Annotated in this window: 39 protein-coding genes and 1 riboswitch; of the genes, 19 read left to right on the top strand and 20 right to left on the bottom strand. The window is 37.2% G+C overall.

Going from position 1 to position 41292, the window contains the following annotated elements:
* Positions 1-149 precede the first annotated feature (149 nt).
* The 8 genes from MM213_RS19810 to ileS all read right to left on the bottom strand — a co-directional run bounded on the left by MM213_RS19810 (position 150) and on the right by ileS (position 13182).
* The gene (locus MM213_RS19810; protein ID WP_241414622.1) at positions 150-1199 is read right to left on the bottom strand and encodes a hypothetical protein; all 1050 of its coding nucleotides are present in this window, start codon (positions 1197-1199) and stop codon (positions 150-152) included.
* Positions 1200-1979: 780 nt separating this feature from the next.
* On the bottom strand, positions 1980-3032 hold the full coding sequence (locus MM213_RS19805; protein WP_241414621.1) for an endonuclease/exonuclease/phosphatase family protein: 1053 nt from the start codon (positions 3030-3032) through the stop codon (positions 1980-1982).
* Between the two features lie 329 nt (positions 3033-3361).
* Entirely contained in the window at positions 3362-5761 is a 2400-nt protein-coding gene (locus MM213_RS19800) for a TonB-dependent receptor (protein ID WP_241414624.1), read from the bottom strand.
* A 185-nt stretch (positions 5762-5946) separates the two neighbouring features.
* Positions 5947-6043, bottom strand: a riboswitch (TPP riboswitch).
* Positions 6044-6138: 95 nt separating this feature from the next.
* Complete coding sequence (locus MM213_RS19795; protein ID WP_241414620.1) at positions 6139-7203, bottom strand: fatty acid desaturase family protein; 1065 nt, start codon at positions 7201-7203, stop codon at positions 6139-6141.
* Between the two features lie 170 nt (positions 7204-7373).
* A complete protein-coding gene (locus tag MM213_RS19790) occupies positions 7374-7901 on the bottom strand; it encodes an AAA family ATPase (protein ID WP_241414619.1) in 528 nt (175 codons plus the stop codon).
* Positions 7891-8511, bottom strand: coding sequence for a nicotinamide riboside transporter PnuC (gene pnuC, locus MM213_RS19785; protein ID WP_241414618.1), 621 nt, complete (start codon positions 8509-8511; stop codon positions 7891-7893). Before pnuC ends, MM213_RS19790 begins: the two co-directional genes overlap by 11 nt.
* A 581-nt stretch (positions 8512-9092) precedes the next feature.
* Positions 9093-9728 carry a lipoprotein signal peptidase gene (locus MM213_RS19780; protein WP_241414617.1) on the bottom strand — a complete coding sequence of 212 codons (636 nt, stop codon included), beginning with the start codon at positions 9726-9728 and terminating at the stop codon, positions 9093-9095.
* A gap of 70 nt (positions 9729-9798) precedes the next feature.
* Entirely contained in the window at positions 9799-13182 is a 3384-nt protein-coding gene (gene ileS / locus MM213_RS19775) for an isoleucine--tRNA ligase (protein WP_241414616.1), read from the bottom strand.
* 476 nt (positions 13183-13658) lie between these two features.
* Here ileS and MM213_RS19770 point away from each other — a divergent pair, with 476 nt between their 5' ends.
* Positions 13659-14111, top strand: a complete 453-nt coding sequence (locus MM213_RS19770; protein ID WP_241414615.1) for a DUF1569 domain-containing protein — start codon at positions 13659-13661, stop codon at positions 14109-14111.
* Positions 14112-14136: 25 nt separating this feature from the next.
* Here MM213_RS19770 and MM213_RS21090 read toward each other — a convergent pair whose 3' ends face one another.
* The 5 genes from MM213_RS21090 to dgt form a co-directional block, all read right to left on the bottom strand.
* On the bottom strand, positions 14137-14349 hold the full coding sequence (locus tag MM213_RS21090; RefSeq protein ID WP_241414614.1) for a helix-turn-helix domain-containing protein: 213 nt from the start codon (positions 14347-14349) through the stop codon (positions 14137-14139).
* A 140-nt stretch (positions 14350-14489) separates the two neighbouring features.
* Positions 14490-14555: a type II toxin-antitoxin system HigB family toxin gene (locus tag MM213_RS21015; protein ID WP_369413973.1), complete on the bottom strand. Its 66-nt coding sequence runs from the start codon at positions 14553-14555 to the stop codon at positions 14490-14492.
* A 13-nt stretch (positions 14556-14568) separates the two neighbouring features.
* Complete coding sequence (locus MM213_RS19760; protein WP_241414613.1) at positions 14569-15702, bottom strand: DUF4221 family protein; 1134 nt, start codon at positions 15700-15702, stop codon at positions 14569-14571.
* A 62-nt stretch (positions 15703-15764) separates the two neighbouring features.
* Positions 15765-16958 carry an ATP-binding protein gene (locus MM213_RS19755; protein WP_241414612.1) on the bottom strand — a complete coding sequence of 398 codons (1194 nt, stop codon included), beginning with the start codon at positions 16956-16958 and terminating at the stop codon, positions 15765-15767.
* Between the two features lie 204 nt (positions 16959-17162).
* Positions 17163-18515: a dGTP triphosphohydrolase gene (gene dgt, locus MM213_RS19750; protein WP_241414611.1), complete on the bottom strand. Its 1353-nt coding sequence runs from the start codon at positions 18513-18515 to the stop codon at positions 17163-17165.
* Between the two features lie 134 nt (positions 18516-18649).
* Between dgt and MM213_RS19745 the strand changes: the two genes are divergently transcribed.
* From MM213_RS19745 to MM213_RS19730, 4 genes are all read left to right on the top strand, one after another.
* The gene (locus tag MM213_RS19745) at positions 18650-19477 is read left to right on the top strand and encodes a DUF4382 domain-containing protein (protein WP_241414610.1); all 828 of its coding nucleotides are present in this window, start codon (positions 18650-18652) and stop codon (positions 19475-19477) included.
* Between the two features lie 143 nt (positions 19478-19620).
* The gene (locus MM213_RS19740; protein ID WP_241414609.1) at positions 19621-20418 is read left to right on the top strand and encodes a DUF4382 domain-containing protein; all 798 of its coding nucleotides are present in this window, start codon (positions 19621-19623) and stop codon (positions 20416-20418) included.
* Between the two features lie 12 nt (positions 20419-20430).
* Positions 20431-21459, top strand: a complete 1029-nt coding sequence (ribD, locus tag MM213_RS19735) for a bifunctional diaminohydroxyphosphoribosylaminopyrimidine deaminase/5-amino-6-(5-phosphoribosylamino)uracil reductase RibD (protein WP_241414608.1) — start codon at positions 20431-20433, stop codon at positions 21457-21459.
* A 6-nt stretch (positions 21460-21465) separates the two neighbouring features.
* Entirely contained in the window at positions 21466-21948 is a 483-nt protein-coding gene (locus tag MM213_RS19730; protein WP_241414607.1) for a free L-methionine (R)-S-oxide reductase MsrC, read from the top strand.
* Positions 21949-22006: 58 nt separating this feature from the next.
* Here the strand turns inward: MM213_RS19730 and MM213_RS19725 are convergent, their stop codons facing one another.
* Together MM213_RS19725 and MM213_RS19720 are read right to left on the bottom strand one after the other, a co-directional pair.
* Positions 22007-23134 carry an ATP-binding protein gene (locus tag MM213_RS19725; protein WP_241414606.1) on the bottom strand — a complete coding sequence of 376 codons (1128 nt, stop codon included), beginning with the start codon at positions 23132-23134 and terminating at the stop codon, positions 22007-22009.
* Between the two features lie 65 nt (positions 23135-23199).
* Positions 23200-23772, bottom strand: a complete 573-nt coding sequence (locus MM213_RS19720) for an LOG family protein (protein WP_241414605.1) — start codon at positions 23770-23772, stop codon at positions 23200-23202.
* Positions 23773-24141: 369 nt separating this feature from the next.
* On the opposite strand from MM213_RS19720, the gene MM213_RS19715 reads away from it, so the two are divergent.
* From MM213_RS19715 to MM213_RS19665, 11 genes are all read left to right on the top strand, one after another.
* Positions 24142-24711 (top strand): non-canonical purine NTP diphosphatase, encoded by a 570-nt coding sequence (locus tag MM213_RS19715; protein ID WP_241414604.1) that lies wholly within the window; start codon positions 24142-24144, stop codon positions 24709-24711.
* A gap of 19 nt (positions 24712-24730) precedes the next feature.
* Positions 24731-25345, top strand: a complete 615-nt coding sequence (gene udk, locus MM213_RS19710; RefSeq protein WP_241414603.1) for a uridine kinase — start codon at positions 24731-24733, stop codon at positions 25343-25345.
* Between the two features lie 134 nt (positions 25346-25479).
* Positions 25480-25815 (top strand): hypothetical protein, encoded by a 336-nt coding sequence (locus MM213_RS19705; protein ID WP_241414602.1) that lies wholly within the window; start codon positions 25480-25482, stop codon positions 25813-25815.
* An 88-nt stretch (positions 25816-25903) separates the two neighbouring features.
* Entirely contained in the window at positions 25904-28882 is a 2979-nt protein-coding gene (secDF, locus tag MM213_RS19700) for a protein translocase subunit SecDF (protein WP_241414601.1), read from the top strand.
* A 492-nt stretch (positions 28883-29374) separates the two neighbouring features.
* On the top strand, positions 29375-30052 hold the full coding sequence (locus tag MM213_RS19695; RefSeq protein WP_241414600.1) for a hypothetical protein: 678 nt from the start codon (positions 29375-29377) through the stop codon (positions 30050-30052).
* A 19-nt stretch (positions 30053-30071) separates the two neighbouring features.
* Complete coding sequence (locus MM213_RS19690; protein WP_241414599.1) at positions 30072-30485, top strand: hypothetical protein; 414 nt, start codon at positions 30072-30074, stop codon at positions 30483-30485.
* A gap of 12 nt (positions 30486-30497) precedes the next feature.
* A complete protein-coding gene (locus tag MM213_RS19685; RefSeq protein ID WP_241414598.1) occupies positions 30498-31166 on the top strand; it encodes a hypothetical protein in 669 nt (222 codons plus the stop codon).
* A gap of 292 nt (positions 31167-31458) precedes the next feature.
* Positions 31459-32223, top strand: a complete 765-nt coding sequence (locus MM213_RS19680) for a sensor histidine kinase (RefSeq protein ID WP_241414597.1) — start codon at positions 31459-31461, stop codon at positions 32221-32223.
* Positions 32224-32409: 186 nt separating this feature from the next.
* On the top strand, positions 32410-33036 hold the full coding sequence (locus tag MM213_RS19675) for a response regulator (RefSeq protein ID WP_241414596.1): 627 nt from the start codon (positions 32410-32412) through the stop codon (positions 33034-33036).
* A 17-nt stretch (positions 33037-33053) separates the two neighbouring features.
* The gene (locus MM213_RS19670) at positions 33054-34082 is read left to right on the top strand and encodes an oxidoreductase (RefSeq protein ID WP_241414595.1); all 1029 of its coding nucleotides are present in this window, start codon (positions 33054-33056) and stop codon (positions 34080-34082) included.
* Between the two features lie 76 nt (positions 34083-34158).
* Positions 34159-34578: an outer membrane insertion C- signal gene (locus tag MM213_RS19665; protein ID WP_241275047.1), complete on the top strand. Its 420-nt coding sequence runs from the start codon at positions 34159-34161 to the stop codon at positions 34576-34578.
* A 122-nt stretch (positions 34579-34700) separates the two neighbouring features.
* Here MM213_RS19665 and MM213_RS19660 read toward each other — a convergent pair whose 3' ends face one another.
* On the bottom strand, positions 34701-35000 hold the full coding sequence (locus tag MM213_RS19660; RefSeq protein ID WP_241414594.1) for a helix-turn-helix domain-containing protein: 300 nt from the start codon (positions 34998-35000) through the stop codon (positions 34701-34703).
* Between the two features lie 127 nt (positions 35001-35127).
* Between MM213_RS19660 and MM213_RS19655 the strand changes: the two genes are divergently transcribed.
* The gene (locus tag MM213_RS19655; protein ID WP_241414593.1) at positions 35128-35838 is read left to right on the top strand and encodes an SAM-dependent methyltransferase; all 711 of its coding nucleotides are present in this window, start codon (positions 35128-35130) and stop codon (positions 35836-35838) included.
* A gap of 132 nt (positions 35839-35970) precedes the next feature.
* On the opposite strand, the gene MM213_RS19650 is transcribed toward MM213_RS19655, so the two are convergent.
* The 3 genes from MM213_RS19650 to MM213_RS19640 form a co-directional block, all read right to left on the bottom strand.
* Entirely contained in the window at positions 35971-37113 is a 1143-nt protein-coding gene (locus tag MM213_RS19650; RefSeq protein WP_241414592.1) for a cysteine desulfurase family protein, read from the bottom strand.
* 78 nt (positions 37114-37191) lie between these two features.
* Positions 37192-38580, bottom strand: a complete 1389-nt coding sequence (gene glmM / locus MM213_RS19645) for a phosphoglucosamine mutase (RefSeq protein WP_241414591.1) — start codon at positions 38578-38580, stop codon at positions 37192-37194.
* Positions 38581-38639: 59 nt separating this feature from the next.
* Complete coding sequence (locus MM213_RS19640; RefSeq protein WP_241414590.1) at positions 38640-38870, bottom strand: hypothetical protein; 231 nt, start codon at positions 38868-38870, stop codon at positions 38640-38642.
* 70 nt (positions 38871-38940) lie between these two features.
* Here MM213_RS19640 and mazG point away from each other — a divergent pair, with 70 nt between their 5' ends.
* The gene (gene mazG, locus MM213_RS19635) at positions 38941-39741 is read left to right on the top strand and encodes a nucleoside triphosphate pyrophosphohydrolase (RefSeq protein ID WP_241414589.1); all 801 of its coding nucleotides are present in this window, start codon (positions 38941-38943) and stop codon (positions 39739-39741) included.
* Positions 39742-39861: 120 nt separating this feature from the next.
* On the top strand, positions 39862-40455 hold the full coding sequence (locus tag MM213_RS19630) for a YceI family protein (protein WP_241414588.1): 594 nt from the start codon (positions 39862-39864) through the stop codon (positions 40453-40455).
* A gap of 588 nt (positions 40456-41043) precedes the next feature.
* On the opposite strand, the gene MM213_RS19625 is transcribed toward MM213_RS19630, so the two are convergent.
* A complete protein-coding gene (locus MM213_RS19625) occupies positions 41044-41286 on the bottom strand; it encodes an OmpA family protein (protein WP_241414623.1) in 243 nt (80 codons plus the stop codon).
* Positions 41287-41292 lie beyond the last annotated feature (6 nt).

Raw genomic sequence — 41292 nt, 5'->3', positions numbered from 1 at the left:
CTATCTACACTGATGAAAAAAGAGTAATCATTTTTCAAAAACCATAAAAAAAACCACCTCAATTTTGAAGGTGGTTTTTTTATGTAAATGACACTTGAAAACTCAGATAATCAAATCCAATTTCCTGCTAGATTTTTTTTTAACTCAAATCAAATCCCTCTATTCAACATCTGTACAACTTTCATGATCTCTTGATCGAGCATTTTGTTGACTACTTCAAAGCGTTGTTTTGAGTTTACAGATTCCCTAATACTGATATAGTATGTCATCTTTTCTGCAGTTGGAGCGAAGGTGATAAACACATAGTTTGTACCTTCTATCTTCAGCATATTGGTCGTACTTGACGCAAAAGGGTAAACCTTATCTGTCAATACATTTATTTTCTTTCCTTTGGTATAATCTGTAATTGTGCTCAGTGGAAATGTAGCTTCCAATGACTTTGGATTTTTTCTGATCGAATCCATAAAAGTCGCCAACTGCTTTGCTTGTGCTTTTGTAGCGATATCTAGGGACACAGTTTTTTCTTTGTAGAATCCATTGTAGAAATAGATTTCAAGCAAGTAATCAAACATCGTCTTTTCCAACGCTCCTTGTTCTGATTCTATTTGGATCAACTCGGCAACAACATCTTCAAACTCCAAGTCTGAGTGCATCACTTGCTGATCAATATTAAAACCGATAACTGGGTTATCCACATTCTCTTTTTTCACTCTTTGGAAAGCTGTACTCAGATCTCCATGGTCTATCACTTCGTCTATGGTATTGACACCAGCTTTGTGAGCTAGATTATCCATCAAATCAGAAATAAGTACAGACTTAAGCAACAGCAAATCATTGTAATTACCTGAATTAGACCATCTGTAAAACAAAATTGCCGCAACCTGATGGCTATTCAAGACCATCATCAGCCCATCTTTTTCTTTCCTTACCACAAGAGAAACCCTGTTATTTGCTGGATCTATGGCAATCAAAAGATTGTGCCCTTCTTCTTTTGCCTTATCTATGGCTGGTTTGAGAGTAATAAAATTGAATGTACGATCTTCAGAGATAGACTCCAGCACGAACTGATCGAGTACTTGAACCTCCTTTTTAAGTTTTTTCGCTATTTTCGATTGATCTTCGAAAGATACCAAAAGTACTTTATTTTGAAATTCTGCTTTTGTTGACTCTACGTTTTGATCGATTGCTTCTTGGCTCATATACTATTACTTCTTATTTTCAAATCTCCTTATAAGACTTCTGACTTATAAGCTATTTTATTTACTGTTTTTCTTTTCGTGACCAATAAAACAAATTCATTTCAACTCAAGCTTTCTGCAAGAATTGGTGTTTTTTGGTGACATGTTTAACAAATTTTATCGGATAGATCAGCATGCTAAGAGAAAAAAATGCATCTGATAATAAGGCGAATCCAAGTGAGTTATATTTGTTATTTAATACAAATTTATTGAAGATACGGTTTAAAAAAAATAAAAAGTCCTTTTGAGGGGAAAAATATTCTGTTTTGGCGTAAATAGTTGTCGAAAAAATCAATTCCCGCAAAATAGCTCACTTTTTACCAGAAAAAACAAATACACCGTTGAGAAAAAGAAGGTTGATTGTATTGAAGAAGTTTGTTTACGTCCATCATGGTGTTGAGTTCGGCTGTAGGACCAGCACTGTATGGGGCCCTTTTGGATTCGGGCTTGGGATTCAATGTAGTATTTGCCGTTACGGCATTTATGCTAATCTTAGTAATCCTTCAGTCCCTCAGATCCATTCTTAAATATTCTCGGGCAAAGTGGAAGTATAAGAAGGGGAAGAAGAAGAGTTGAATTATGTAAAAATTTTTGTCAACAGAAACTCAAATCGCTCACCCAAAACTATATTGTTTGACCTAGTGGAAGAAAGCGGATAGTTTGTGAAAAATACAGCTCCGAAAAAACCCGAAGCTTTTCTTTTTAAATCCACGGTAAAAATAAGACAGTTTTTAACCATATTCATTTCTCAGATTTTCCTGCTTCAATTTTATCCTCTGCATCCTTTTCTTCTTTTGGGTCAGCTTTTTCTTTTCCTTCCGTATTATCTTCATCTGGCTCAAAATTTAGTTTTATCAAAAGAGGAAAATGATCTGATCCTATTCCCTCTAGCTTTTCGAGTGTCAAAAGTCCGAATTCTTTGGAATAGAAAATATGGTCTAAAGGGTAGCGAAACAACGGTACAAAAACACTGTATGAATTATAAAAGCCTCTACCCTCTCTTGGATCTACCAACTCACTGTATTTCCTAAAAAGCTTCGAAGTGCCTGACCACCCTACATCATTCAAGTCACCAGCCACGATTGTTGGATTTTTGGTTTCTCTGATTTCTTTGCCTATAATCAACAGCTCCGTATCTCTTTCGTAGGTATCTGTTCCTGGCTTTGGAGGCTCTGGATGGACTCCATAAAAATCAATCTTACTTCCTGATGGCAAGGTAATCTTTGTAAAGATTGATGGGACATCATCCCGAACTAAAAAATTAACAGAACTTTCTATCAAAGGCAGTTTTGATAAAAGCATCATTCCATAGGTGTTGTCCAAAGGATATTTGATAGAATATGGGAATTTTTTATCTAACCTAGCGATTGACTCAGCCCAAAGTTCATCAGGTTCATTGATAAGCAAGATATCAGGATCAATCTCGATCACTAGTGAATGAAAACTCTCTTTATCTTCATTTTCCATTCGAACATTCGAAACCAAAAGGCTCAAGCTGTTTTCCTCACTTTCCTTATTGCTGTCCTTTGCCTGTGTTCTGTAAAGTGGAGTATAGACTATTATAAGCTGCAATTGGTAAATCAAGGAAATAATCAAAATCACTAAAATCGAAATCTTGAATTTCAGCTTGAAATCGATATAGACAAACCCAAGTATGACTGCCAAAAAGGTAAGTGATGCAATCTGAACTCTGGGAAAATCAAATATTCTAATCCACCAAGTTGCTGTATCTATCAAGGGCAGACCTGTAGCTAACAGTACTATGGCACACAATATCAGGGTGAATACGCGCATTTTGCTTAATTGTATTTTGAAAAGGCATGTAAGTTAAATCTTCAAGCTGAAAAAACGCTATTTATGGGAATTATTCTCCTTGGTAAATTATCTAGTACTTGAACCTATTTCTTTTGTGAAAACCGATTTTTTTCTACTAATATAGCAAGTTCAAACTCCCGTGCTGATAAAAATAGGTTTCTGGCCAGTTTATTTGTGGTTTTCAGAACATCACTTGCTTGATATTCTCTTGTTTCTTATATCTAGCTTTTTGCTTCTAAAATCTTCTATCAAAAAAAACACCCTTGATGCCAAGGGTGTCTTTATGCTCAACTAAACTTAAACTTTACTTAAAATCTTATCTTTACTCCTGCTAAGAAATTGGTTCCTGCCATTGGGTAGTAAAAATTCTCTGTGGCAAGTACTCTCCCTGCCCCTCCTTCCCCTGGAAGGAAATAAGAAAAAGTATAACCATTTGGCTCATAGAGCCTATTGAAAACATTGTACACCATCAATGTGAAATCTATATTCTTGACAAAACTAGGCTCCAGTGCATAATTCAACCTCAAATCTGTAGTCCAAAAAGCATCAAGCTTCCTGTTGTCATTCATGGTATTGTCCATGTACTGACTGCCTACATATTTATTGAGTAAACTAATCTCAAAATTCTTGAAAAGCTTATAATCCAATATTGCTGAACCTACTATGTTTGGAGAAAATGCAATATCTGTATTTGTATAATTGATTTCTTCTTGGAAGAATTCATCAGTTGAATAATCATCAATAAATTCTGTGAATTCGGCGATTTTGTTCCTACTGATTGCCAGATTCCCTCCCAATGTAAATTTCGGGGTGATTTTATAAGCTCCATCTATTTCTATTCCTGCACGATAAGAATCGGCCACATTATCTCTTACGTATGCACCTACATCATTCAGCTGTCCCGTAAGTACAAGTTGATTGTTGTAATTCATATAGTAGAGATTTACATTGTATGAATATTTGCTATGGTTTGCTTTGATCCCGGCTTCTATATTTTGGAGATTTTCTGCTTGTGGCGCTCGGTCGATTATAGGAGAATCCGTAAAATCCCTTCTTACTGGCTCTCTGTTGGCTACGGCATAAGATGCGTACCAAGATTTTCCTGTGCGAGTCTGATAAGTGAGACCAAATTTGGGGTTGAAGAAATTGTAGCTTACTTGACCAGAGATATCTCTTAGGTCATTATTGATTCCATCAAACCTGTAATCCACACCTCTATATTGCAAGTCACCGTAAAGAAAGAGACCTTCGGTGGCTTCAAAAGTACCTTTTAAGTAAATATTTCTATCATCTTTGACAGCTACATTATCATAATATCTATCTCGTATGTTCACGTCAGCTGCATACTGCATCCAGATGATTTCACCAAAATGATCTCCGTCATATCTATTTGCTCCTCCACCAAGCACTACATCCCATTTTGCATCATCAGAGACATAATTAAACGAGAAAACTCCTCCATAGAAATCATTGTCCAACCATCTTCTGCGAATGATATCCATTCTTGCAATGCTAGTTTCTCCAATAACTACAGGTGGCAGATTATAATTACTTAGCCTGTCATTTTCTCTAAATTGCTCATAATATCCTCGTCCGTAGGTATAATGCAAAGCAGCATTCGCCTTCCAGTTTCTATTAATTTTACCCGTATAGATAAACTGATAATGATCTTGCTGATAATTGTCAGTTTGGTTGTCATAAGTGTAAAGGTTAAATGTCCTGTTCGTCTCCAACAATGCCTCAGGTACACCTTCCCAAGCTTGGTAAGTTTTTTCAGCACCTGAGAATACATTCAATTTGAAAACATGATTTTCACCGTAATAACCTCCGGTGAGAAAATAAGACCTCAAATTTGAAGAAGCCCTATCCATATAACCATCGGATGTTATTTGTGACAATCTTGCGTCTATAGTCCATCGGTTATTCAACAATCCAGAACCAGCCTTGACAGTATGTCTTCTTGTATTGAAAGAACCAAAAGAATTATCTACTTCACCGTAAGCTTCTTCTTTCCTAGTATCTGTTTGGATATTGATACTTGCACCAAAAGTAGCAGCACCATTTGTAGAAGTACCTACCCCTCTTTGGATCTGCATGTTGTCCACCGAAGATGCAAAATCAGGCATATTTACCCAAAACACCCCATGAGACTCAGCATCATTCATTGGTATTCCATTGACAGTGACGTTGATTCTTGATTGATCTGATCCACGGATTCTCAAACCTGTATAGCCTACTCCTGCACCTGCGTCTGAGAAACTGACAACTGATGGCGTATAATTCAAAAGCATAGGAATATCTTGACCAAGGTTAAGCTTGGCAATATCTTCTTTTTTGATATTTTGAAAAGTAGTCGGAGTGACATCGGTAGCTCTAGTTCCATAAACAACGAATTCTTCCGTGAACAAACTGCTTTGCTCCAAAGAAATCATGAGTTCAGCCTTTAGAGGGACTTGAACTTGTACTCTTTGGGTTTCGAAACCCAGAAATGAAACAATCAAATTATAAGTATCAGCGGGGATATTGGTAAACTCAAAACTTCCCTTAAAGTCTGTGATCGTACCTCGACCTGTCCCTTCCAGAATGAGGTTCGCCCCTACCAAAAGTTCTCCTGAAGCAGCATCTTTTACTTGCCCGTTGATTTTACTTTGAGCTTGAGCCGCAAAACACATCAGTAAAAACACCAATGTAAATCCTAAGTATTTCATTTTAATTGTTGACATACTGCCAAAGCAGCTTGGTTGAATTATAGAAAATCAAGGGGATGATTTTCTTACATTTATTCACCCTTTCACCTACTTCATAGACACAAGCTGAAATGCATACAAAAAAGCTACAGCTTTTAATGAATTGATTTATTGAAGTCTAAATATTGACTTCTGATTGCATCTATTTCGTTGGTTACTCATTTCCCTTCGCCGGCACTACCCGGATCAGGTATTGTGGGTATGATCTCAGCCCGAAATTTTAAGGCACCCCTAATGATCTTTGATACAAATGTAAGTGGAAAAGGCTAATATCCAAAAAAGGCATAAAAAAACCCGCTGCTCAAGTGAACAGCGGGAAAAATAAAATTCCTTTTCGGCTATGGACGGCCTAAAGATCGCAGATGATTCACATGTGAAGCAAAAGCCAATCTCAATTTTGGATGCTCGAGGTATGGAATCCCATATTCTAGACAAGTTTCTTTGATTATTTTGCTGATTGCAGGATAGTGAACGTGGGAAATATTTGGGAACAAATGATGTTCAACCTGAAAATTCAACCCTCCAACTATCCAAGAAAGCAGCTTGTTATTCGTAGCAAAATTCGCGGTAGTTTTCAATTGGTGAATAGCCCAATCATCATCCAATTTATTTGTCTCAACATTTGGCATTGGAAATGAGGTCTCTTCAATTGAATGGGCAAGTTGGAAAACGACACTCAACAAGATCCCTGTAGCAATTCCATATACCAAAAACCCAACAATCCATGGCAATACACCAACGAAATAAATTGGCAAAACTACGAATAGACCAATGTGAAGTATTTTGAAACCCCAAAAAGAAAAATGGTCTGCAACTGTCATCTTCTGAATTGGTACTATGCCTACTTTTTTGGTTGCATATTTTTTATAATCTGTCACAAAAACCCAATATAAATAAAGAAGCGAGTACACAAACAAGAAGTATTTGTGTTGATATTTATGAATACTGTAGAATTTCTGATTTGGACAAAGTCTCAAAAAAGGCCTTGCATTCATGTCATCATCTACTTCATCTATATTTGTGAATGAATGGTGGACTACATTGTGCTTTGTTTTCCACATGAATACATTGGCCCCAAGAAAATTGATGGAAACACCAGCAAGTTCGTTGATCCAAGATTTTTTGCTAAAACTCCCGTGGGCACCATCATGCATCACATTGAAACCGATGGTAGCAGCGAGAGCACCTAGCAGTACACAACCAAGGAGTGCTAAAGACCAATGGGGTGTAAAAAAGACTAATGTAACATAAGTAGCAATGTAACCGGCTACCAATATGATGGCTTTGAAGTAAAGAGAGAAATTTCCTGTTTGTTTAAGATTTTTTTCTGTAAAGTAATTTTTGATCCTCAATTTCAAATCTGAATGAAACGAAGATGCGGCACTGAATCTAGGGGGACGCATGATAAATTATTTAATGATACTGATTACTAAGGAAGAAAAAATAAATTGGGTGTAAAGTATTTCAAATTCCTCTATAAAGATACGTTAAATAAATTTAGAAAATCAAAAACTGACAAAGATCATCTATTTGACTCTGTTTGATTTAAGCAATTTTAACAATTAGAAAAAGACTAATAAATATCATTCCTTTTCAATGCTTTCATTGCAGAAATAAATCTTTCATCATATCCTCCACGAATAACCTCAAATGGCACTCCTGAATTTTGAATCAACTCTTGGTAAATTTTAAAAAAATATTTCCTCATTTCAGGATTTGGATGTTCTCTCTGAGGGTCATCTTCCCAAGGGATATCTACATCTGTCAAAAGGTACAAATCATATTTCCTTTTTTCTATTTGTTCTAAAATCCAAGGATCAGTTTTACCAAACTTGTGATCACTCCATACTTTGATGACATGTAGATCTGTATCGATAAAAAGTATGTTTTTGGATTTCTTCAACTTCTTTTCTTCCAATTCGACCTGTTTCTTGGCTATCTGAAGTAAATCATCATACTGATATGGTCTACCCAAATCATTAATGTATTGCCTTGCATATTCATAAACCCACAATTCACCAAATGTAGCCGCCAAGGCTTTCGAAAGTGTACTTTTCCCAGTGGACTCCGGTCCGATTATTACTACTTTTTTAATATCCATTCGATACTTTTTTAGATGATTTCATCCAAGAGACCAGGCCAATTACGGCTAATACTGTGAAGAAAATAAACTGAAAAGAAGTCAACATCAAACCTTTGTAGAAGTACAAGGGAATTGAAACCAAATCAGTAATGATCCAAGCAATCCAGTTTTCAACTTTCTTTTTGGCCATCAGCCACATTCCTACAAATGCTGAAGAAGTGGTGAAAGAATCCCAATAAGGAACGTCGCTGTCAGTGAATTTGGACAAAACAAGAAACAATACTCCGTAAGACAGCAAAAACAAAATGACTGATTTATAAATCCCCACATTTGACAACCAAGTAACTGGCAATTCCTCCTTTCCAGTAGCTGGCCTACTCCAGAGATACCATCCATAGATTGACATTCCAAAATAATAGGCATTGATGCCCATGTCTGCATAAAGCTTGTATTTCAGACAGAGGTACACATAAATCAATGTACTGACCATGCCCGTAGGAAATACCATGATATTTTTTTTGATAGAATAATAAACGCTTGATATGCCAAAAAATACAGCTATTGCCTCTAGCCAAGTCATTTCAGTGATGCCTTGACGTAAGCTTTCCATAATCCATTCAAAATCCATGGGGCGAATTAAGGGAATATTTCTCTTTGGAACAAAAGAAATTATAGGTGCTCGATATCTTGCTCGTTGGGAAAGAAGAGACGCTACCACATGTGGCTACTCGACAACTGACTAAAGGCTACTTTCTAAAATGCTCAGATCATCCATCCAAAAACTAGTAATTTAATAATATGATTATCCGCAACGACACCAGTAGGTGAATTTACCAATAAAACAATGCGGATAATCGTTATTGGTTATTTGTCAATAAGTTAATAGTGCATCAATTGACTAAAGATGTATCAATTTATTTAGCTACTGGTAAGAAGGCGGATATACATATTTAATAATTTTAAGGCTTTTTGATTTAAGGTTTTCTTTAGCTTTAATAAACACATTTTTTCAACCGAAAAAATGTATTAACACCACACTTTTTCGAGGGAAAAAATGTAATTATTGGCTTTTTCCCGATAAAAAAAGATAATCTGTTCCTAAATTAAAACACCATGGATTGTGTCCCTGCATTCAAATCCATTCAAAAAGACAAATACTAAAAAAGCCCTTCCAGATTTCTGAAAGGGCCCATTTGCCTAAGATTCATTCTATTCTTTGCTTTCTTCTATGAATTGCTTTTGGATTTCATCTTCTTCCTCTTCCTTTTTTTCTTCTTGGAAAAAACGGCTTTGGAATACGAGGATAATGGCTACGCCTACAAAAATCGAAGCATCAGCAATATTGAATATCGGCCATAGCGCTGTATATCCTCCACCCCACAATGGAACCCAGTCAGGAATGTAACCTTCCCAAATATCAATATAAAACATATCCACTACTTGCCCATGAAACCATGGAGTAGTGGCATCATAGGGTGCGTTGTTCAAAAACACACCATAGAAAATACTATCTATCAAATTCCCAATCGCTCCTCCCAAGATCATCGCAATGCAAATGATGTATCCAACATGCATCTTTTTCTCAATGATATAGTAGAGATAATAACCAATACCAAACATCGCTACAAGCCTGAAAGATGTCAAAATTATTTTACCATATTCGAATGGTAGTTTCATTCCAAAAGCCATCCCAGGATTGGTCGTGTAATGCAGTTTGAACCAATCGCCGAAAATCTTGATCTGTCCAGGAGTTCCAAAATCCATCTGATAATGGACCAGTAATTTGACAACCTGATCCAATATGATCACTGCCAAGGCAATTCCAAAATATTTTAGATACTTCATGTATTCATATTAAAGCCACAGATTTAAGGATTTTTTCGCATAAGCCCCTCATCTGTGACAATTATTTTTCCTAATTAGCTTTCAAAACTTTAACGGACAACTCAAATTCATCCATATCCAAGGCAATAGCATCAGAAACTGTTTCTAACGTTTCCAAACTTAAGGCTTGGGTTTCTGTTTTGATATATGAACCGAAATTTTCAAATGAAGCATTGACTAAATCATCGTGCTTGGCGATCTGAATATGAATCTTATCCTGAACTTCAAGACCCATATCTTTTCTTAGATTCTGTATCCTATTGACCAAATCCCTTGCGATCCCTTCTTGCTTCAACTCATCTGTCAAAGTAACATCCAATGCCACAGTCAACTCCTGATCTGTCGCTACGGACCAGCCTGGAATATCTTGTGAACTGATCAATACCTCTTCCAAAAGCAACTCCAATGACTCTCCATCTACATCAACGTTGATTTTGCCGTTTCTCTCTATCTCAGAAATCTGCTCTTTACCCCAAGTATTGATAGCTGCAACAACAAACCTCATTTTTGGACCCAATTTCTTACCTAAAACAGGTAAGTTAGGCTTCACACTCTTTACCAAAACGTCTGAAGCGTCATCAATGTATTCTATAGCCTTGATATTTACTTCAGATTTGATCAGGTCTTCTACATGCTGGATTTGAACTTTAGACTTTTCGCTCAAAACAGGGATCAAAATACGTTGCAATGGCTGACGGACTTTGATTCCGATTTTTGGATTTTTTCTCAAGGAATGAACCAAAGAAGATATTCTTTGTGCCAAATCCATGCTTTCTTCCAAGTCCTTATTGATCAAGGAAGCATCTACACCAACCCAGTCTGTCAAGTGGATGGACTCCATTTGATTTTCCGAAGAATCTGTGAGGTTTTTGTACAACCAATCTGAATAAAACGGTGCGAATGAAGACATCAATTGACTCAATGACATCAGACATTCATACAAAGTTTCGTAAGCGGCCTGCTTATCAGCATTCATTTCTCCTCTCCAGAATCTCTTTCTCGCCAATCTCACATACCAGTTTGACAACTGATCCACTGTGAAATTCATGATCGCCCGAGTAGCTTTGGTCGCATCATAGTTATCCATCGAAGACTCTACATCTCCGATTAAAGACTGCAGCTTGGAAATGATCCATTGATCCAATTCCGTCCTTTGTGCTACTGGGATACTTTTTGATTTGTCATAAACAAACTCATCCAAGTTTGCATAGAGTGCGAAGAAATTATAAGTGTTTTGGAGTGTACCAAAGAACCTTCTTTGTACTTCAGCTACTCCATCTAGGCTGAATTTCAGGTTGTCCCAAGGATTGGCATTGCTCAGCATATACCAACGCAAGGCATCCGGTCCATATTCTTTCAAAGTCTTGAAAGGATCCACGGCATTGCCCAATCTCTTAGACATTTTATTTCCATTCTTGTCCAATACCAAACCATTGGCGATGACATTTTTGAATGAAACAGTGTCAAACAACATCACAGCAATTGCATGAAGTGTAAAGAACCAACCTCTGGTCTGATCCACACCTTCTGCAATATAATCTGCTGGATAATTCGCATTAAAAATCTCCTCATTCTCAAATGGATAATGCCACTGTGCGTACGGCATCGCTCCCGAATCAAACCAAACATCGATCAAATCCGGCTCTCGATACATGGCTACACCTTTTGGCGAAACCAATATCACATCATCCACATAAGGTCTGTGCAAATCTATTTCTTCTTCATTGATCGGTGAAGATTCCATCAATCCAGCTTCGATAGACTTTTTGATTTCTGATTTCAGTTCATCAATAGATCCGATACAGATTTCTTCCGAACCATCTTTTGTTCTCCAGATAGGCAATGGTGTTCCCCAAAATCTGGATCTACTCAAGTTCCAATCCACCAAATTCTCCAACCAGTTTCCAAAACGACCGATTCCAGTTGCCTCAGGCTTCCAGTTGATCGTCTTGTTCAATTCCACCATTCTATCCTTGTATGCGGTAGTTTTGATAAACCAGCTTTCTAATGGATAATAAAGGATTGGCTTGTCAGTTCTCCAACAATGTGGATAGCTGTGTTCGTATTTTTCGACCTTGAAGGCCTTGTTTTCATTTTTTAAGATGATAGAGATAATGACATCAGTATTCTTGTACTCTTTGTCATCTTCATTATCATCGGTATAATTTTTCACATAGAAATCATTTACCCCGTAGTCTTTATGGGCAGTGATTCCATGTTCTTTCATTTTGGCAGCCAAATATTCTCCGATGATCGGGAGGAATTTTCCTTGCTTATCCACAACTGGGATATCATTCCCTTTGTCATCCTGTACAAATACTCCAGGAACATTGTTTTGAACCAAGGTCCTAAAATCGTCTGCACCAAATGCCTTTGCCAAATGGACTATCCCTGTACCATCTTCTGTAGTCACATAGTCTCCTGAGACCACCGTGAAAGCAGGGTGTGGAAGAGAAATCGCTTCGATTGGGAATAATTGTTCATATTCCAAACCAAGCAAATCAGCACCTTTCATTTCCCCTACTACTTCATAAGGGATCAATTTATCTCCTGCTTTGTATTCAGCCAAAGACAATTCTTTGGCTTTTGGATTGAAATAAGCGGAAAGTCTAGATTTTGCCAATATCACCGTCTGCGCGTGGTAAGTATATGGATTGAAAGTCTTCACCTTCACATAATCCAACTTTTCTCCAATCGCCAAAGCTGAATTGGAAGGCAAGGTCCATGGTGTAGTTGTCCATGCGAGAATGTATGTATTCTCTTCTCCTTTAAGCTTAAACTGCGCTGTTATTGAAGTGTCCTTCACGTCTCTGTAGCAGCCCGGTTGATTGAGTTCGTGTGAACTTAGACCTGTACCCGCAGCAGGAGAATAAGGTTGGATGGTATACCCTTTATAAAGTAAATCTTTGTCATAGAGTCTCTTCAACAAATGCCAAAGTGTCTCTATATATTTCGCATCGAAAGTGATATAAGGATCATCCAAATCAACCCAATAGCCGATTTTTTCTGTCAAATCATCCCATTCATCCTTGAATCGCATTACCGTCTCGCGGCATTTGCGATTGTATTCCTCTACGGTGATTTTCTTTCCGATATCCTCTTTGGTGATTCCAAGTTCCTTCTCCACTTGAAGCTCTACCGGAAGTCCATGGGTGTCCCAGCCACCTTTTCTTTTAACCTGAAATCCTTTGAGGGTCTTGTACCTACAGAAAATATCTTTGAGGGTACGGGCCATCACGTGGTGGATTCCCGGTGTGCCGTTGGCCGAAGGTGGTCCTTCGAAAAAGGTAAAAGTCTCTGCCCCCTCTCGATTGGCCACAGATTTATTAAAAATATTGTTCTCTTTCCAGTACTGAAGAACACTTTCCCCTATGTTGGGATAATCAACTTGTTTAAACTCCTGATATTTTTTCACAGTATTCCTTAATGTTTGAATTGAAAATCATGCTGATCTTTGGGATCAAGGTGATTTTTGGAAATTTAAAAAGGACACCAAAATATTCTTCTAAAAGAATAATTCGTGCTTTTTAAATTAATAACCCTTCATATAATATGAGTATCCAGTTTAATGCCCGTAGCCAAACTACACTGTTGATTGAACGATTTCAATACTGTTGACTACACCGCGGCGCACAAGTATTGGCTGTCTTCGGTTGACGAGTATCTGCAAATCATAATGCCTTTTCTTACATGAGACACAACATTGTGGATTCTCTTATTATATAAATAGGAAAGCATATCTCTTTGGATATGCCGCGACAAAGTTAAGAGTTTTTACAGGATTAGGGATAAATAATCCTATAATTCGATTCTCCACTTGATTAATCTCTTTAAATTGGGCAATTGAAATGGTAAAAGCTTAATTTTAAACTAACAAGCGATCCTCTGAATATGGGTAAATCAATCTACGACAATGGCGCAATTGAAGACATTTCGATTAGGATAAAAGGACTCCAAGAAGGGCAAATACCTCTTTGGGGCTCTATGAATGCCACAGAAATGCTCTTTCACTGTAATATTGGGAATCAAGCAATTCTAAATGCCCAAAAAAGCAATCAAAAACCTACTCTAAAACAACGTATATCTAAATTCATATTTTTCCACATCAAAAAAGACTTCCCAAAAGGTGCTCGTGGAGCCAAGAGATTTGATGTGAAAGGTAAAGTAGATGTAGAAAAATTTGAAGAAGAAAAATCCAAGTTTTTGAACCTTCTAAATCAATTCAAAAATTTAGAACATAAGTTAGAGGCGCAACATCCGGTTTTCGGTGCACTAGATCATGATTATTGGGGTAAGTTTGTTTGGAAGCATATGGATCATCATTTGAAGCAGTTTGGATTGTAACCTAGGGTATGCAATTTTGGAAAAATCAGGTCAATAAAATATCAGCAGGAATTTTCAGTCCTTTATAAAGCGATTTTATCATTCCCAAAGTCAATTTTCTTTGGCCATTAAGAATCTCACTTACTCTACTTTGGCTGCCCAAATATTCAACCATGTCCGCACTCGTCATCCCCATTTGCTCCATTCGAAACTTAATTGCATCAATAGGGTCAGGTGGTGCAATTGGAAAATGTTTCATCTCGTATGATTCAACTAGGGTCACTAACAAGTCCAATTCATCCCCCTCCAAACTATCCTTTTTTGCTCCCTACAATTCTTCTATTCTTTCAATAGCATCCTTGAAATCCTGTTCATTTTTAATTGGTCTTATCTACATAGTTAAATTGTTTTTACGTCAATTTTATCATACTGTTTGTGAGTACCAATAAACCTTATGAAAATCACTTGAAATTCATCATCAACCAACCCCAGCAACCTTCAACCTCACAAAGCCCAAATCATCATCAACATTTTCATGGATCCAGACTGTTCCATCTTTGGCGAAGTAGGTTCCAGGTCTTTTTTTGTAACTATCCAATTCCGTTTCGGCTAGCATCTTTAGGTCTTTGTCAAATACAGTGAGAAAAACCCGGGTTTTGTTTGATCCTGATTCTTCTGAATCTGTGGTATCAAAATAGGAAAGTCTAAAAAACTTTTCACTGCTTTCATCCCAAACCCACCTACCAAACTCAATCTGTTTTCTCAACATTTTTTGTTGTTCGGTAAATTCATCCCTAGAAGATACTTTTTGCTTGTGGCCACCTTCTTTTTTGTTTGAAGTCAGTTGGCTTTCATATTCGATCAATTCATAATCACTTGCTTCTGGATCGAATACCAGGCAATCATTGAAATAATTGGAATTCAAAAGTACTTTATCGCCAAATTTGTGTTTATAAATACTGCCAATCGAAGCCATCATAATTTCACCTTCTAGAATAATCGAAAATTCATCTATCCTTTTTGCATACGGAAAGTCAATCAGCTCCATTTTTTGCTGATTCAGATGAAGTTTTGCTAGGGATGGAATATTGTCAAACATACTCATCAAACCAATGATGACTGTGCTGTCATTCAGAAAAACGTATTCACTTTTGAACGAAAAATCCATATCGGGAGCAGAAGAAGCATAATCTACAGCATGTAAACTCTTTTTTTCGATCAGGTTACCATCGAGATCAAAAACACCGCTTTTATCAAAGCCTTGTAAAAACAGATTTTCGTCATGCCAACTCTTTATGCTAATGACGTATGCAGAAAGCGCATTTGGTCCGTCATTATTGAATTGTGCTTTTTTGACAAGCTTAAGCTCATCCAAATCAAAAATTTCGAGCTTTAAGGATTTCCTGTCTAGATTATAGAACATTTTCTTATCCTCACTCAAAGTAGAAAGCCAAATATTAGTCCCTGCCATAACGATATCGTCCCCAGGATCAACCAAGACTGTATCCTGTGTTATTTGAAGCGAAATCGATGCTCCTTGATTTGATTTTGAGCTTTCAGAACTGCATGAACAAATGAGGATTACAAGCAAAAAGAGAATAGGATTTTTCATAAAATTGAATTTAAAACAAATTAAGTGATTAGTTTTAAAAATCCTAGTATCTATAAAACCTTTCATCTGACAAATCCAAACAGCCAAAGAGGAATCCTATTGTAGGAACCAATAGGTACATCATCAACAGCTAAAAATGAATCGGGCTGGTTTTTGATTTGAAAATCTGTCTTATTTTTCCCTCCGACTTCTATGGTGAACTTTTCATCAAGCATGAAATCCCCATTATTCGGAAGACTCAGCTGATGTTTTTCTGCCAATTGAGAATAAAAGAAAGTCTCTCGAAGGTTCCCCTTGTCTAACTTTGCCCCTGCCAATGCATAGCTGATATTTGTATTTTCCAAATATACTTTGTCTGGCTTTTGCAAAACACTTGTGCTTTTACCAACAGCATAAAGACTGTTGATGATTTTCGCCTTTTCAAGATAATGGAAATACGTAGTAAGTGTATTTCTATGAATTCCAATTTTTTCACTCAACTTAGCAACATTGGGTTTGAAAGGCACGCTTTGAGCAATTAGACCCAGTAGCTGATGGATTCTCTTGGTCTTGTGGATATCCATTCCTTCAATAAATTGAAGTTCAGTCTCTATAATCAATCTTATGATTTGTTCAATTCGAAGATGATAAGTTTTTGTTCCTTCTAAAAAGAACGGATAGTATCCATGTTTAAGATAATTTTCAAACTCTGCCAAAGGATTAACTTTAACTAAAACAGAATTAGCTAATTCTATATGGTTTGATAGAATTTCATCTAAAGAAAAAACACGCAGCTGCATCTTATTTGCAAAATTCAAGTATTCTCGAAAAGACAAACCAGTAAGGTGGTACAATATTGCTCTTCTGCTCAAATCAACATCCAACTTCAACATATCAATTACAGAAGAGCCTGTAAACACGACTTTCAAGTCTTTATAAAAATCATACGCATTTTTAAGCTCCCTAGCCCATGAAGGATATTTGTGGACCTCATCCAAAACCAAAAACCTACCCCCAACTTGATAAAAATTCTCAATCGTCTCAATCAAAGTATGATTACTGAAGTAAATATCATCTAAAGACCAATAAGCTGCAAGATCACTTAAACCATATTTTTTTTTGAGATATTGCAAGACTAAAGTTGATTTCCCAGTGCCTCTTGCACCTAGAATCCCAATCAACCTGCTATCCCAGTCTATCTCATCATATTTGCTTCTGATTATATCCAAGCTTGTACCCCCTACAATCAACTTGGATTTATTTACAAGATTTTCCATTTTGCTATTTTACTTAGCAAATATAGTATTTTTTTGCTAAGTAAAATAGCATTTTATCAAACCCACTATTTGGTTTGGTGATGTCTAATAAAAAAAACGAGTCTATCGATGGTTAACTTAAAATATGAAAGCGAAGTTACATTCTCTGTTTAGGGAAATAAAACTCTTTCCATTTCTTCGTGAAAATAATCGTAGTATAAATCCTCAAGCCCCTGGAAGGGCAATTCCCTTCACCCTTCTATAGAGATTGAGGGCATATTTGTCTGTCATTCCGGAGATAAAGTCCATCAAAATCCTGAGCATTGGATAAGGATTCACACCCGAATCCCAGCCTTCCAATGGAAACTCTTCTGGTAATAACCTTAGAATGCTTCTGTCTTGTCCCGAATAAAGATCCGTCTGGTAAAATTTATGGTTCAATGCTTTGGAAAATACTTCCAACAGCCCTTCCAAAACCTGAAAACCAGCAGCTTCTTTTTCCAAAACCGGTTTAGACCTGTAGATTTTCTTAACAGATAATTCAGAAATATCAGCCAATGCTTGGGCAGATGGAATGATGTCTGTCAATGCTTGGTCAAATTCTCCCGTAAGCATCTTTTCCTCTTGCTCCTCAAATGCAGCCACTGTCTCCTGAATTAGTTGATTGATTGCCATGGCTCTCAATATTGCCAATTTTTGAGTTTGTGTTTGATAAGTCTCCAATTTCGCTGGATCAAATCTATCTTTCAATATCATCGCCAAAAGCCCAATGGTCTCCTCCAAAGTCACCAAACCAAGTGTACAACCATCCTCCAAATCAATGATGCTATAACAAATATCATCAGCTGCCTCCACCAAAAATGCTAGTGGATGCCTTAGATAACAGCCATTCTCAGACTTATCTAAGCCCAATATTTCGCCCAAATGCCTAAAGTCTTCGGCCTGATCTGAATAAAAGCCGAATTTCTTCTGACTTCTCCTTCTCTCATCTCGTTCAAAAACTTGGGAGGCTCTCGGGTATTTGGTAAATGCAGCAAGTGTGGCAAATGATAATTTCAGTCCATTATTTTTGGAAACCAACATTCTAAATCCTTGAGCATTTCCTTCAAAATTGCAGAGGTCTGCCCATTCTTCCGGTGTCACCTCTCTCTGCCAAATCTGACCATAGGGATGAAATTTGAAAAAATCTGATATCGCCGTTTCTCCAGCATGGCCAAAAGGTGGATTTCCAATATCATGTGTCAATGCTGCCGCTGCAACGATGGCTCCAATATCCGAAGAACTTACTTGTGCTTTCTCCAAATTTGGATATTTGTTGAGTAAAAACTCTCCTGCCGTCTTTCCAAGTGTCCTACCCACTGACGAAACTTCAAGACTATGTGTCAATCTGGTATGTACAAAGTCGTTATCAGGTAAGGGAAACACCTGTGTTTTGTCTTGTAGGTTTCTGAACGGAGCGGAAAAAACTATCCTATCATAATCCCTTTCAGGCTCGCTTCTAAATTGATTTTCAACAGGTTGTTGTTTCACTTTCGGATCAAATCTTCCAGGCGTCAGTAATTTTTCCCAATTCATCATGCCCAAAAATACAATCAATTCGACAAAATCATGTAATTTAAACGATCTTTCAATCAAAATCTCCCAGAGAAATACTCTTTGGCATGTTCATTGGTCAATACGTTTTTTAGAAAACACAATTAACCAACATTATCATGAAAAATTATCACAAAATTCTAGGTTTAACGTTCCTAGCAGCAATAGCTGCATTTACGTTTTCATGTAATACCGAAGAAGAAAATGGGATTGCAGAAGGAAAAGCGAAAGTGAATGTATTTCTGGTGGATGCCCCTGCAGATTATGATGCAGTATGGGTAGAGGTAATCGGAGTGGATATTTTACCAAAAGGTGAAAACGAAGATAATGGATCTGCTTGGATCAATTTAGGTAATGATGCTGCAGATGACAATATGATCAACCTACTTGATCTTGTCGCTGGAAATTCAGCCAAACTGGGTGAAGTGGAAGTGCCTGCTGGAGAAATTTCTCAAGTCAGATTAATTTTGGGGGATAACAATTACCTTTTGAAAGGTGAGCAAAGAATTGATCTAACCACCCCAAGTGCGCAACAGAGTGGATTGAAAATCAAAATAGATAAACCACTTCAATCAGGTATTTCATATGACTTAATACTTGATTTTGATGCAGGTAAGTCAATCGTAAGAGCTGGTAATTCAGGACAATATATTCTGAAACCTGTCCTAAGGGCAATTGCAGAAGAGTCTGCAACCATACAAGGAGTAATTACCCCTCTTGAAGCAGCTCCAATAAGGGTGTTGGCTGTTATAGGCGAGGATACAGTTTCTACTTTTACAAGTGAAAACGGTTCATTTATGATAAGAGGTCTATCTGAAGGGAATTACAGTGTAACAATCCTTCCGAATGAACTTTACAAAACTATGATTATTGATGATGTAATGACCGAACGAGGCAAAATCAAAACAATTGATCCAATAGAACTCGAACTTGCTACTGATGAATAATCAAAAAACATTCAAAATACTAGCCTGAGAAATTTTTTCTCAGGCATTTTTGTTTTGTGATAAAAAAATTAAAATTCATAATTATTCCCTATCAAATCAATGTAAAGGCAAGACAATCCGCAATCTTTTCCTAATTTTAAATCGTGAAAAAATTCAACATATTCTACTTAATATTATTCTCTCTCTTTTCTTGTACCGGAACTGAAGAAAGTTCGGATTCTTTGCTCAATGTTTTTATGGTCGATGCCCCTGCTGATATTGATGCTTTGTGGGTGGAGTTGCTCGGTGTAGAGGTGTATGTATCGGCATCAGAAGAAGGGGAAAGTTCGGAGCCTATTTTCTTTCCTTATCAGGCGGGCAACAAAATGGTGGACATAAAGCAATTGATCGCAGGACAAGAAGTTTTGATAGGCAGAGGGGAAGTGAGAACGGGTAGCTTGACCAAATTAAAACTCCGCCTTGGTGATGAAAACTATTTGATAAAAGATGCCCGTAGAATCAATCTTGATCTTACAGAATCCGCTCGTGAGGGGCTAGAAGTTGATTTCCTGTTCAATTTACGACCTGGGATTTCGCATGATGTCTATATAGATTTTGACTTGTTGAAATCTGTGAAAGCTCCAAATGACCCTTTGGATAGTTATGAACTACTACCAAGCCTGAGTGCTTTTTCCAAAGCAAATACAGGGGAAATATCAGGCGCTATCCTCCCTGCTCGTGAAGATGCTTTCCTTTACGCTATACAACAAAATGACACAACCACAACAGGTGTAAACATAAGAGGAACTGGTCAGTTTCTTTTCCGAGGACTTGAGGGTACTTATACAATTTTTGTCATTCCAAAAAATGAAGACTACATCGCAGATACAATCCTATCAGTGATCGTACAACCTCAAACCGTCACCCAACTAGGAAACATCACTCTCAGAGAAAGGGACTAAACATTACAAACTTTGGAAAACCACATCAAATTCATGCGGAGGGCGATCGAACTTGCTGAATTGGGAAAAGGGAGCGTTAGCCCAAACCCAATGGTAGGATGTGTAATCGTAGTGGATGGTAAAATCATTGCAGAAGGATATCATGAACATTATGGTGGACCCCATGCCGAACCAAATGCTATTCGGCAGGTGAATGGGCATGTTGACCTTCGGGAAGCTACTGTTTATGTAACTTTAGAACCTTGTGCACATTTTGGAAAAACACCTCCATGTGCCAATTTACTTGTAGATAAAAAGGTGAGGCAAGTTGTAATTGGTGCAATTGATACGAATCCACTAGTAGGGGGAAAAGGAATTGAAATCTTGAGAAAAGCTGGAGTTATGGTGATTTCTGGCATTTTGGAAGAGGAAATCAGATATCAAAATAGAAGGTTTTTTACATATATAGAAAAACAAAGACCTTACATTGTCCTCAAATGGGCGCAAACCCAAGATGGATTTGTCGCTAGAGAAAACTTTGACTCCAAATGGATCAGCAACCAATATAGCCGCCAACTGGTACATCGATGGAGAACCGAGGAAGCAGGGATCATGGTCGGCACGAATACTGCCCGCTATGACAATCCAAAGCTCAATGTAAGGGATTGGACAGGCAAAAACCCAATTAGAATCGTGATAGACAGGATGCTTCAGTTAAGTCCTGATCTTTCATTTTTTGACCAAAGCCAAGACACAATCTGTTTTAACTTGGTGAAGAATGAAAAATTTGAAAATCTGGAGTACATAAAATTAGAACCTGATTTTCCACTCTCAGCAATATTTTCAGAACTATACAAGAGAAAAATCCAGAGTATATTGGTAGAAGGTGGTACATTTTTACTACAAAAACTGATTGAAGCCGAACTTTGGGATGAAGCAAGGGTGTTTACAGGTCAAGTCAATTTTGGCAATGGAATCTCTGCTCCAAAAATCCAAGGAAAAATGATCCATAAATCAGACATTCTTGGCGATGAACTTAAGATATTGGAAAACACTAAATAAAAACAAATGGCAGAATCACTATATATACCCGCAACTGATTCAAAAACTGAAAAGTACGAATCAATCCTTCCTCAAATTGAGGCACTGATCAGCGGCGAAAAAGATCTTATAGCCAACTTGGCAAATATATCCGCAGTCTTAAAAGCATCTTTTGGTTTTTTATGGGTAGGATTCTATTTGGTAAAAGACGATCAGTTAGTTTTGGGTCCATTTCAAGGGCCAATTGCATGTACTAGGATCAATCTTGGAAAAGGCGTCTGTGGTACAGCTTGGAAAGAAAACAAAACACAACTAGTCCCAGATGTAGATGCATTTCCCGGACACATTGCTTGCAGTTCTGATTCAAAATCCGAGATTGTTCTTCCATTTTCTACTGCTGACAAAGTAGTAGGTGTTTTGGACATTGATTCGGACAAGCTTGGAGATTTTGATGAAACAGATCAAATTTACCTGGAAAAACTAATTACCATTCTTGAAAAAACAATCTAACCGCAAAATTTATATGAATTTTGCGGTTATGATCGCTGATTTTATATGAAATTTGCGATTAGAAAATGAAATCCTCCAAATTATCAGGATTTATCACCTGTACTTTGGCTTTTGGATAAGCATTTAAGAAAGTTGCAGGGATCTTTACTTTGGCTTTGGGATTCCACTTGAACTCCCAAGCCGAAAGACTGCCATTCATATCTTCAACATAATCTATCTCTTGCTGTGCATGGGTTCTCCAAAAGTATCCAACATTATAATTGCCATTGAGAGCATTCTTTTTCAAACGCTCTGCCATCAAAAAATTTTCCCAGAGAGCCCCAACATCTGTTCTGCTTTCCAATGGAAGGAAATTGTTGATTAAACTATTTCGAATACCATTATCCACAAAATAAATTTTCCTCGATTTTTTGAGTTCATTCCTAAGATTTCGACTAAATGAACCTACCCTAAAAACAATAAAAGTTTGCTCAAGCAAGGTGATGTACTTTTCCACAGTCTCATTATCCAATCCGGCAAGCATCCCAAGTTCATTGTAAGAAACTTCATTCCCTACTTGATAAGCCAAAGCTTGCAGCAACTTCTGAATCTGATCAGGTTTTCTCAAATTTCCCAAAGCAAACACATCTTTGAATAAATAGCTATCTGCAATCATCCTCAATCTCTCTTCTGCATCAGTTGGGTTTTGGACGATTTCTGGATAGTAACCAAAGACCATCCTTTGATTGAGCATTCTTTTTTCTTCCAAAAAATTGGTATGGGATACCATTTCCGAAAACGAAAAGGGGAAAAGAAAATATTCCCATTTCCTCCCAGTCAATGGTTCCTTGATTTTATTTGATAGCTCAAAAGCAGAGGAACCAGTTGCAAATACTTTCACTTCCGAAAAGTTATCCACAATAATTTTTATGCAAACACCTATATTCTCTATTCTTTGAGCTTCATCAATGACAACTGTCTTTGACTTTCCAATTAATGTCCTTAATTTGGTAGAACTTGTATTGGAAAGCATTTCCCTGACGTCAGCATCATCTCCATTCCACCACAATACAGGCGCTTCAAACTGACTATTCAGATTTTTCAACAAAGTACTCTTTCCCACTTGTCTTGGGCCAAATACAATAATAGCCTTGCCATCAGCAATCCTCTTATTTAGTTTGATCTGAATTTCTCTATTGATATACATAATCGCAAATTTAATATAAATTTTGCGATTATGATCGCTGATTTTATATGAAATTTGCGATTAGACTATTTTACTTCCCACTTTTCTATGTATTTGGGTTCAAATTTCTCCATTTTATCAAGTATTTCTACTGGATCGTCAGACACGATCAACAAGTCCAATTGAGCTTGGTGTAGAAAACCTTCCTGACAACTGAATGACAAAAAATCAATCAATTTGTCATAATATCCATTGACATTATACAATGCCAATGGCTTTTTGATATAAGCGAGCTGATTGAGGGTCATGATTTCAAAAAGCTCCTCAAAAGTCCCAATGCCTCCTGCCATGGCAATAAAACCATCCCCTCGCTCGGCCATTAGCCATTTCCTGTCCCGCATCGTCTCTACGATCGTCAATTCTGTACATCCCCTGTGCGCCACTTCTATATCAACCAACTTCTGAGGAATGATCCCATATACTTTTTTGTCAGCTTCCAACATTCTGTCAGCTATGACTCCCATCAACCCAACATTCCCAGCCCCATACACAAGAGCCATATCTCTCCGGATCATTTCATCTGCCAATAAATGTGCTGCACTTACATACACTGGGTTTTTCCCTTTATTCGAACCACAATAAACAGTTATTTTCTTCATACCATTTTTAGTTTGTCCAAAGTTAGGGAAAAGGAGTTGGAAAGTTGAAAGGTTGGGAAAGTTGTAAAGTTAAAATGTTTCTTGATGACGATTTTTGCACTTAAATAGTTATCAAGGGGTTAGGGAATGGAAAGTTAAAAAAGTTTGAAAGTTGAAAAGTTTTGGAATAGTGTCTAGTCCCTCTCGCTAAGCTTCAACTTTGTAACTTTTAAACCTTGAAACATTCAAACCCGAAGATATCGGGGTTAAGTAACTTGTAAAAACAACATTTCTCGCTATATGCCAACTTTTTAACTTTCCAACCTTGAAACCTTACAACTTTATAAGCTCCAAACACACTCGCATTAATAAAAACCCTAATTTTGCAACATGAAAATTTGCTTTGCTACTAACAACAAAAAGAAAATAGAGGAGGTAAAAGCTGCTCTTGGGGATTCATTTACTATTGTTTCTTTGGAGGAAATAGGTTGTCGTGAAGAACTTCCAGAAACTGGCGACACTCTTGATCATAATGCTTTTCAAAAAGCCCGATATGTAAAAGACAACTATGGGGTAGATTGCTTCGCAGATGACACAGGATTGGAAGTCGATGCACTGAATGGTGCGCCAGGTGTGTATTCGGGGAGATATGCCGGAGAGCCGAGAAGTGACGAAAGAAATATTGACCTACTTCTGAAAAACTTAAATGGAGCATCAGACCGAAGTGCAAAATTCAGAACTGTAATTGCACTACTCTTAAACGGAGAAGAACATTCATTTGAAGGGATAGCGAATGGAGAAATCTTGAAAGAAAGAACTGGGACTGGAGGATTTGGATATGATCCGGTGTTCAAGCCTGTGGGATTTGACAAAACATTTGCGGAATTAAGCATGGATGAGAAAAACGAAATCAGCCATAGAGGTAAAGCTGTAAAGTCTCTTGTTCAATTTTTGAAATAAATCCCTAATTTTGTCATCTATGAGCAAACCTTACATTGTAGGAATTACAGGCGGAAGTGCATCTGGGAAAACTCTTTTCCTTGATAAATTACTCAATTCCTTTGATCAGGAGCAAGTATGCCTTATCTCCCAAGACAATTACTACAAACCTCGACACCAACAGCCGATCGATGACAAGGGCGTACACAACTTTGACACGCCAAACTCCATCGACTTTGAACAGTATGCTTTAGACATCAAAAAGATCCAAGCTGGAGAAACTGTTTACAGGCAAGAATATACTTTCAACAATCCAAACAAAAAGCCAAAGACTTTGGAGTTTGTTCCTTCTCCTGTTGTAGTCGTGGAAGGGATTTTTGTTCTTTATTATCCAGAATTGGCAAACCTTTTGGATCTGAAAGTATTCATAGATGCAAAGGAATACATCAAATTGAAAAGGAGAATCGTCAGAGATAAAGTAGAAAGAGGATATGACCTAGATGATGTCCTCTATAGATACGAAAGCCATGTGATGCCTACATATGAAAAGTACATAGAGCCATTTAAGCACGATGCAGACATCATTGTTCCCAACAACAGAAACTTTGACAAGGCACTTGATGTAATCAAAACATATTTGAGGGCAAAATTCTAAAAAACCTAATTCACTGAAATTTAACTGTTTAATTTTGTTTAGATCTGATAAATTTTAGAAAAATAGACTATGTAAGTTTTCATTTTTTTATATATTTGCAGCCCGTGAGAAGAGAAGAACGAAATACAAGCCTTTTGAAACAGCGCATCACATTGTTGATGGTGATGTTCTTTTGCATGCTTGTATCCAGTATGGAATACTTTCCGAATCAGGATTCTGAGAGCTCTCATATCAAAAAAGAGACAAAAACAGAGCAGGAAAACTCCAGACAAAACCAAACTTTTTTGGATGTAGCGGTAGATGCTGTAGTACCTTTTGTGACAAGCTTAGGGCAAATATCACTATACATCATTTATGAAATCATCGATTTTGAGTCGGTTTCTATCTCAAATACCGTCAATCAGGTCTTATTAAATCTAGAATTTAGGGAAATACTTTTTGAAAGAATAATTTCTACCAACGCACCCTGATTCCAAAGAACTTCTCCATCCATTGAATACCACAGGTATTCGAACCAATCATTCATTTTAAAAATCAATCTATAATTATACAATTACTATGCGTAACCAAGGTGTTATTGTGTTTTTGACAGTAATCATTACAGCACTATGTCTGTACTATCTGTCATTCACATTTGTATCTAGCAATATTCAGCAGAAGGCTGTAGAATATGCTACTGACGAAGTCGGAAATGTTGACTTCGGTAAAAAACAATCATACTTAGATTCTATCTACAGAGAGCCAGTTTACAGATTTTTGGGAGCTGACTTCACATACAAAGAAATCAAAGAAACAGAATTAGGCTTAGGCCTTGATTTGCAGGGTGGTATGCATGTTACTTTGGAAGTATCTCCAGTGGAGATCGTAAAAGGACTCTCAGGAAATAGCAAAGACCCAATGTTCAATGCAGCATTGGAAGAAGCCACAGAAGCAGCAAAAACTACCAACGAAAAGTTTGTAGATACTTTCTACAGATCTTGGCAGTCCAAAGCTGGAGACAAAAAGCTGAATACAGTATTTGCTACAGCGGCCAACAGAGGTAGAATTTCCCTTGAGTCATCTGATGCTGACATTTTGGGAATCATCGATGCTGAAGTTGAAAATGCGATCGAAAGATCTTTCAATATCTTAAGAACCCGTGTTGACCGTTTTGGTACATCACAGCCAAACATCCAAAGAATCCAAGGTTCTGGAAGAATTCAAATCGAACTACCTGGAGTTGATAACCAAGAGCGAGTAAGAAACTTACTTCAGGGAGTTGCCAAATTGCAGTTTTGGGAAGTAGCAGAGATCAACGATTATGCTGGTGAATTAGAGGCTGCAAATGCCCTTTTGGTAGCAGAAGCCAAAGCACAAAAAGCTGGAACAAGTGTTGAAGAAGTCCTTGCTTCGGAAGAAGAAGGAGAGACTCAAGAAGAAGAGGAAATCTCCTCACTAGAGCAGCAACTTGCAGATGGTGATAGCACTTCGGATTTTTCTTCTGAAATCTCACCAATATTTGCATTGACAAAAGCGAATTATGGTCTGATCTATGAAATCAGAGATACAGTAACTATCAATAGAATCTTTGCAAGAGAAGATGTGAAATCTGTCTTGCCAAGAGACGTGAAATTCCTGTGGGCTGTAAAGCCACGGAAAGCTGACGGAATGGAGCTTTTGGAGCTTTATGGAATCAAATTGACAAGAAACTCTGATATGGCACTTTTGGAAGGTGATGTAATCACTGATGCTAGACAAGTCCTTGACCAATCTTCTCGTCCTGCCGTAAGCATGCAAATGAATGCAGATGGAGCAAGAAAGTGGAGAAAACTTACTGCTGAAAATATTGGTAAAAGTATAGCAGTTGTATTGGATGATTATGTCTATACTGCCCCAACTATTCAAGGTGAAATACCCAATGGTTCATCTGAAATCACTGGAAACTTCTCATTGGAAGAAGCAAAAGATTTGGCAAACATCTTGAAGTCTGGTAGCTTACCAGCGCCAACTAAGATCGTTGAAGAAGCATTCGTAGGGCCTACACTAGGTAAGGAAGCCAGCAATCAAGGTGTAGTTTCAATGATTGCAGGTTTAGTGCTAGTTGTGCTTTTCATGGTAGCTTATTATGCTAAAGGTGGTTTTGTAGCTATCGCTGCATTGGTTTTCAACATCTTCTTCATCTTAGGTATTCTTGCCCAACTAGGAGCGGCATTGACTTTACCGGGTATAGCAGGTATCGTGTTGACCATCGGTATGTCGATAGATGCGAATGTCTTGATCTTTGAGAGGATTAAAGAAGAGCTACGCAATGGAGCTGGATTATTAGTAGCAATCAATGAAGGTTACAGCAAGGCGTTCTCCGCTATTTTGGATTCGAATGTGACAACATTCCTTACTGGTGCTATCCTTTATGCATTGGGCCAAGGTCCTGTTAAAGGATTTGCAATCGTATTGATGATTGGTATCGCTTCCTCTTTCTTCTCTTCTGTATTTATTACAAGAGTAATTGTTTACTGGATGAGCAAAAAAGGAGGTGATAAGAGTTCAATTTCTTTCGCCACTCCATTTGCTAAAAACGTATTGAGCAACCTGAATATTGATTTCTTGAGCAAACGTAAAGTAGCTTATCTTTTCTCTACAGGATTTATTATCATCGGTCTTGCAGTAGCATTGATCAGTGGTTTGAAGTTTGGGGTTGATTTCACAGGTGGTAGATCTTATATCGTAGAATTCAATCAACCAATAGCAACTTCAGACTTGAAAGTTGGATTGGACAATGAGTTTGATGGTTCTGTTGAAGTAAAAACCTTTGGTGGGAACAACATTTTGAAAGTAACGACTTCTTACCTAATCAATGAAGACGACGATGCGTCGAATACTGAAGTAGAACAAAAAGTGAAAGAAGGGATTGCTACAGTTACTGGTTTGACATATACCAAAGACGCTACAAACCTACAAGACAACCAATTCTCGATCACAGGTTCATCGAAAGTAGGAGCTACTGTTGCAGATGATATCAAAGCATCCTCAGGTGAGGCTATGTTCTTTGCCTTGATCGCAATCTTCTTATACATCTTATTGAGGTTCCGTAAATGGCAATTCTCGCTTGGATCTATCATTGCATTGATTCATGATGTATTCTTTGTAGTTGCAGCATTTGCGATTGCCAGTGCATTGGGAGCTACATTTGAGATTGACCAAGTGTTCATTGCAGCGATGCTAACAGTAGTTGGTTACTCCATCAATGATACCGTGATTGTATTTGATAGAATCAGGGAGAATATCGAAAATAGAGGTACATCCAAATTGGTGAAAATGTTCAATGACGCTATCAACCAAACAATGGCTAGAACATTGATCACATCATTCACTACTTTGATCGTGGTACTTGTATTGTTGATATTTGGTGGTGAAGTATTGAGAGGATTCTCCTTTGCATTGTTTATCGGTGTATTGGTAGGTACATATTCATCCATTTACATTGCGACACCAATCGTGGTGGATTTGATGAAGCGTGAGATTGAAAATGAAGTAGAGCCAGTTAAGAAGCCTGCTTAAATATAATTTTGAGTAAAAAAAAGGGAGTTGAGAAATCGACTCCCTTTTTTTGTTTTTAAACATAGGCACATATAGCCATAAAAACCACCTCCCTATATGATACCCGTTCCTTATACGAAACCTGTTCCCGAAAGGGAACAAATTTCATATACCCCGCATGCAAATGCGGTGGAAATAAGGATCCAACAATACCTCTTTCCCAACTCCAGCGGAGTTGAATTTTGATGTATTGAAATAAAATAGGATGATTCAACCTCCCGAAAATATCGGGATAGGCACATCGGGGTTGGGAGTTATCCACCGATATTGCATTTTCCCTTTCCTCCGCCTTGTCATGCGGGATTAATTAGATTCATGTGGAGGGGGGCAAAAGACCATCACTAACTGGTTTTATTAAACATCAAGGCAAAGAAGCCCCAAAAAATACCAACAAGTTGGTATTTTTTGGGGCTTTCAAACATCGTAGCTTTGTAGGAAATAAAACTACTTTTAATGAATGCTAATTTTTATCTGATTGCTATAGGAATAAGTTTGATTGCTTCACTTGTATTTTGGGGAATAAAGAAGAAACCCCAAATAAAAAATCAATGGATCATCTTAGCTATTCTTGCACTGGTTTTCGTAATGGAATCAGCTGGGGAATATACTGCTTCAAGGTCCATCAATAATTCCCTGCTCTATAACTTAGGTTGGGTTTACATTGAGTCTATTTTGCTGATTTTCTATTTTTATAGTTTAGAATCTAGTCCCATCATTAAAAGTAGGATTCGATTGTTTACTGTTTTCATAGTTATTTTAGGATTAGCCAACACCCTTTTCTTTCAAGACATCTTTTATGAATTCCAGTATTTCACGTTTTTGCCATTCGCACTGATCATCATTGTACTAAGCATTCATTTTCTCAAAAAAATTCTTAGGCTCGAAATCTATTCAGACAAAAACATCCTTTGTGTTCCTAATTTTTGGATAGCTTGCTCAATTGTATTCTTCTACGGAGAAGCCATTTTACTCTTTAGTACTTTCCAGTTTTATCCAGCAACCATCATTGAAAATGTAAAAGTAGTTTTTACATTTAATAGACTCTTAGCAGGTATTATGTACCTAACTTTTGGTCTTTCATTTTTTCTTCCTTTATTTATATGCAGCAAAGTTCAAAATATAGCTGAATAATCACCTAATTTAATAACCTATGAACAGAAAACAACTAAAACAATTTAGAGGCAGTTACCATGCGCATGGTAAAATCAACAAACCAGGAGAAGATTTTCGAGGTGAACAAATCAAAGAACAAACAGATTGGGTCTGGTTTGACAGAGAGACAATCGAAAATGCATTGAAAGATGCAGATAAAGACGGTAAAGTCGGCGGCCTAAAAATGTATTTTGGCCAATATGACAAAGAAACTATAGAAATGATCGAAGAAAATCGTGAAAAAAGAGAAGCATATATTGGGAGAATTTCACTAGTTTTGAAACCGTGTAATTTGACTGAAGACGGGCTTCAAGACGTAAGTTCTTCCCCACTGACCAAGCACACGGAAATAGAAGATGATGATTTAGAAGAAGGCTGGAATGGGGGAAGGATTTGTCCTCCAAATTGCTGATTTAATTGAAAAATGGAAATAATAGATTGGTATAATGGACTAATTTTAGTGGGGTTGCTTTTAAGCACACCCCTCTTTTTTTTTAAAAATCCATACAAAAAACAGCATCTAATTACTTTTCTTATTTTAATAGTAGCAACTATATTAGAGTTTTATGGCACATACACTTACTTAAGAAAAATAAATAATACAATAGCTTACAATCTGTTTTTTGTATATGCAGAAACTTTACTTGTTCTTTGGTTTTTTTCAAGTATTCTAAAAACAAATATTTCTCTTAAAGTCATTAAAATTGTTTCTATCACTTTTATCATTTTAGGTTTAACTTTCAGTTTTTTAACCAAAGATCTAGATTCATTTCATGCAATTCCTTTTTCCATCGGTTGTTTTGTAATAATTACATGTTGTATTTATTTTTTCTCAAATCTATTTGTAAAAGAATGGTACACAAATGATAACTTATTGACGAATCCAATTTTTTGGATTGTTACATTTTTGTTTCTCTTTTACTCTGCGACTTTTTTATACTTTTCTTCTCTTAATCTCCTAGTTTCAATTGATCAACAATTAAACTATATTTTGGGAACTATAAATAGAATTATGGCTGTACTTATGTACTTGGGAATGGGCTTTTCATTTTATATCCCTATGCTAGTTCATAGAACTTCTAAATTGAGTTAATTTTTAAATAAATATTCTAACAACCCTCTTACAAATTCAAGTTTAAATCGATTTGATTACCTAAAGTATAGCAAATATTCAAATTTGAAATTAGGAAGGTAATTGTTCGCAATCAAAATTTCCTTTTCAATAACGATCTTAAAAGATGCAAGAATCACTATTAAAAGTTATTTTTAGCAGTAAGATGGGTATACAGATTGTTTTGATAAATAATGATATTTACTTAAAATTTAGTAAAAACTAATTCTTCAAATGAATTTTCACTAAATTTCTGACATACAAATCAATCCTGATGACTGAACCTACACCTGATATTTTCTTTGTGATCCTTTCCGGATTTTTTTTGATGGTTGTGATGGTGGGTTTTATCGTAACCTTGGTCTTGATTCATAGAAACAGACAAATACAAAACAAGCAAAAGCTGGAAAGCATCAAAGCTGACTTTGAAAAGACAATATTGAATGTGGAGAAAGAGATTCAAGAAGAGACCCTCCAACATGTAGGAAGGGAGCTCCATGACAATATTGGACAATTGCTTTCTCTTGCAAAACTCACCCTCAGCAGCCCTAATCCCGAAAAAGTCCACGAAGGCAAACAACTCATCAACCAAATCATCAAAGAAGTCCGAACGCTTTCCAAATCACTGAATTTGGACTGGGTCGAATCCATTGATTTAGCGAGTTTTATCCAAAAGGAACTTTCCAAGCTGGAGCAGCTGGAATTTTGTAAGGTAGCGTTTACCACTTCCGGTGAGTCTAACAACCTTGACAACTCCAAAAAACTGGTACTTATCAGAGTCATCCAAGAATGTCTCAACAATGCCGTGAAGCATGCAAAACCCAGTTTGATATCAATAAATCTATCATCTAAATCAGACGTCACTGAAATATCAATATCAGACAACGGAATCGGGTTCGATACCTCCACTCAAAAGAATGGATCTGGCCTGCACAACTTAAAATCAAGGATGAAAACTATAGAAGGAGAAATAAATATTATTTCTTCGGAAAGAAATGGAACACAAATCAAACTTTTATTGCCTAATTCGAATGCATAGGCTATCTTTTGGAATAATACCTAATATGATTCCCCGCAATGACACCTGAAAGTGAATTTTCACGTCAAATCATGCGGATAATTGTCGGCAGATGACTGTCGACTTTCGACAGCAGCTGAATTCAAAGTATGTACCAAATTAAATGTGGATACTGGTGTGAAAGCGCATATGCATATTACCCAAAAAATGATAAGAATAGCAATAGCAGACGACCATAAATTATTCGCAAAAGGAATTCAAAGCTTACTTGAAGAGGAAGAGGACTTTCTAGTGTGCGGTACTTTTACCAATGGAGAAGAACTTATGGAGTATTTGGAGTTCAACAAAGTCAATGTTGTACTAACAGATATGAACATGCCGAATATGGACGGTCTAGGGGTAATTCAAGCCATGAAAAAAAAACATCCGAGAACACGCGTAATCGTGATATCGATGTATGAAGACGAATCGATTTTTAAAAAATGCCAAAAATTAGGTGCCAGCGCCTACATTTTGAAAGATGCAGATCCAGATGAATTAATCTACACTATCAAAGAAGTATTGGATGGTAGTCATGTGATGAGTTTCCAGAAGGTTTTGCAACAAAACAAAGATGACTATGTCGATGATGCATTCAAGGCAAAGTTTAAACTTTCAAAAAGGGAATTACAGATTTTGATTATGATCAAAGACGGAAAGATCAATAGGGAAATTGCAGAGGAATTACATTTGAGCCAATTGACTGTAGAATCTCATCGCAAAAAAATCAATTCAAAACTTGGTGTCAGCTCTGCACTTGAACTAGTAAAGAAAGCAATGGAAATGAATGTTTGAATTTCGAAATTGACCTAATGGATAAAATAAAAACTGCCTTGGTAGGCTATGGATCAGTAGGTGAGAAAACACACGCTCCTTTGATCACAGTCTGCGAAGAGCTTGAACTAGTCGCTGTAGTCGAAAGAAATAAGGAAAAATCCAAAGAGAAATACCCAAAAGTCCAAATTTTCAGAAGCATTGAGGAACTGCTGGAAGCGGATGCTGCAGATTTGATTGTGATCGTCACACCAAATCATCTGCATTTCGAGCAGGCCAAATTATGTTTGGAAAAAGGCAAACATGTATTGGTGGACAAACCTGTGACGCTAACTTCCAAAGAAGCCGAGGAACTCAACACCCTTGCCAAATCCAAAGGACTAGTACTTTCCGTTTTTCAAAATAGAAGATTGGACGGGGATTTCAAGACGGTTCAGCAACTTATCAAAGAGGGGATTCTTGGAAGGCTTGTACATTTTGAATCCCATTTTGACCGATTCAGACCTAGATTGGTAGACAATTGGAGAGAAAAAGATATTCCCGGAAATGGAATCACTTTTGATTTGGGCACCCATTTGATAGATCAAGCATATCTCTTATTTGGTAATCCACAATGGGTCTATGCAGATATCCGATCCCAAAGAACAGACGCAATCGCTGACGATTACTTTGATATCACTTTAGGCTATGACTCCATCAAAGTCAAACTCACAGCATCTGTGCTTTCCAACGCGCCTATGCCCAAGTTTTTACTTATGGGAGAACTGGGTTCATATATAAAGTATGGATTGGATGTCCAAGAGAAAGCACTCAAAGCTGGAGAATTGCCACAAGGTGATGATTGGGGAATAGAATCAGAAGAAGGATGGGGAACGGTGTATTTGGAAAATAAAACCAAAAAATACGAAACACTGAGAGGAGATTACAGGCATTTTTATCCAAATATTGCCAAGGCGATCACAGGAATTGAAGAATTAGATGTTAAAATGTCAGAAGCAATAGCTGTTCTGAAAATCATCGAATCAGCTTTTGAAAGTAATAAAGTAGGGAAGAGAATTAACCTTTGAGTGATGATTGATTTTGGCAGAGTCTTTGTTAAAAAGTGATTTGTTAAAAAATGCTAAAACCAATTATTTAAAAACTATGAAAAAGTTAATGCTATTTTCCATGCTGTTGTTTTTTGCAGCAATTTTAGAATCACAAGCTCAAATCAGTGCAGGTGTTTATAGATTAAGTTCTGCTACATTTGCATCAATCGGTACTGATCCAGACAACAAAATCTTCGGTGAAGCAAGAGTCTCTACAGGAGGTAACGTAGGTATAGAGGGCACTTTCGGTTATAATTTTGTGCAAAAAGAAGATGTAAATTTCTACAGTGGTTTTCATCTTGGGACTGAAGGCAACAGAGATGGTATCTATTTGGGGATTCCATTGGGCGTGTTAGTTAAGCCATTTGCCAATTCAAGAAACTTTGGTTTTTTGCTTGAAGCATCTCCTGTTTTCCCCACAGAATATGGAAATTACTTCAGGGCAGGTATTGGATTGAAATATACTTTTAGGTAAAAATCAGAAAAGACCATAGTTCGAAAAAACTATGGTCTTTTCTGATTTTTCTTTCTTTTAGAAAAAAAATATGCATAAGTTTTTCTTTTCCGACAAGAAAAACTATTGACAAAATTGATTTTTTACATCTTAAGATTTACGTTAATTTTTGCTCCCAAAGCATTGAAAATCCGAACTACAGTCTCAAATGTCACATTGCCAGTGCTATTCTCTAGTCTTGATATTTGTGCTTTTTTCACTCCTACCAATTCTCCTAATTGTTCCTGAGTCAGTTTTCGTTTTTTGCGAGCGATTTTAATCATATCACCAATTATTTCAAGTTTTAATTCAAATTCATACTCATCCCTCTCTTGTGTTCCAATCTTACCGATCAAAAAGTCTTCCGCTTCTTCTAAGAGCTTTGTTTCAAATCGCTTTACCATTCATTTTTTTATCATACAAACAAACGAAACAAAGAGAGTATTTGTTTCGTTAAATGTAAACTTTTCTGAAGAAACCTACAAACAATAAACTGTTGACCATTGACTATTTTATGCCCATCTTTGCAGCATGAAAGGAAAACTCTATCTAATCCCATCTAGCCTAGCTGAGAATACTTCACAATCAGTCATGTCTCCTCAGATAAAAGAGGTGGTCAAAAACACCAAACATTATCTTGTAGAAGAACTGAGGACAGCAAGAAGATATATCAGCAGCCTTAAATTGGGCATTGTGATAGAGGATTTACATTTGGAAATACTAAATAAAAAAACGCGAACCCCACAACTTGCAGAACTGATGCAACCAATCCTCAATGGACAAGATATGGGCATTATTTCTGAGGCAGGATGCCCCGGGATCGCTGACCCTGGAGCCATTGCTGTAGCATGGGCACATGAGAAAGGTGTTCAGGTAGTACCACTTTCTGGGCCGAGCTCTATGTTTTTGGCATTGATGGGATCAGGATTCAATGGACAGTCTTTTGCATTCCACGGCTATCTTCCGATTGACAAAAAAGATAGGATAGCTGCAATCAAAAACCTGGAAGCCGAATCTATCAAGAGTAACCGAACCCAAATTTTTATGGAAACACCATTTCGAAACAATCCACTTTTTGAAGATTTGAAAAACACACTTCATCCAAATACGAGACTTTGTATCGGTAAAAACCTGACTGGTGCTGATGAATTTATACAAACAAAGACAGTACAGAATTGGAAAAAGACCAAAATCGATCTTCACAAAATCCCTACTGTCTTTATTATTTATGCTGGATATTAGTCCTGCATCTTGTGATTAATTCTTGAGGATGCAAACCTGACCATTTTATATGGTTCAGAATGTATTTAATGATTTACTGATCATTAAACCTGTCAGGTATTGGTAATTTTTTATATACTTGACAAAATAGCCTTAGGCAATAACTCCATATAGCTCTTTCAATTTTCCTACGGTATAATCTACTTCTTCCGCAGTATTGAATCTACTGAAGGAGAATCTTACAGAATCCCTTTCTGCACTTGCCCCCAAAGCCCTCAAGACGTGGGAACCTACAGTAGCACCACTACTGCATGCTGAGCCACCTGAAGCAGATATCCCGTGAAGGTCTAGGTTGAATAAAAGCATGCCGCTATTTTCCTCAGAAGGAGGCAAACTCACATTCAAAACTGTGTATAGACTCTTATCCATATCGGCAGACAAACCATTGAAAGAGACTCCAGCTATATTTTCCTGCAACTGCTCAATAAATCTGCTTTTTAACTTTTCTATATGCTTGCGATGGCCATCCATATCTTCATAAGCAAGCTCCAATGCTTTGGCAATCCCAACGATGCCGATCACATTTTCCGTTCCACCTCGCATATTTCTCTCTTGGGCACCACCGTAAATAAAAGGGGTGATTTTCTTTGCCTTATTCACATACAAGAAACCAGCACCTTTTGGCCCATGAAACTTATGTCCTCCAGCGACAACAGCGTCAATGGGAAGATTCTTCAAATCATGTGGGTAGTGACCCATTGTTTGAACTGTATCAGAATGAAAAAACGCATCATATTCCTTTGCTATATTTCCGATAGCACTCAAATCATTGATGTTACCAATTTCATTGTTTGCATGCATGATGGAGACCAAGCTCTTAGGGTTCGCTTTCAAAAGTTCCTGAAGATGATCAAGGTTAATCGATCCAAACTCATCGACTTCCACCTTACTCAGTTTTATATGACCCTTTTTTTCACATTCTTCCAAAGTATGAAGCACCGCATGATGCTCAATAGGTGAAGTAATTGCATGTTTTATTCCATGTGTATGAATGCCACAAACGATCGCTGTATTATCAGCCTCAGTGCCACCAGAAGTGAAAAATATCTCAGAAGGAGAAGCATTCAGCAATTCAGCTACCTTTTTTCTTGATTTTTCTATGGCAGATCTCACCTCTCTTCCATGACTGTGCACGGAAGAAGGATTACCATAATGCTCCTTCATGTAAGGAATCATTGCATCGATGACGCCGTCATCCATGGCAGTAGTTGCTGCATTGTCAAAATAAACTTTCATTCTTCTTCAATATTTGGGCTGTAATAATAAGATTTAACCACCTTGATCACTTTTGCATAATCAAGGTGGTCTTTATATTCAAGAAGCTGTTACCACTTCTTTGATGTCTTGCATGATTTTTTTTGCCAAATGCTCTGCAGTTGCTTGGCTTTCCGATTCGGAATATATCCTAATAATCGGTTCGGTATTTGATTTCCTCAAATGAACCCATTCTTTATCGAATTCTATCTTTACACCATCGATGTCATTGATAGGTTGCTTGGAATACTTCTTTTTGATTGCTTCCAATACAGCATCAACATCAATCTCAGGGGTTAGTTCTATTTTATTTTTGGAAATATGATAGCCTGGGTAAGTAGCTCTCAGCCTTGATATGGATTTCCCGAATTTTGCCAAATGGGTCAAAAACAAACCAATACCAACCAAAGCATCTCGACCATAATGAGACTCAGGATAAATCACCCCTCCATTTCCTTCTCCACCGATCACTGCATTGGTTTCTTTCATTTTGTTCACCACATTCACCTCTCCCACTGCAGCTGCTTGATAGACACCGCCTCGTTTCTCTGTCACGTCTCTCAATGCTCTTGTAGAGCTCAAGTTTGAAACTGTATTGCCTGGAGTCTGTGAAAGCACATAGTCTGCTACCGCTACCAAAGTATATTCTTCACCAAATGGAGAACCGTCTTCATTCATGAAACACAATCTATCCACATCTGGATCTACCACGATTCCAAGATCAAATTTCCCTTTTTTCAACTTCTCTGAAATATCTCTGAGGTTTTCTGGCAATGGCTCTGGGTTGTGTGGAAAATGCCCATCAGGCGTACAGAACATTTCTTCGATATGCTCTACGCCCAATGCACGTAACAATTTCGGCAAGGCAATACCTCCCGTAGAATTAACACAATCAATTACTACCTTGAAATTTCTCGCTTTGATCGCTTCCACATCCACAAGTCTCAAACCTAGGACATGCTCGACGTGTCTATCAATATAGTCATCGATAGTTGTGTAAGAACCAAGTTTTTTTACTTCAGCAAAATGGTAGTCATCTTGATCAGCTTTGACTAGAATATCTTTGCCCTCTGCATCTGAGATAAACTCCCCCTTGTCATTCAATAGCTTCAGTGCATTCCATTGCATAGGGTTGTGACTTGCTGTAAGGATGATTCCTCCTCCAGCTTTTTCCAAAGGAACTGCCAACTCCACAGTGGGAGTAGTACTCAAGCCTAAGTCTATCACGTCAATCCCCAATCCTTGAAGCGTCGCTGATACGAGCTTGGAAACCATCTCTCCAGAGATTCGAGCATCTCTTCCGATTACAATTTTTGGATTATTGGTGTTTTGAATGACCCAAGAACCATAGGCTGCTGAAAATTTCACTACATCTAGAGGAGTCAGACCCTCTCCAGGTTTGCCCCCAATGGTGCCACGAATACCGGAAATCGATTTAATTAAAGCCACTTGAAAATGTTTTAGGTGATATTGAAAAAACCCAGTTCACTGGATGATTAAAAGATTGTTTATTTAAATTTCGCCAACACTTTGTCAACTTCATTGTCAGGATTACCACAGCTACTACCAGCATCTACTGTTTTACCGCAGTAGCTACAAGCCTCACCTTCCTTATTTAAGTATGGGTTTTGGGACGCACAAGTACCTTTGAACTCGCCGTTTTTTAGAAATATTAGCCTGACTGACATCATGATGAAAAACAGTGCCACAAATGCCAATGTCAAATATAGAGTTGCCATATAGAATTAATTTTTACAAATTTACGCAATACTTTCAAAACCCCCATACTTTCCAATTAGTTTCCCTGATATGTCTGAATTATCTAATAGAAAACAACAGCTAGATGCTTTCGATCGCTTACTGACCATCATGGATGAACTGCGGGAGCAATGCCCGTGGGACAGAAAGCAAACTATTGAAAGTCTAAGGCATCTGACCATAGAGGAGACTTTTGAGCTTTCTGATGCGATTCTTGAGAATGATATGGATGAAATCAAAAAAGAACTTGGTGACATTCTTCTACATATTGTTTTTTATGCAAAAATAGGATCTGAAAAAAAATCATTCGATATCAGTACAGTGATAGATAGTCTTTGTGAAAAACTGATCAGAAGGCATCCCCATATCTACAGTGATACGATTGCCGATGATGAAGAGGCTGTAAAGCAGAATTGGGAAAAAATCAAATTGAAGGAGAAAGGAAATACCTCTGTCTTGGGGGGAGTGCCAAAATCCCTACCAGCGCTGATCAAAGCCATGCGGATTCAGGAAAAAGCTAGGGGAGTTGGATTCGATTGGGAAGAGAAGAATCAGGTTTGGGAAAAGGTAGAGGAAGAAATGCAGGAATTCAAAGCTGAATTCAATGTATCTGATGAGCAGGAGATAGATCGGGAAAAAGCCACTGGAGAGTTTGGCGATTTGCTGTTTTCATTGATAAATTATGCGAGATTCATTGAAATCAATCCTGAGGAAGCCTTGGAAAAAACCAATTTGAAATTCATCAAAAGATTTCAATACTTGGAAAATGCAGCCAAGGATTCTGGCAAAAAAATCGAAGACATGACTTTGGCAGAGATGGATGTTTATTGGGAAGAGGCTAAAAGGAGGTGATTGATTAAATTCAATACATTAGTCCTTATTTGATAAATCTTCAAGTATTTTGAACCAACCAAATTAAACCAATTCCCTTTTCAAATGTCTAAGGAGAATATTTTAAACCAATCATAAAAAATGAAATTAATCACATCATTAGCCCTTTCTTTGGGACTATTTTCCAGCATTCTATTTTCCAACACAGAAATTGAAAAAGTTGCAGTCAACAAAACAGAAAGTACGGTCAGCTGGAAGGCCAGCAAAGTTACTGGGGAGCATTTTGGGAAAGTAAATATTTCTGATGCTAACTTAGATTATGAAAGCGGCAAAATCTTAGGAGGCTCTTTTGAAATCGATATGACAAGCATTACCGTAGAAGACATTAAGGATGCTAACTCAAACCAAAGATTGGTAAACCATTTGAAATCCGATGATTTCTTCTCGGTAGAAAAACACAAAAAATCAACTTTTAAAATCACAGAAGCTACTTCCAACAATGGTAAAGATTTTCAAATCACAGGTGATTTGGTCATCAAAGGAATCAGTAGCCCAGTTACATTTCCAGCGCTAGTAACAGAAGCAGGAAACAAAGTGACTGCTACAGGTAAGATAACTTTTGACAGAACAAAGTATGATATCAAATACAGATCCGGCAATTACTTCGAAAACCTTGCAGATAAAATGATCTATGACGAAGTGACTTTAGATGTAAAATTGGTAGGGATGAAGTAAGAACAATTTGATGTTTTAAGACTGTTTTCAGACCTTGATATGTTTATCTCTCGCATATATTAAAGATTATTCTTTAAATTAAGTTTGGTAATAAAATCAACACTATCTAAAGTAGAAGATCTAATTTTTTAAGTTCGACCTTCTTACTTAATCATTAAGAAATTGAATATCATTTGTTTAACAATTAAAACAACACAAAAACCCCGAATTTGGCTTTATTCAGCTTTTTTCGGGGTTTTCTTTTTGTATTTTAAAATTGCAGAATCAAAATAAGATATTATTCAACTTCCTATTTTCAAAGATTTTGATGGATCCTCTCCAAAATATCATTTTTTTAAGCTTTCATCATTAGTTCAGTAAATGGATTTTTGAGAGTCAGTCGTTCAGAATTTGATATCAAAAGACCAAGGTCCAAGTTCAGGAAACGGAAACTAGCTCAGATGGCTTATTTCAGAAAAAGGGAAAAGAGCTTTAAGGAGACTCTCATAAGAAGAGGCTATCTCAAAATTAACTGTTAATTTTGAGATAGCCTCTTTCTAAATTTAGGATTATTTTAAAAAGCTATTAAGCTTTTCGTATTTCTTAATACTACTTCTTCAGCTTCAACTCTGTCCTTCTGTTTAACTGATGCTGGGCGGCATTGCACTCTCCACAGTCCACTACCGGCCTTGTCTTGCCAAACCACTCGTGCTGCATCCTTGCTGCATCTACACCCCTGTTCACCAAGTACTTCATCACAACTTCCGATCTTCGCTCTGACAGGGACTTGTTGTACTCCTCGCTTCCACGCTGATCGGTATGACCCTCGATATACAGGTTCAAGTTCGGCATACGTCG

The sequence above is a fragment of the Belliella alkalica genome (genome assembly GCF_022549785.1).
GTDB lineage: Bacteria > Bacteroidota > Bacteroidia > Cytophagales > Cyclobacteriaceae > Belliella > Belliella alkalica.
This window is presented reverse-complemented; position numbering and strand designations above follow the sequence as displayed.

What these genes read in the sequence shown, in the direction of transcription:
- MM213_RS19760 (WP_241414613.1), bottom strand. Translation starts at nt 15,702, where the DNA reads ATGAAAAATCCTATTCTCTTTTTGCTTGTAATCCTCATTTGTTCATGC.
- MM213_RS19625 (WP_241414623.1), bottom strand. Translation starts at nt 41,286, where the DNA reads ATGCCGAACTTGAACCTGTATATCGAGGGTCATACCGATCAGCGTGGA.
- pnuC (WP_241414618.1), bottom strand. Translation starts at nt 8,511, where the DNA reads ATGGATTTTGAATGGATTATGGAAAGCTTACGTCAAGGCATCACTGAA.
- MM213_RS19690 (WP_241414599.1), top strand. Translation starts at nt 30,072, where the DNA reads ATGAACAGAAAACAACTAAAACAATTTAGAGGCAGTTACCATGCGCAT.
- mazG (WP_241414589.1), top strand. Translation starts at nt 38,941, where the DNA reads ATGTCTGAATTATCTAATAGAAAACAACAGCTAGATGCTTTCGATCGC.
- udk (WP_241414603.1), top strand. Translation starts at nt 24,731, where the DNA reads ATGAGCAAACCTTACATTGTAGGAATTACAGGCGGAAGTGCATCTGGG.
- MM213_RS19780 (WP_241414617.1), bottom strand. Translation starts at nt 9,728, where the DNA reads ATGAAGTATCTAAAATATTTTGGAATTGCCTTGGCAGTGATCATATTG.
- MM213_RS19655 (WP_241414593.1), top strand. Translation starts at nt 35,128, where the DNA reads ATGAAAGGAAAACTCTATCTAATCCCATCTAGCCTAGCTGAGAATACT.
- MM213_RS19675 (WP_241414596.1), top strand. Translation starts at nt 32,410, where the DNA reads ATGATAAGAATAGCAATAGCAGACGACCATAAATTATTCGCAAAAGGA.
- MM213_RS19810 (WP_241414622.1), bottom strand. Translation starts at nt 1,199, where the DNA reads ATGAGCCAAGAAGCAATCGATCAAAACGTAGAGTCAACAAAAGCAGAA.
- MM213_RS19695 (WP_241414600.1), top strand. Translation starts at nt 29,375, where the DNA reads ATGAATGCTAATTTTTATCTGATTGCTATAGGAATAAGTTTGATTGCT.
- MM213_RS19755 (WP_241414612.1), bottom strand. Translation starts at nt 16,958, where the DNA reads ATGGAAAATCTTGTAAATAAATCCAAGTTGATTGTAGGGGGTACAAGC.
- MM213_RS19680 (WP_241414597.1), top strand. Translation starts at nt 31,459, where the DNA reads ATGACTGAACCTACACCTGATATTTTCTTTGTGATCCTTTCCGGATTT.
- MM213_RS19745 (WP_241414610.1), top strand. Translation starts at nt 18,650, where the DNA reads ATGAAAAATTATCACAAAATTCTAGGTTTAACGTTCCTAGCAGCAATA.
- dgt (WP_241414611.1), bottom strand. Translation starts at nt 18,515, where the DNA reads ATGATGAATTGGGAAAAATTACTGACGCCTGGAAGATTTGATCCGAAA.
- MM213_RS19725 (WP_241414606.1), bottom strand. Translation starts at nt 23,134, where the DNA reads ATGTATATCAATAGAGAAATTCAGATCAAACTAAATAAGAGGATTGCT.
- MM213_RS19720 (WP_241414605.1), bottom strand. Translation starts at nt 23,772, where the DNA reads ATGAAGAAAATAACTGTTTATTGTGGTTCGAATAAAGGGAAAAACCCA.
- MM213_RS19630 (WP_241414588.1), top strand. Translation starts at nt 39,862, where the DNA reads ATGAAATTAATCACATCATTAGCCCTTTCTTTGGGACTATTTTCCAGC.
- MM213_RS19640 (WP_241414590.1), bottom strand. Translation starts at nt 38,870, where the DNA reads ATGGCAACTCTATATTTGACATTGGCATTTGTGGCACTGTTTTTCATC.
- MM213_RS19660 (WP_241414594.1), bottom strand. Translation starts at nt 35,000, where the DNA reads ATGGTAAAGCGATTTGAAACAAAGCTCTTAGAAGAAGCGGAAGACTTT.
- MM213_RS21090 (WP_241414614.1), bottom strand. Translation starts at nt 14,349, where the DNA reads ATGAAACATTTTCCAATTGCACCACCTGACCCTATTGATGCAATTAAG.
- MM213_RS19685 (WP_241414598.1), top strand. Translation starts at nt 30,498, where the DNA reads ATGGAAATAATAGATTGGTATAATGGACTAATTTTAGTGGGGTTGCTT.
- MM213_RS19790 (WP_241414619.1), bottom strand. Translation starts at nt 7,901, where the DNA reads ATGGATATTAAAAAAGTAGTAATAATCGGACCGGAGTCCACTGGGAAA.
- MM213_RS19800 (WP_241414624.1), bottom strand. Translation starts at nt 5,761, where the DNA reads ATGAAATACTTAGGATTTACATTGGTGTTTTTACTGATGTGTTTTGCG.
- MM213_RS19670 (WP_241414595.1), top strand. Translation starts at nt 33,054, where the DNA reads ATGGATAAAATAAAAACTGCCTTGGTAGGCTATGGATCAGTAGGTGAG.
- MM213_RS19730 (WP_241414607.1), top strand. Translation starts at nt 21,466, where the DNA reads ATGGCAGAATCACTATATATACCCGCAACTGATTCAAAAACTGAAAAG.
- MM213_RS19650 (WP_241414592.1), bottom strand. Translation starts at nt 37,113, where the DNA reads ATGAAAGTTTATTTTGACAATGCAGCAACTACTGCCATGGATGACGGC.
- MM213_RS19770 (WP_241414615.1), top strand. Translation starts at nt 13,659, where the DNA reads ATGGGTAAATCAATCTACGACAATGGCGCAATTGAAGACATTTCGATT.
- MM213_RS19805 (WP_241414621.1), bottom strand. Translation starts at nt 3,032, where the DNA reads ATGCGCGTATTCACCCTGATATTGTGTGCCATAGTACTGTTAGCTACA.
- MM213_RS19665 (WP_241275047.1), top strand. Translation starts at nt 34,159, where the DNA reads ATGAAAAAGTTAATGCTATTTTCCATGCTGTTGTTTTTTGCAGCAATT.
- MM213_RS19795 (WP_241414620.1), bottom strand. Translation starts at nt 7,203, where the DNA reads ATGCGTCCCCCTAGATTCAGTGCCGCATCTTCGTTTCATTCAGATTTG.
- secDF (WP_241414601.1), top strand. Translation starts at nt 25,904, where the DNA reads ATGCGTAACCAAGGTGTTATTGTGTTTTTGACAGTAATCATTACAGCA.
- MM213_RS19715 (WP_241414604.1), top strand. Translation starts at nt 24,142, where the DNA reads ATGAAAATTTGCTTTGCTACTAACAACAAAAAGAAAATAGAGGAGGTA.